Consider the following 55,207-nt stretch of genomic DNA (forward strand, 5'->3'; position numbering starts at 1 on the left):
GCGTCGAGCGCGGCGTGGTCAAGGTCGGCGAGGAGCTGGAGATCATCGGCATCCGTCCGACGACCAAGACGACCTGCACGGGCGTCGAGATGTTCCGCAAGCTGCTCGATCAGGGCCAGGCTGGCGACAACATCGGCGCGCTGCTGCGCGGCGTTGATCGCGAAGGTGTCGAGCGCGGCCAGGTTCTGGCCAAGCCCGGTACGGTGAAGCCGCACAAGAAGTTCGTGGCCGAAGCCTACATCCTGACCAAGGACGAAGGTGGCCGTCACACGCCGTTCTTCACCAACTACCGTCCGCAGTTCTACTTCCGCACGACCGACGTGACCGGCATCGTGTCGCTGCCGGAAGGCACCGAAATGGTGATGCCTGGCGACAACATCACGGTCGATGTCGAGCTGATCGTGCCGATCGCAATGGAAGAGAAGCTGCGCTTCGCCATCCGTGAAGGCGGCCGCACCGTCGGTGCCGGCATCGTCGTCACCATCAAAGAGTAATTTGGACTTAAACCGATCTGTCGCGGGCGCGGGAGTTGCCCGCGCCGCGCCAGAACAAGGAAGTGACGCATGAACGGACAGAATATCCGCATCCGCCTTAAGGCGTTTGACCACCGCGTGCTCGACGCCTCGACGAAAGAAATCGTGTCGACGGCCAAGCGTACCGGTGCAAACGTCCGCGGCCCCATTCCGCTGCCGACGCGGATCGAAAAGTTCACGGTCAACCGGTCGCCTCACGTCGACAAGAAGAGCCGCGAGCAGTTCGAGATGCGCACGCACAAGCGTCTGCTCGACATCGTCGATCCGACCCCGCAGACGGTCGATGCTTTGATGAAGCTCGATCTGGCCGCCGGCGTCGATGTCGAGATCAAGCTCTAAGGGAATGAGAGCGCGGTAAGGGGCGGTGCCCCTGGCCCGGAACTCTAAAGGAATTGAACCGATGCGTTCAGGTGTGATTGCAAAAAAGGTGGGAATGACCCGCATCTATAACGATGCCGGGGAACATGTTCCCGTCACCGTTCTCCTGATGGAGAACTGCCAGGTCGTGGCCCAGCGCACGCAAGAGAAGAATGGCTACACCGCCGTTCAGCTCGGCGTTGGCCTTGCCAAGGTGAAGAACACGTCGAAGGCGATGCGCGGCCATTTCGCGACCGCTTCCGTCGAGCCGAAGGCGAAGGTCGCCGAGTTCCGCGTCTCCGCCGACAACATGATCGATGTCGGCGCGGAGATCACCGTCGAGCACTTCGTCGCCGGCCAGAAGGTCGATGTGACGGGCACGACGATCGGCAAGGGTTTTCAGGGCGTCATTAAGCGCCACCACATGGGCGGTGGCCGTGCGACGCACGGTAACTCGGTTTCGCACCGTACGCACGGTTCGACCGGCCAGCGCCAGGACCCGGGCAAGGTGTTCAAGGGCAAGCATATGGCTGGCCACATGGGCGACACCCGCGTCACCACGCAGAATGTCGAGATCGTATCGACCGACGCCGACCGCGGCCTGATCCTGATCCGCGGTGCGGTTCCCGGATCGAAGGGCGCCTGGATCCTGGTCCGCGATGCGGCCAAGGTGGCACTGCCGGCCAATGCGCCGAAGCCTGCCGCGATCCGCGCCGTTGCTGCCGAAAGTGGCGCCAAGAACGAGGCTCCGGCCACAGAGGGAGCGGAATAATGGATCTCAAGATCACAACGCTGGGCGGCAAGGACGCCGGCAAGGTGGAACTCTCCGACGAGATTTTCGGCCTTGATCCGCGCGAAGACATCCTGCAGCGCGTCGTGCGCTGGCAGCTTGCCAAGAAGCAGCAGGGCACGCACAAGACCAAGGGTCGCGCCGAGATCGCGCGCACCGGCGCCAAGATGTACAAGCAGAAGGGTACGGGCCGCGCCCGTCACCATTCGGCACGCGCTCCGCAGTTCCGCGGCGGCGGCAAGGCCCACGGCCCGGTCGTTCGCAGCCACGAGCACGAACTGCCGAAGAAGGTTCGTGCTCTCGGCCTCAAGCATGCTCTCTCGGCCAAGGCCAAGAGCGCGTCGATCATCATCATCGACGAGCTGAAGCTGACCGAGGCCAAGACGAAGGCGCTGATCGCGAATTTCGCGACGCTGGGCCTGACCAACGCTTTGCTGATCGGCGGCGCCGAGCTTGACAAGAACTTCAAGCTGGCGGCGACGAACATCCCCAACATCGACGTGCTGCCCATCCAGGGCATCAACGTCTACGACATTCTGCGCCGCGGCACGCTGGTCCTTTCGAAGGCCGCCGTCGAGGCTCTCGAGGAGCGTTTTAAATGACCGACCTTCGTCATTACGACGTGATCGTCTCGCCGGCGATCACCGAAAAGTCGACCATGGCCTCCGAGCAGAACAAGGTCGTCTTCAACGTCGCCAAGAAGGCGTCGAAGCCGGAAATCAAGGCCGCCGTCGAAGCGCTGTTCGGCGTCAAGGTGATGGCCGTGAACACGCTTGTCCGCAAGGGCAAGATCAAGCGCTTCCGTGGCACGGTTGGCCGCCAGAGCGACGTCAAGAAGGCGGTTGTGACGCTGGCCGATGGTCAGTCGATCGACGTCGCGACGGGTCTCTGAGCAAGGCCGCGAGGACAGAACAATGGCACTGAAAAAATTCAACCCGGTAACGCCCAGCACACGTCAGCTGGTCATCGTCGACCGCTCGGGCCTCTACAAGGGCAAGCCCGTCAAGGGTCTGACCGAAGGCCTGACCAAGTCGGGCGGCCGCAACAATCATGGTCGCATCACCGCACGCTTCATCGGCGGTGGTCACAAGCGTTCGTACCGCATCATCGACTTCAAGCGCCGCAAGTTCGACGTCGTCGGCACGGTCGAGCGCATTGAGTACGATCCGAACCGCACCGCCTTCATCGCGCTGATCAAGTATGATGATGGCGAGCTGTCCTACATCATCGCTCCGCAGCGTCTGGCTCCCGGCGACAAGATCGTCTCCGGTGAATCGGTCGACGTGAAGCCGGGCAATGCGATGCCGCTGGCTTCGATGCCGGTCGGCACCATCGTCCACAACATCGAGCTGAAGCCGGGTAAGGGCGCTCAGGTCGCCCGTTCGGCAGGTGGTTACGGTCAGCTGGTCGGTCGTGACCAGGGCATGGCGATCCTGCGCCTCAACTCGGGCGAGCAGCGTGTCGTTCACGGCTCCTGCATGGCCACTGTCGGTGCGGTGTCCAATCCGGACCACGGCAACATCAATGACGGCAAGGCCGGTCGCACGGTTTGGCGTGGCAAGCGCCCGCACAATCGCGGCGTGACCATGAACCCGGTCGACCATCCGCACGGCGGCGGCGAAGGCCGCACCTCGGGTGGCCGCCATCCGGTTTCGCCCTGGGGCAAGCCGACCAAGGGCAAGAAGACGCGGTCCAACAAGGCGACCGACAAGTTCATCCTGCGCTCGCGCCATCAGCGCAAGAGCTAAGAAGAGGTAACGCCAAGTGACTCGTTCGATTTGGAAAGGCCCCTTCATTGACGGCTACCTTCTCAAGAAGGTGGACAAGGTTCGTGAAGGTGGTCGCAATGAGGTGATCAAGATGTGGAGCCGTCGCTCCACCATCCTGCCGCAGTTCGTCGGCTTCACCTTCGGTGTCTACAACGGCCAGAAGCATGTTCCCGTCTCGGTGAACGAGGACATGGTCGGTCACAAGTTCGGTGAATTCGCTCCGACCCGGACCTATTACGGTCACGGCGCGGATAAGAAGGCGAAGAGGAAATAATCATGGGCAAGGCCAAAGCTCCGCGCAGGCTTGCTGATAACGAAGCGCGCGCCGTATTGCGCACGATCCGTATCAGCCCGCAGAAGCTCAACCTCGTTGCCGCGCTGATCCGCGGCAAGAAGGTCGCGACAGCGCTTTCCGATCTCGAATTCTCGGCCAAGCGGATTTCCGGCACGGTCAAGAAGACGCTGGAATCGGCAATCGCCAACGCGGAAAACAACCACGACCTGGATGTCGATGCACTGATCGTGGCGGAAGCCTATGTCGGCAAGTCGATCGTCATGAAGCGGTTCCATGCCCGTGGTCGCGGTCGCGCCAGCCGTATCGAGAAGCCGTTCTCGCACCTCACGATCGTCGTTCGTGAAGTCGAAGAAAAAGGGGAGGCCGCATAATGGGCCAGAAAGTCAATCCGATCGGTCTTCGCCTCGGCATCAACCGCACCTGGGATTCGCGCTGGTTCGCGAACACCGGCGAGTACGGCAAGCTGCTGCATGAGGACATCAAGATCCGCAAGTATCTCGAGAAGGAGCTCAAGCAGGCTGCCATCTCGAAGGTCGTGATCGAGCGTCCGCACAAGAAGTGCCGCGTCACCATCCACGCCGCGCGCCCGGGTCTGATCATCGGCAAGAAGGGCGCCGACATCGAGAAGCTTCGCAAGAAGCTGATGGAGATGACGAAGTCCGAGACGCACCTCAACATCGTTGAAGTGCGCAAGCCGGAAATCGACGCGACCCTGGTCGCCCAGTCGATCGCCCAGCAGCTCGAGCGTCGTATCGCGTTCCGCCGCGCCATGAAGCGCGCCGTTCAGTCGGCGATGCGCCTCGGTGCCGAAGGCATCCGCATCAACTGCGCCGGCCGCCTCGGCGGCGCCGAGATCGCGCGCATGGAATGGTATCGCGAAGGCCGCGTGCCGCTGCATACGCTGCGTGCGGACGTCGACTACGGTACGGCCGAAGCGCACACGGCTTATGGCATCTGCGGCGTCAAGGTCTGGGTGTTCAAGGGCGAAATCCTTGAGCATGACCCGATGGCTTCGGAGCGTCGGGCCAGCGAAAGCGATGCAGCGCATGGCGGTGGTGGTGATCGCGAACGCGGTCGTCGTCGCGAAAACGCCTGAGACATTTAGGAATTTGGAGTTAGAACGATGCTGCAGCCAAAGCGCACAAAGTTCCGCAAGCAGTTCAAGGGCCGTATCCATGGTACCGCAAAGGGCGGCACCAACCTGGATTTCGGTGGTTTCGGGCTGAAGGCGCTTGAGCCGAACCGCGTCACCGCACGTGAGATCGAGGCGGCCCGCCGCGCGATCACGCGTGAAATGAAGCGCGCTGGTCGCGTCTGGATCCGTATTTTCCCGGACGTGCCGGTCACTTCGAAGCCGACCGAAGTCCGCATGGGTAAGGGCAAGGGTGCGGTCGACTACTGGGCGGCGCGCGTCAAGCCGGGCCGTATCATGTTCGAGATCGACGGCGTCAATGAAGAAACCGCCCGTGAGGCACTGCGTCTCGGCGCGGCCAAGCTCTCGGTCAAGACGCGCTTCGTGCAGCGCATCGCAGAATAAGGACGGGCTGATCATGAAAGCCGAAGACATCCGGACCAAGACCCAGGACCAGCTGACCGACGACCTGGCCAGCCTGAAGAAGGAGCAGTTCAACCTGCGCTTCCAGAAGGCCACCGGCCAGCTCGAGAAGACCGCGCGCGTGAGACAGGTCCGTAAGGATATTGCGCGTATCAAGACCATCGCTGCGGAAAAGTCCGCGGCTAAGAAGGCTTAAGGACGAAAACCATGCCAAAGCGCATTCTGCAGGGCACCGTCGTCAGCGACAAGAACGAGAAGACGGTTGTCGTCAAGGTCGAACGGCGCTTCACGCATCCCGTGATGAAGAAGACCGTGCGCATGACCAAGAAGTACAAGGCGCACGACGAGAACAACGCCCACAAGGTAGGCGATCAGGTGTTCATCCAGGAATCGAAGCCGATTTCCAAGGACAAGCGCTGGATCGTCGTGTCTTCGGACCAAGCCTGACCTCGGGCGTAAACAACGAATTTTGGACAGACCGGGGAGGGGCTTTGAGCCCATCCCGTTAGAAGAGAAGAAGGCGGCCAGTCATGATTCAGATGCAAACAAACCTCGACGTCGCGGATAATTCCGGCGCCCGTCGTGTCATGTGCATCAAGGTGCTGGGCGGCTCGAAGCGGAAATACGCTTCCGTGGGCGACATCATCGTGGTGTCGATCAAGGAAGCCATTCCGCGCGGCCGCGTGAAGAAGGGCGATGTGATGAAGGCGGTCGTGGTTCGCACGGCCAAGGACATCCGCCGCCCGGACGGCAGCGTGATCCGTTTCGACAAGAACGCGGCCGTTCTCGTCGACAACAAGAAAGAGCCGATCGGCACGCGTATCTTCGGACCGGTTCCGCGCGAACTCCGCGCCAAGAACCACATGAAGATCATCTCGCTCGCGCCTGAAGTGCTGTAAGGAGCCGGACCAATGCAAAAGATTAGAAAAGGCGACAAGGTCGTCGTGCTGGCCGGCAAGGACAAGGGCCGTTCGGGCGAAGTCCTCTCGGTGCAGCCGAAGGAAGACACCGCGCTGGTGCGCGGCGTCAACATGATCCGTCGTCACCAGAAGCAGTCCCAGTCCCAAGAGGGCGGGATCATCACCAAGGAAGCGCCGATCCAGCTGTCGAACATCGCGCTGGCCGACCCCAAGGATGGCAAGCCGACCCGCGTCGGCTTCATCTTCCAGAAGGACGGCAAGAAGGTGCGCGTCGCCAAGCGCTCGGGAGAAGTCATCAATGGCTAAGGCTCAAACCACGAAGCCCAAGGCTGAAAGCAAACAGTCCAAGGCTCAGAACACGCCGCGCCTCAAGCAGGTCTACAACGAGACCATCCGCAAGGCGCTGCAGGAACAGTTCGGCTACGACAACGAGATGCAGGTTCCGCGCATCGACAAGATCGTGCTGAACATGGGCGTTGGCGAAGCGACCGCCGATTCGAAGAAGCCTTCGATCGCGGCCGAAGACCTGGCGATGATCGCCGGCCAGAAGGCCGTCGTCACCCGCGCCCGCAATTCGATCGCCGGCTTCAAGGTCCGCGAGAAGATGCCGATCGGTGCCAAGGTCACGTTGCGCAAGGAACGCATGTACGAGTTCCTCGACCGCCTCGTGAACATCGCACTGCCGCGCGTCCGCGACTTTCGCGGACTGAATCCGAAGAGCTTCGATGGCCGTGGCAACTACGCCATGGGCATCAAGGAACACATCGTGTTCCCGGAGATCAACTACGACAAGGTTGATCAGATCTGGGGCATGGACGTCATCGTTTGTACGACTGCGAAGACGGACGACGAAGCCAGGGCATTGCTCAAGGCCTTCAACTTCCCCTTCCGCCAGTAACGGCAGCGAGAAAAGGAAAAATCTGAAATGGCAAAGACCAGCTCAGTCGAGAAGAACAACAGGCGCCGCAAGCTTGCCGACCAGTACGGTCCCAAGCGGGCTGCGCTCAAGGCGATCATCATGGATCAGTCCAAGCCGATGGAAGAGCGTTTCCGCGCTCAGCTGAAGCTTGCCGCCATGCCGCGCAACTCGGCCAAGATCCGCATCCGCAACCGCTGCGAAGTCACCGGCCGTCCGCGCGCCTACTATCGCAAGCTCAAAGTATCGCGCATCGCGCTTCGTGATCTCGGCAATAACGGCCAGATCCCGGGCCTGGTCAAGTCGAGCTGGTAAGGAGGACATAACATGTCATTGAGCGATCCTCTCGGCGATATGCTGACCCGCATCCGCAACGCGTATGGCCGCAAGAAGTCGAGCGTTTCGACGCCGGCTTCGCGTCTGCGCACCCGCGTCCTCGACGTGCTGAAGGCTGAAGGCTATATCCGCGATTACAGCCAGACCGACTTCGACAACGGCAAGTCCGAAATCGAGATCGAGCTGAAGTATTTCGACGGCGCGCCGGTCGTGCGCGAAATCGCCCGCGTCTCGAAGCCAGGCCGCCGCGTCTATGTTTCGGCCAAGTCGATTCCGCAGGTCGCCAACGGCCTCGGCATCGCCATCCTTTCGACACCGAAGGGCGTGATGGCCGACCATGAAGCACGTGAACAGAACGTCGGCGGTGAGATCCTCTGCCAGATCTTCTGATCTGGCAGTTGACCGCAAAGTGGAATCCGGTCTTCGGATCGTTCCCGAAGACAGAGACCTGAAACAAGAGAAGTGACGAGGACAACAAAATGTCTCGTATTGGAAAGAAACCCGTTTCGCTGCCGCAGGGCGTGACCGCGACCGTCAACGGCCAGACCGTGACGGCGAAGGGCCCCAAGGGTGAGCTGAAGTTCGTGGTGAACGACGAAGTGCTGGTCAAGATGGAAGGCAGCGAGATCGCTGTCCAGCCGCGCGACCAGACCAAGACCGCCCGCTCCAAGTGGGGCATGTCGCGCACGCAGATCGTCAACATCCTGCAGGGCGTCAAGGACGGTTTCGAGAAGAAGCTCGAGATCACCGGCGTCGGCTATCGCGCGGCACTTCAGGGCAAGAACCTGCAGCTGGCGCTTGGCTTCAGCCATGACGTTGTCTATGAGACGCCGCAGGGCATCACCATCACGGTGCCGAAGCCGACTGAAATCACCGTGGCCGGCATCGACAAGCAGCAGGTCGGCCAGGTTGCGGCCGAGATCCGCGAGTATCGTGGTCCGGAGCCCTACAAGGGCAAGGGCGTCCGCTATGCTGGCGAGAAGATCGTCCGCAAGGAAGGCAAGAAGAAGTAGTGGGCCTGGCCTCGAAAAGTCCAAGACTTTTCGGAAAGGCCAGGTCAGGAAGTGTAACGCCGCGGGGAGCGGTCGCGGGAGGCGCTTTCGCCTACCGCATATGGCGGCCCCCGTTTTTTGAAGGCAAGGAAGACCATCATGGGTACCAAGGAATCCACGCAGCGCCGCGCGCAGCGCGTCCGCCGTCAGATCAAGAAGGTCGCCGGCGAGCGCCCGCGTCTGTCGGTCCACCGCACGTCGAAGAACATCTACGTGCAGGTCATCGACGACGCCAAGGGCCACACCATCGCTGCCGCTTCGACGCTCGAGAAGGACCTCAAGGGTTCGCTCAAGACCGGCGCCGACACCGCCGCCGCCGCCGCGATCGGCAAGCTGATCGCTGAGCGCGCCACCAAGGCCGGCGTCAAGGAAGTCGTCTTCGACCGCGGCGCCTACATTTATCACGGCCGCGTCAAGGCGCTCGCCGAGGCTGCCCGCGAAGGTGGCTTGAGCTTCTAAGCATAGTCCCGAAAAGTTGCAGACTTTTCGGATAGGGATTATGCGAAGAAATTGATTTCGCCCCCGGTGACCCACAGAGGCACCGGATCTTATCAGCAACCGTGCTTCCGGAAAAAAACAAGGAACAGGATATGGCACAGGAACGTAGGGATGGCGGCCGCGGCCGCGATCGTGAAGAACGCGATGACGGCATGGTGGACAAGCTCGTCCACATCAACCGCGTCGCCAAGGTCGTCAAGGGCGGCCGTCGCTTCGGTTTTGCAGCACTCGTCGTCGTCGGCGACCAGAAGGGCCGCGTCGGCTTTGGTCACGGCAAGGCGCGCGAAGTGCCGGAAGCCATCCGCAAGGCAACTGAATCGGCCAAGCGCGACATGATCTTCGTGCCGCTGCGCTCGGGGCGTACGCTGCATCACGACGTCGAAGGACGCTGGGGTGCTGGACGCGTGCTGCTGCGCGCCGCCAAGCAAGGTACCGGCATCATCGCCGGCGGCCCGATGCGCGCTGTCTTCGAGACGCTCGGCATGCATGACGTGGTCGCCAAGTCGATGGGTTCGTCGAACCCCTACAACATGGTTCGCGCCACATTCGACGCGCTGAAGAGCCAGATGCATCCCAAGGATGTGGCTGCTGCTCGCGGCATCAAGTATTCGACCCTTCAGGCCCGCCGCGGCACCGCCGTTGCGGCTGAAGAATAGTCGATCTGACCAGGGATTTTGACCATGGCCAAGAAAGCAACCAAGACCATCACCGTTGAGCAGATCGGTTCGCCGATCCGCCGCCCGAAGGAACAGCGCGCAACGCTGGTCGGCCTCGGCCTCAACAAGATGCACAAGCAGCGCACGCTGGAAGATACGCCCTCCGTGCGCGGCATGATCGCTGCCGTCCAGCATCTCGTCCGCGTCGTGGACGAGGGCTGAGCCAGAGCGCAGGAGAACTCAGATGAAACTCAACGATCTGCGTGACAAGGACGGCGCGACGCACTCCAAGAAGCGTCTCGGCCGTGGTATCGGCTCCGGCTCGGGCAAGACCGGCGGTCGCGGCGTCAAGGGCCAGAAGGCGCGCTCCGGCGTCGCCATCAACGGCTTCGAGGGTGGCCAGATGCCGCTCTATCGGCGCCTGCCGAAGCGTGGCTTCAACAACATCTTCGCCAAGAGCTTCACCGTCGTGTCGCTGGCCCGCATCCAGGTGGCCATCGATGCCAAGAAGCTCGACGCCAAGGCGACCGTGACGGCTGAATCGCTGGTTGCCGCCGGCGTCATCCGCCGCGTCAAGGACGGCGTGCGCATCCTCTCGGACGGCGAGATCAAGGCGAAGCTCGCCTTTGACGTCGCCGGCGCCTCCAAGGCCGCGATCGAAAAGATCGAAAAGGCCGGCGGTTCGGTCAAGCTGCCGCAGGAAAAGGCAGCTGCCGAGTAACGGCAATTTGAAGCGCGGTCGGCAGGAGTGGGATCCGTTTTTGCTCACGATTGCGCTTTGATCTGCTCAGCGAGGCGGCCGCGTCAACGCGGCCGCTTGCATGTTTAGAGCCCGGAGCTTATCTCGTGAGCTTCGGTGAAACGCGCCGCCTGACCTCAGGGCCATCAAGCGTTACCAAGCGGAGAATCAGGCATGGCTTCGGCTGCTGAACAATTAGCCTCGAATCTGAATTTCTCGGCCTTCGCCAAGGCGGAGGATTTGAAGAAGCGCATCTGGTTCACGATCGGCGCGCTGCTTGTCTATCGCCTCGGCACCTACATCCCGCTTCCCGGTATCAATCCCGACGCCTTCGCCCAGGCCTTCTCTTCGCAGAGCAAGGGCGTGCTCGGCATGTTCAACATGTTCGCCGGCGGCGCCGTGCAGCGCATGGCGATCTTTGCGCTCGGCATCATGCCTTACATCTCCGCGTCCATCATCATGCAGCTGATGACCTCGGTCATCCCGTCACTGGAAGCGCTGAAGAAGGAAGGCGAACAGGGCCGCAAGGTCATCAACCAATACACGCGCTACGGCACCGTGCTGCTTGCGCTGGTTCAGGCCTATGGCATTTCTGTCGGTCTGGAAGGCGGCAACGGCATCGTCAGCGATCCCGGCATGTTCTTCCGCATCTCGACCGTCGTCACGCTGGTCGGCGGCACCATGTTCCTGATGTGGCTGGGCGAGCAGATAACCGCGCGCGGCATCGGCAACGGCATTTCGCTGATCATCTTCTCCGGTATCGTCGCCGGCCTGCCGCACGCCATCTCCGGCACGCTGGAGCTTGGCCGCACCGGCGCGCTGTCGACCGGCCTGATCCTGGCGATCATCGTGCTGGCCGTCGTCGTCATCGCGCTCATCGTGTTCTTTGAGCGCGCCCAGCGCCGCTTGCTGATCCAGTATCCGAAGCGCCAGGTCGGCAACCGCATGTTCCAGGGCGATACCTCGCATCTGCCTCTGAAGCTCAACACGTCGGGTGTCATTCCGCCGATCTTCGCCTCGTCGCTGCTGTTGCTGCCGGCCACCGTCGCGGGCTTCTCGCAGACGACCAACATGCCGGCCTGGGCAAGCACCATTCTGGCCGCACTCGGACATGGCCAGCCGCTCTACATGGCATTCTATGCGGCGATGATCGCGTTCTTCGCTTTCTTCTACACTGCGATTGTCTTCAACCCGAAGGACACCGCCGACCAGCTCAAGAAGCATTCAGGCTTCATCCCGGGTTATCGTCCGGGCGAGCGCACCGCCGATTACATCGATTACGTTCTCACCCGCATCACCGTCGTTGGCGCCATCTATCTGGTGCTGGTGTGCCTGCTGCCGGAGTTCCTGATCTCGGCGACTGGCGTACCATTCTACCTTGGTGGCACATCGCTTCTGATCGTGGTCAGTGTCACGCTCGATACGGTTGCGCAGATTCAGGGCCACCTGATCGCGCACCAGTATGAAGGCCTGATCAAGAAGTCGAAGCTGCGCGGGGGGAAGAAAGCCAGATGAGGTTGATATTGCTTGGGCCGCCAGGAGCGGGCAAGGGGACGCAAGCACAAAGACTGGTAGAAAAACACGGCATACCCCAGCTCTCGACGGGCGACATGCTGCGTGCTGCCGTCCAGGCAGGCACCGAAGTCGGCAAGCGCGCCAAGGCGGTGATGGATGCCGGTGAACTGGTGTCCGACGCGATCGTCAACGCGATCGTCGCCGAGCGTATCGATCAGCCCGACTGCGCCAAGGGATTCATCCTCGACGGCTATCCGCGGACCCTGGTGCAGGCGGATGCGGTCGAGCAGATGCTGTTGGATCGCTCCCAGGCCCTCGACGCCGTCATTGAGCTCGTGGTCGACGACAAGGCCCTGGTTGGCCGGATCGTCAAGCGCGCCGACGAGGCGCAGGCGGCCGGCCTTCCCGTTCGCAAGGACGACAATCCGACCGTGTTCGAAGAGCGCCTGAGGGAATATTACAAGAAGACGTCGCCGCTGATTGGGTACTATTATGCCAAGGGCAAGCTCCGCAGTGTCGACGGCATGGCCGATATCGACGCCGTGACGGAACAGATCGAAGCGGTGCTCAAGGACGCAGTGCGGGGAAATTAACGATTGCACTTGACGGAGGCGGTTCGCTGCGGTATGGCGGCCCGTCTTCCTATCAGGCATGAGCTTTGCTTGTCCGCAAGGGCAAGGCAGCCGTATTGAACTGGAAACTCCCGCATGGGCCGGCCTCCACCGGACGCGGGGCAACTTAAGACAGCGCCGAGCCTGCCTTGTTTTTGAGGATTGGCTGGCCCACATGGAGAAGGAAAGAACATGGCTCGTATAGCCGGCGTCAACATTCCGACCAACAAGCGCGTTGTCATTGCGCTTCAGTACATTCACGGCATTGGCAAGCGGTTCGCCCAGGAGATCGTCGACAAGGTCGGCATTCCGGCCGAGCGTCGCGTCAACCAGCTGACCGACGCGGAAGTGCTGCAGATCCGCGAAACCATCGACCGCGATTACCAGGTCGAGGGCGACCTGCGCCGCGAAGTCTCTATGAACATCAAGCGGCTCATGGACCTCGGCTGCTACCGCGGCCTGCGTCACCGCCGCTCGCTGCCGGTCCGCGGCCAGCGCACGCATACCAATGCGCGCACCCGCAAGGGCCCGGCCAAGTCGATCGCCGGCAAGAAGAAGTAATTTGTTAGGGGAATAAGGGAGTAGGGGAGTAAGGCAGTAGGGAATGCCCATCAATCGGGCCGCACTTTTCCCTACTCCCTTACTGCCCTATTCCCCTACTCCCTTACGAAGGTGGAGCCGCTGGCATTACGGCGGTGTAGAGATCAACTGAAAGGACTATCATGGCCAAGGAAGCCGCTCGTGTTCGCCGTCGCGAACGCAAGAACATCTCGTCGGGCGTTGCCCACGTCAATTCGACCTTCAACAACACGATGATCACCATCACCGACGCGCAGGGCAATTCGATTGCCTGGTCGTCGGCCGGTGCCCAGGGCTTCAAGGGTTCGCGCAAGTCGACCCCGTTCGCTGCCCAGATGGCTGCCGAGGATGTTGCCAAGAAGGCCCAGGAACACGGCATGCGCATGCTCGAAGTCGAGGTCTGCGGGCCCGGCTCCGGTCGTGAATCGGCACTGCGCGCCCTGCAGGCCGCCGGCTTCACCATCACGTCGATCCGTGATGTGACGCCGATCCCGCACAATGGCTGCCGCCCGCGCAAGAAGCGTCGCGTCTAAGCATTTACCGAACGCCGCGCGAGCGCCCTTGGGCGCTCCTCCGCGGCATTCCAGGTCGCCCGCCACGATTGGATGGTGGCGGGTCAACGGAAGGAAAGCATCATGATCCAGAAAAATTGGCAGGAACTGATCAAGCCGAACAAGATCGAGTTCTCGTCGAAGAAGAAGACGCTGACCACGCTGGTCGCCGAGCCTCTCGAGCGTGGCTTTGGCCTGACGCTGGGCAACGCGCTGCGCCGCGTGCTTCTGTCTTCGCTGCGCGGTGCGGCTGTTACCGCCGTGCAGATCGACGGCGTTCTGCATGAATTCTCGTCCATCGCCGGTGTGCGCGAGGACGTGACCGACATCGTCCTCAACATCAAGGAAATCGCCATCCGCATGGAAGGCGATGGTCCCAAGCGCATGGTCGTTCGCAAGCAGGGACCGGGTGCGGTTCTCGCCGGCGACATCCAGACGGTTGGCGACGTCGAGATCCTCAACCCCGACCACGTCATCTGCACGCTGGACGAAGGCGCTGAAATCCGCATGGAATTCACCGTCGACACCGGCAAGGGTTACGTGCCGGCCGACCGCAACCGCGCCGAAGACGCGCCGATCGGTCTCATCCCGGTCGACAGCCTTTATTCGCCGGTCAAGAAGGTCTCCTACAAGGTCGAGAACACCCGCGAGGGTCAGGTTCTCGACTATGACAAGCTGACCATGACGATCGACACCGACGGTTCGATCACCGGCGAGGACGCGGTGGCTTTCGCCGCCCGCATCCTGCAGGACCAGCTCGGCTTGTTCGTCAACTTCGACGAGCCGCAGAAGGAAGTCGCCGCCGAGGCCGTCACCGAGCTCGCCTTCAACCCGGCGCTGCTCAAGAAGGTCGACGAGCTCGAGCTTTCGGTGCGTTCGGCCAACTGCCTGAAGAACGACAACATCGTCTATATCGGCGACCTGATCCAGAAGACCGAAGCCGAGATGCTCCGCACCCCGAACTTCGGCCGCAAGTCGCTGAACGAGATCAAGGAAGTCCTGGCGGCGATGGGCCTGCACCTCGGCATGGAAGTGCCGGACTGGCCGCCGGAAAATATCGAAGACCTCGCCAAGCGTTACGAAGACCAATATTGAGCATGAATTCCAAGGATGGGCGGCGTGGGCCGCTCGATCCGACGGTCATGCGGAAAACCATCAGAGGCCACGGCCTCTTGAACAACTGAAGAAGGAAAAGAGCCATGCGCCACGGTTTCAAAGGCCGTCGCTTCGCCCGAAGCATTAGCCATCGCAAGTCGATGTTCGCCAACCTCGCCGTGTCGCTGCTCGAGCACGAGCAGATCGTCACGACCTTGCCGAAGGCGAAGGACCTGCGTCCGATCGTCGAGAAGCTGGTGACGCTCGGCAAGCGCGGCGACCTGCACGCCCGCCGCCAGGTCATTGCCCAGATCGGCAATGAAGGCGTCGTCAAGCGTCTGTTCGACACCATCGCGCCGCGTTACGCCAACCGCAATGGCGGCTATCTGCGTATCATGAAGGCGGGCTTCCGTCACGGTGACAACGCCGCCATGGCTGTCATCGAGTTCGTCGATCGTGACGTCTCGGCCAAGGGCGCCGGCGACCGCGCTCGCATCGAAGCCGAAGGTGCCGACGCGGATGCCGCAGCCGCATAAGGCTCGGTTTTCCCAATGAGTTCAAAGGGGCCTGCGGGCCCCTTTTTTGTTTTCTGAAAGCAGCAAACCGCGGCGGAATCCGATTTCCTGGCTTGGCCCTGGGGTTTTGGCCCAAAATAGTCGGATTTCAGCGGCTTAGCCTTTCATTTTGCACAATCGTCGGGACAATGCCCCCGAACCTGCCTTGGAGGATTCGCGAATGCGCGCCAGAAGACTGCCCTTTGTTCTGCTTTTCGCCGTCATGGCGTTTGCGGCCGCACCGGTGGTCAGGCAAGCATTGGCCGAGGATACCAAGACGGATCCCGGCCTGTCCGATGTGCTGACCGACCTGCTGCATGGCGTGGAAGGCGAAAACGCCACGGCTGGGCCCGACAAGCGCGTACCCTTCGGCCGCGAGGAGGTGCAATTGTCCTTTGCGCCGCTGGTCAAGCAGACAGCCCCGGCGGTGGTCAACGTCTATGCCTCGCAGACCGCCAAGGTGACGTCGCCTTTCGACGGCGATCCGTTCTTCGAGGAATTCTTCGGCCGCTCGCAGCCGCGTGCGCAGTCTTCGCTCGGCTCCGGCGTGCTGGTCGATCCGACCGGCGTCGTGGTCACCAATTACCACGTCATCAAGGATGCCGACCGGGTCAAGGTGGCGACGGCGGACGGACGCGAGTTCGACAGCAAGGTGCTGCTCAAGGACGAGACACTCGACCTCGCCGTGCTCAAGATCACCTCGGACAAGCCGTTTCCGGTTATCGCCATCGGCGATTCCGACGCGCTTGAGGTCGGCGACCTGCTGCTGGCCATCGGCAACCCCTTCGGCGTCGGCCAAACCACCACCAGCGGCATCGTCTCGGCATTGGCCCGCAGCCATATCGGCGTCTCCGATTCCAGCTTCTTCATCCAGACCGACGCCGCCATCAATCCGGGCAATTCCGGCGGTGCGCTGATCAACATGGGCGGCCAGCTGGTGGGCATCAACACCGCCATCTTCAGCCGCAGCGGTGGTTCGATCGGCATTGGCTTTGCCATTCCCTCGAATATGGTTCGCGCTTTTGCCGACGCGGCCAAGGCCGGGCTCGACTTCTTCGAGCGGCCCTATGTCGGCGCCGAGTTCGAAGCGGTGACGCCGCAGATCGCCGAATCGCTCGGCATGGAGAAGCCGACCGGTGCGCTGGTCTCGTCGGTCGAAGCGACCGGTCCGGCCGCCAAGGCAGGGCTCAAGCCCGGCGACGTGGTGCTGCAGCTCAACGGCAAGCCGGTCGAGAGCATCGAAGCGCTGGACTACCGGATGGCGACGCTGTCGATCGGTACCACCGCCAATTTCGCGGTTTTGACCAAGGGCCAGCAAGCGGCGATGGATATAGCGCTGGAGCGTGCTCCGGAAGGCATGAAGGCTGCCGAGGTGACGCTGCATGGCCGCAGCCCGTTTTCGGGCGCCAAGGTCGCGGAGCTGTCGCCCCGGCTCGCGCAGCGGCTTGGCCTGCGCACGGACATCAAGGGCGTCACCGTGGTCGACATCAACCGCGATTCTCCGGCCGCCGATTTCGGCTTCCAGCCGGGCGACATCGTGCGTGAGGTGAACGGCACCACCATCGATACCGCGGCGACCCTGGAGCTGGCGGCCAAGACGGATACGCGCTGGTGGCGCTTTACCGTCGAGCGCGGCGGGCAGATAATGCGTCAGGTGTTGCGTTATTAGGGCTGGGCTCCGTGCATTCGGGCTCATGCTCCAACGAAAAAGAAGTGCATGGCCGATCTGTTCAGCGTCGATGAACCGGAAAAGACCCCGCCCGGGCGGCCGCTGGCCGACAGGCTGCGGCCGAGAAACCTTGGCGAGGTCGTCGGCCAGGAGCATCTGACCGGCCCTGACGGCGCGCTGACCCGATTGATCGGTTCCGGCTCGCTCGGCTCGATGATCTTCTGGGGGCCGCCCGGCACCGGCAAGACCACCGTAGCGCGCCTGCTTGCCGGCGAAACCAGCCTGGCCTTCGAGCAGATATCGGCTGTCTTTTCCGGCGTCGCCGACCTGAAAAAGGTGTTCGAAGCGGCCAAATTGCGCCGCACCAATGGCCGCCAGACCTTGCTGTTCGTCGACGAGATCCATCGCTTCAACCGTGCCCAGCAAGACAGCTTTCTCCCGGTCATGGAGGACGGGACAGTCGTGCTGGTTGGCGCCACGACCGAAAACCCGTCCTTCGAACTGAATGCCGCTTTGTTGTCACGCGCGCGCGTTCTGGTCTTCCATTCGCTTGGCGAGGAGAGCATCTCCAAGCTGATGGTGCGGGCGGAGGAGACCGAGGGCAGGGCGCTGCCGCTCGACGACGAGGCGCGGGCCATGCTCATCCGCATGAGCGATGGCGACGGCCGGGCGTCGCTGACGCTCGCGGAAGAAGTCTGGCGGGCAGCCAAACCCGGCGAGGTCTTCGATCCCGAGGGTCTGCAGCGCATCGTCCAGCGCCGCGCTCCGATCTACGACAAGGGCCAGGACGGCCATTACAATCTGATCTCGGCGCTGCACAAATCGGTACGCGGTTCAGACCCTGACGCGGCTCTCTACTATCTCGCACGCATGTTCGATGCGGGCGAGGATCCACTCTATCTAGGCCGCCGGCTGGTGCGCATGGCCATGGAAGACATCGGCCTTGCCGACCCGCAGGCGCTTGTCGTCGCCAATGCCGCCAAGGATGCCTACGACTATCTCGGCTCGCCCGAGGGCGAGCTGGCTTTTGCCGAGGCCACCGTCTATCTCGCCACCGCGCCCAAATCCAACGCCGTCTACAATGCTTTCAAGGCCGCCACGCGGGCCGCCAAGGAACACGGCTCGCTGCTGCCGCCCAAGCACATCCTCAACGCGCCGACAAAGCTGATGAAAGCGGAGGATTACGGCGCCGGCTATCGTTACGACCATGACGAGCCGGACGCCTTTTCGGGGCAGGATTATTTTCCGGAGAAGATGGGCCGCCAGACCTTCTATGATCCGCCCGAGCGCGGCTTCGAGCGCGATATCAGGAAGCGGCTCGACTATTGGGCGAAGCTGCGCAAGGAGCGGGAATAGCGGGTTTGCGTGAGGCCGTTGACCAGATCCGCCAGGCAGCCAGCCGGCCACGATAGCAGGGCCGTTGTGTGGTAACCCAAAAAACCTTATCAAGGCGCACGGCCGGGCGGTGGCCGTTGCCTTGATTTGGGCACCTCATTCGCAACAGGATCGCGCTTCGCGCGTGGAAAAATGACAAAAACCCTTCGCAAATCCCTTCGCAAGTTCGCCATTGCCATCCCGCTTCTCGCCCTTGGCTTCTATTTCATTCCCATCCTGACGACGATCTTCATCATCTGCGGCCTGATCGACGTGCTGCGCAACGACCGCAAGGATCTGTCGCTGTTCTCAGGCTATTTTCTCGGCAACGGCCTGTTCACCTGGCTGCTTTCGCCGTTCAATCTGCTGGTCGACCTCATGTGCTACAGAAATCCGGGCGTCTGGAAGCTGGAGCAGTTTCCCGCCGACTATCAGCGCGAGGTCAACGAGGTCCTGGACATCTTCAAAGCGCGCAAGGATGAGATCATTGCCGACATCGACGCCAATTTCGGCGCCGGCCGGCGCGGCATGTATGTCTACCAGTGGTACGGCAAGCACAGGATCGATAATGTCGCCGAGTTCAACAAGGATTTCAAATATATCAAGACCATAGCCGTTTCCGTCTTCAGCAAGCGCGAATCGACGTCCTGGCATTTCGGCCCGCTGCGGCTCAGCCTGCGCATCCTCTACAATCTGATCCCGGTGAAGTCGGAGATTTTCGTCGAGTGCGGCAACGTCAAGAATTACTGGTACGACAATCCGCTGTTCATCTTCGACGACACGCTGCTGCATCGCTCGGTCAACGAGTATGACGGCCGCCGCTACTGCGTGTTCATGGACATTATCAGGCCGTCTCCGGTTCCCCGTCTCATCGCGGGCATGCTCGCCATCGTCTCGGTCAGCGTCGAGCGCATCAATTCCATGTTCTACAAGAACTGGAAGATGATCGGCTCGACCAAGCCGAAAAATGCCGGGACGACCTGAGCTTTAGAGAACCGGCGCTGCCGGCGGCATTTGGGTGCTCCGCATGTGAGATTTGGCCCATCCTTGTGGCCGCTCATGCGCCGGAACGGCTCCTGGCTGCATGAACGGCGGCCCCGGGCTGACTTTGACAGTTCTGCCTCTCCCCTCCTGGCGGCTTCAAGTGACGAAGAACAGATCTCTCGGATTTTGGGCAACGACCTATGTGTGCACCGCTCTGCTGGGAGTTGCTCTTGCTCTCACCTATGTAGGGCTTGAACAGCCTGTCTATTACTGGGACTTCGCTGCCTATTTCGACACGTTCAGCCAGCAAGGCACGCTCTTGGTTCAGAGCCCTCTCGAATGGCTCAGCCACCTGAGAACCTCGATAGCCACGGATGACTACAGTGCGGCGATCCTGGTGCCGCTGATGCCGTTTCACATCATTTTTGGCGATTCGAGGTTTTCCTACATCGCCGGAACAGTCGCTGTTTATCTGGTCCCGACCGCTCTTCTCATCGGCAGAATAAGCTATCTGGAGGCGGCGACCGGAACATCTTCATGCCGAAGCTGGCTCACCGTATGGATTGCGGCCTTTCTCTACACGCCCTTCTGGGCGGCGACGCTCCGTGGGTTGCCTGACATTGCCGGCTGTTTCGCGCTTTGCGCGGCAACCTATTTTCTCTGGAAATCGAGGTTCCTGACCCATGAACCGGTGATCAGCGGAATACGTGTCGGCGTATGCCTGTGGTTGGCATTCGTGCTGCGCCGCTGGTACGCCTATCCCGTCATCGGGGTCGGAATTTCCGCAGCCTTCTTCTGTTTTCTGCAGGCGAAAGACCGGGACTTTCCGGCACTCCGCAATGCCGCCGTCGGGAGCCTGTGTGCGATCCTCGTGGTATCGGAGCCGCGCTGACCTTCCAGCAACCCCTGATCCTCAAGATACTGGGAACCAGCTATGGCGACCTTTACAGCGGATACAAGACAAACTTCGGTTCACAGCTTGGCCAGGTAGGATCGCGGCTCAGCTATGTGAACTGGCTGTTGATCGTATTTGGCCTTTACATCTCCATCATACGCCGAAAAACAGATTTTCCCTGTTCTGTGCCGTTGCTTCGGCACTCACCTTCGTCCTCTTCACCCGCATGCAGGACCCGGATCGCCATCATTCGGTGCCAGTATTTCTTTGGCTCTTTCCTGCCTACGCCCAGGCAATCGTTGCGATCGTTTCGATGCCGGCACTGAGATCGCTATGGTCGAACGCCGCGATAGCCGTTGCCGCCGGGCTGGCGTTTTTCGGTACTTTTTTCCCGACTGGCCGCCAGGTGCTGTCACCGATCAGCTACGTCTTTGCCAGCGAAGCCACGCTCCCGCTGCACCTCGACACTCTTCCAGAATACAGGCGCCTTATCGATGACCTTCTTGGAAAGATGGGACCTGAGGACCGGTTGTCGGTGTTTGCATCCAGCGGGATGATGAGCGATTCATTGCTGTATGAAATGGACAAGGACCTTTACCCTCGCATCGAGTGGGCTTGTCAGGTCGATAGTCGCGATCGATTCAGACCGGCGACGTTGAAGTCCAAATACGTTGTCGTGACCGACCCGCCCGTTATCCATCTGCAGCCGGGCGCGCAGCTCTGTGTCTCGATACCGGACCAATACATTGTCGAGGGCAAAGGCATCGCCGCAGCATACAGGCGCATCGCGGCGTACCAGCTGTCCGGCGACGTCAAGGGCTACCTCTACGAACAGGTGCGCCCAATCGGCAAAGCGGAGATCGATGACCTCTATAACGAGTTCAGGAAAAAATATCCGAGATGGGCAACGCCTGAGTGGTGACGAACTCGGCCGATCCGTGCGGTTGCGCGCGCAACAAGGGATTGACCGGGCAGCCGTGCGGGGGCAGTAAACGGTCATGTTCAATCTGCTTCTCGTCGTCGTCGGTGGCGGCATCGGTGCCGGAATTCGTCACCTCACCAACATCGGCGCATTGCGCCTTGTCGGCCCAAACTATCCCTGGGGCACGATGGCCATCAACGTCATCGGCTCCTTCGCCATGGGGCTGTTCATCGCCTCCATGATGCGCCGTGGCGGATCGAACGAGGTCAGGCTGTTCGTTGCTACCGGCATTCTTGGCGGCTTCACCACCTTCTCCGCCTTTTCGCTCGATTTCGCGACGCTGTGGGAGCGGGGAGCCACGCTGCCTGCACTGGCTTATGCCCTTGCCAGCGTCGTTGGCGCCATTATCGCCCTGTTTCTGGGACTTTGGCTCGCAAGAAGCCTGCCTTAGTGCTATTGCCGCGCCAAGAACAGGCCGAGCTTCGCTCGGGAAACGGATAAGCGACAAAAAACATGGCAGGCGTTGAACAGATCACGGTGGAGGCCGGCGAGGCGGGCATGCGGCTCGACCGCTGGTTCAAGACCCATTTCCCGGGCCTTGGTTTCGGCCATTTGCAGAAGCTTCTGCGCTCCGGCCAGATCCGTGTCGACGGCGGCCGGGTCAAGGCCGACACCCGTGTCGAGCCCGGCCAGATGGTTCGCGTCCCACCGCTCGAGGTCGACAAGAAGGGCGAGAGTGCGCTGACCGGCCACTCGATCCGCAACCAGGGCGATGCCGATGTTCTCGCCAAGATGCTGATCCATGAGGACCCTAAGGTTTTCGTCTTCAACAAGCCGGCGGGCCTTGCGGTGCAGGGCGGCTCGGGCGTCACCCGCAATGTCGACGACATGCTGGAAGCCTGGCGCAACCAGAAGGGCGAGAAGCCCAGATTGGTTCACAGGCTCGACCGCGACACTTCGGGTGTTCTGGTCGTCGCCCGTAGCCGGCTGGCCGCCATGAAGCTCTCGGAAGCGTTTCGCGCCCGCGAGACCAAGAAGACCTATTGGGCGCTGGTTAAGGGCGTGCCGCCCAAGCGCGAGGACAAGATCTCGACCTGGCTGATCAAGGAGCCGACGCCGGACGGTGACCGCGTGCGGGTCGCCGCGCATGGTGAAAAGGGCGCCGACCACGCTGTGTCCTACTACCGCATCATCGAGCAGGCGGCGCAGACGATGACCTGGCTGGAGATGGAGCCTTATACCGGCCGCACCCACCAGCTTCGCGTTCATGCCGCCCACATCGGCTGTCCGATCCTGGGCGATCCGAAATATTTCGAGGCCGACACCAACTGGGACTTTCCCGGCGGCATTCAAAACCGCCTGCATCTGCATGCGCGCCGCATCATCATTCCGCATCCCGACAAGGGCGTCATCGATGTCACCGCGCCAATGCCGCCGCACATGCGACAGAGCTGGAACCTGATCGGCTTCGACGACGCCAGCGCGGAGGACTGATCGTGAGCGGCGCCACCGACGGGCTCGCCACCGATACGCTTGATCGTCGCGACACGGTCGACATGGCCGCCGCCGCCATCATGGTCGGGCTGACCTTTTCCTGGGGGCTGAATTACGTCGCCGCCAAGATCTCCTACGCTGGCTATGATCCGGTTTTCCTATCGATCGCGCGCTCGATCATCGGCGGCCTGTGTGTCTTTGCCTGGTGCCGGTGGCGCGGCATCGCGCTTTTCACGCGCGACGGGACCTTGCTCGCCGGCATCGCGGTTGGCGCGCTTTTCGGCATCGAGTTCCTTTGCCTTTATGTCGGCCTGGAGCATACGACCGTTGCCCGCAACACGCTGCTGGTCAACACGATGCCGTTCTGGATGCTGCTCGGCGGCCATTTCCTGCTTGGCGAGCAGATCACGTTGAGAAAATTCCTTGGCCTGCTGCTGGCCTTTGCCGGGCTTGCCGCGGTGTTTTCCGACAAGCTCGGCGGCGGCGGAGACATGCTGTTCGGCGATCTCCTGAGCCTCGGCTCCGGATTCTTCTGGGCTTTGACCAACATCCTCATCAAGCGGTCGAAGCTGGTCGAGGCGAGCGCCGAAAAGCTTCTGCTTTACCAGCTCGCCGGGGCAGCGATCGTAGGCGTCTTGGTGCTGCCTCTCGCCGGCCCGCCCGTTCGCGATCCGACCGTGCTGCCGACTTTGGCGCTGCTTTTCCAGGCTGTCTACATCGTCGCCTTCACCTATGTGCTGTGGTTCTGGCTGCTGCGGCGCTATCCGGCATCAGGCCTGTCCAGTTTCACCTTCCTGTCGCCGGTTTTCGGCGTGCTGTGCGGCGCCATGTTCTTGAATGAGCCGCTGACCATGCGCATTTTCCTGGCACTTGGCCTAATTGCCGCCGGCCTGATCATCGTCAACCGGCCGGCGCGCAAGCTGACGCCGGTGTAAGAGAGACCTTCATGCGTGATATCCTCAACGACCTCGAAGCGGGCAAATATCTTTCCCATCCCGATCCGGTGCGTCGCGCCCAGATCCAGATGAAGACGCATCTGCCGAAGCGCTTCTACAAGGCCGCCTCTGTCGCACCTGTCGACAATGGGTTTGCCGTGCATCTCGACGGCAAGCCGGTGCGCACCCCGAGCAAGGCGCTGCTGGCGCTGCCTACCGAGGCAGCAGCAGTGCTTGTCGCCGACGAATTCGCCGCCCAAAGCGAGACCATCGATCCGGTGACCATGCCGGTGATGCGTCTCGTCAACACCGCCATCGACGGTGTCGCCAGCGACCCCCAGGCGGTGCTGGAGGATATCCTGCGCTTTGCCTCATCCGATCTGCTCTGCTATCGCGCCGACGCACCGCAAGGGCTGGTGGAGCGGCAGAGCCAGCATTGGGACCCGGTGATAGACTGGGTGAGGGGAACACTCGGGGTCCGCTTCAATCTCGCCGAGGGCATCATCCATGTCGAGCAGCCGCGCGAGACCATCGCCGTGCTGGGCAGCCATCTTGCCCAGCGAACAGAGCCGCTGCGGCTCGCCGCCATCCATGTGATGACGTCGCTGACCGGTTCGGCTCTGCTGGCGCTGGCTGTCGATTTCGGCGAACTCGATGCCGATCCTGCCTGGGCCGCTGCCCATGTCGACGAGGACTGGCAGATCGAGCATTGGGGGCAGGATGCGGAGGCCGTTGCCCGCCGCGCGGCTCGCAAGCGCGACATGATGGCTGCTGTCGGCCTGCTGGAAGCGCTCAAGCGCTAAGGAGTTTTCCCAGCTCGCCCGGATTCATCCCGCAGTGCACCTAATACCAAAGTCATAATCCCAAAGACGCGCTGCCTTTGGCAGGCGCTTTCTGTCATTTTTCCGAATGGCCGTCGTTGAGTCCGTGCTCGGAGGAGAACGCGGACGGTGTCGCGCAGCATCGAGAACGGGTCTCACGGGAGGATAACGCAATGGCAATCGCATCGACCGCCGGCGGAGCAAGCCGCGGCATGACGCGGGAGGAGAAGAAAGTCATCTTCGCTTCCTCGCTCGGCACCGTTTTCGAATGGTATGATTTCTATCTCTACGGCGCATTGGCCGGAGCGATCGGCGCGGCATTCTTCGCCTCCTATCCAGAGGCGACTCGCAACATCTTCACGCTGCTGGTTTTCGCCGCCGGCTTCCTGGTGCGCCCGTTCGGCGCGCTGGTGTTCGGTCGCATTGGCGATCTCGTCGGCCGCAAATACACATTTCTTGTCACCATCCTGATCATGGGCCTGTCGACCTTCCTGGTCGGCCTGCTTCCCGGCTCGGCGAACTGGGGCATTGCGGCGCCCATCATCCTGGTCGGGCTGCGCATGCTGCAGGGCCTGGCGCTCGGCGGTGAGTATGGTGGTGCGGCGACCTATGTCGCCGAGCATGCTCCCGACGATCGCCGCGGCTTCTATACGTCGTGGATTCAGACGACGGCGACGCTCGGCCTGTTCCTGTCGCTGATCGTCATCCTGGTCGTGCAGAATTCGCTGAGCAAGGAGGATTTCGCGGCTTGGGGCTGGCGTATTCCGTTCCTGCTCTCGGCCATACTGCTCGGCATATCGGTCTGGATCCGCCTGTCGCTTGCCGAATCGCCGACTTTCCAGCGCATGAAGGACGAGGGCAAGGGCTCCAAGGCGCCGCTGACGGAAGCCTTCGGCCAGTGGAAGAATGCCAAGATCGCGTTGCTCGCGTTGTTCGGCCTCACCGCCGGCCAGGCTGTGGTCTGGTACAACGGCCAGTTCTACGCGCTGTTCTTCCTGGCGAATGTGCTCAAGGTCGACCCACAGTCGGTCAACATCATGATCGCGATTGCGCTGGCGCTCGGCGCGGTCTTCTTCGTCGTGTTCGGCTGGCTATCCGACAAGATCGGCCGCAAGCCGATCATCATGGCCGGTCTCGCGCTGGCGATCGTCACCACCTTCCCGCTGTTCAAGGCGCTGACATGGGCCGCCAACCCGGCGCTCGCCACCGCCCAGCAGAACACGCGTGCGACGGTGACCGCTGCTCCGGGGGACTGCAAGTTCCAGTTCAATCCAACCGGAACACGCAAGCCTCTCACCTCGTGCGATATTGCGACGGACTTCCTGGCCAAAAGCTCGGTGCCCTATGATATCGTCACGACAGCGGCAGCGGGAACAGCGGCCAGCGTCAAGATCGGCGCCGAGACCGTGACGTCTTACGACGCCGTGGCGGCCGCTGATAAGGCTGCTCCAAGCGATGCGGCTTTCAAGAAGGCGATCAACCTGGCGCTTCAGGACGGCGGTTACCCGCTGAAGCGTGCTGCCGCCAAGGTTGCTGACCAAAAGCTCGACGCCTTTGTCGCGGCCAATCCCGAACTGAAGCTCGACGCGGCAGCCATTCGCGCCGGTGAAAAGGCCACTGTCCCGCTCGCCCAGGCGGTCAAGGACAAGCTGCTGACGGCCGATGAGGCTGCCGGCGCCACGGACGTGACCGTCTACAGTGTTCCGGCGGCCGGTGCGTTCGCGATGTTTGCCGACCCGGCGGCGGTCAACTGGGCAAAGGTCATCGGCATCCTGTTCATCCTGGTCCTCTACGTGACCATGGTCTACGGGCCGATCGCGGCGATCCTGGTCGAGATGTTCCCGACCCGCATCCGCTATACCGGCATGTCGCTGCCCTATCACATCGGGAATGGCTGGTTCGGCGGCCTGCTGCCGGCGATCGTGTTCGCGCTCAGCGCCTCCAAGGGCGATATCTACTACGGCCTCTGGTATCCGGTGGTGATCGCGGCGATGTCGCTGATCATCGGCATGATCTTCGTCAGGGATACGCTGGGAACCAACCTGCACGACAAGCAGTAGCTGACAGCTCCAGCATACAAAGATAAAGCCCGGCGCGAGCAATCGCGCCGGGCTTCCTCTTTTCAGGCCAATTATCCGTTGACGAGGGCTGCTGCCCCTCTGTGTCAGCTCTTGCGGCCCCGGGCCTCATCCTCGATGGCTGCCTCATGGTACCAGCCGTCGCCGAAGTCTGCGCGGGCACCACGCAGCGAGGCAAGCTCTGCCGCAAACTTAGCCCTTCCGCTCAAATTTGAGGCAGAGAGGCGCGCTGCCGCCGGGAACATCAGAATTTTGGCCGACGGTCGTGTGGAAATGATTTCCATGCCGGATTCCTTTCTTCCGCCGAACCTTTTCGATTCAACTTGGTCCAAAGATAAGGTCTGCAATCAAGTTAGGCAATATGCCTATGAAAAGATCAGTATTTGCACACTATTTGTGCAAATAACGATTGTGATGGATCCGGGCGCATTGCTTAGGCGCTCACCGACTTTCGAGCGGATGCCGCGTCAATTTTGCCGCACCCTCCGGACCAAGAATGGCACACGAATTGCATTTTAAGTGTGCGGCAGGCCGTCTGCTGACGGCAGACGCATGTCGACGCCGTTCAGTGTTCGGTGATCAAGCAACGAGAGGCTAGAATGACGAAATACAAGCTCGAGTATATCTGGCTCGATGGATATACCCCGGTCCCCAACCTTCGCGGCAAGACGCAGATCAAGGAATTCGCCGAATTCCCTGATCTTGAGCAGCTGCCGCTGTGGGGCTTCGATGGTTCCTCGACCCAGCAGGCCGAAGGGCACAGCTCCGATTGCGTGCTGAAGCCGGTTGCGGTCTATCCGGATCCCGCCCGCACCAACGGCGTGCTGGTCATGTGCGAAGTCATGATGCCCGATGGCGTGACGCCGCACGCATCCAACAAGCGCGCCACCATCCTCGATGACGAGGGCGCCTGGTTCGGCTTCGAGCAGGAATATTTCTTCTACAAGGACGGCCGGCCGCTCGGCTTCCCCGAGAGCGGCTATCCCGCACCCCAGGGCCCGTACTACACCGGCGTCGGCTATTCCAATGTCGGCTCCATTGCGCGCCAGATCGTCGAGGAGCATCTCGACCTCTGCCTCGCCGCCGGCATCAACCACGAAGGCATCAACGCCGAAGTTGCCAAGGGCCAGTGGGAATTCCAGATTTTCGGCAAGGGCTCCAAGAAAGCCGCCGACCAGATGTGGATGGCCCGCTACCTCATGCAGCGCCTGACCGAGAAGTACGGCATCGACATCGAATACCACTGCAAGCCGCTCGGCGACACCGATTGGAACGGCTCGGGCATGCACGCCAACTTCTCGACCTCCTATATGCGCGAAGTCGGCGGCAAGGCCTATTTCGAAGCGCTGATGGCGGCTTTCGACAAGAACCTGATGGACCACATCGCCGTCTACGGTCCCGACAACGACAAGCGTCTGACCGGCAAGCACGAGACCGCGCCGTGGAACCGGTTCAGCTATGGCATTGCCGACCGTGGCGCCTCGATCCGCGTGCCGCATTCCTTCATCAAAAGCGACTACAAGGGTTATCTGGAAGACCGCCGTCCGAACTCGCAGGGCGACCCCTACCAGATCGCCTCGCAGATCCTGAAGACGATCGCCTCGGTTCCGGCAAGCGCCCAGGTTTCGGCCGCCGCGTAAGCGTTTCGGACTGCCTGACAAGAAGACCCCGGCGTTTCGCGCCGGGGTTCTTTTTTGGCCGTTACCCGGCTGACGGCATTCCTGGGAAAACATACCCAGAAAAAGTCAGGGAATTCACGCGGTCGCAAATCGCCCGGGAGTTCTTGCCGCAGCCATGTGAGCCTCCGGCGATCACTCGCTATAAAGCCCGGAAAAGCGCCTTTTCCAGCCCTTATCCGGGGCAAAGGGCCTTCCATAAGCATCTGTTCATACAGCAGAATCGGCCATTCGCGGCCCGGCTTGCGACGTTGACAGATCACGCTACGGCATGCGTATTCGCAGGCCTTGGGGTTACGTCACGCAATGCTGTTCGGACGGGTGGGGTTTTCTGAACGGCGGCATTGGCGTGGGCGCCGGACGAGCGGTCACTGTAGCCTGAGACAGTGCTCCGCTCGCTCCTGGCTCCAACGTTGGCGACCGAGCGGCCGCCTTGATCTTCACTGGACATCGCCGAGTAGTGATTGAAGTCACCGGACCGACGCTCAAGCCGGCCGCTCCGATGGACCGTAGGTCCAAGAATCCGGGCATCGTGCGATCGCCGAAGACGAAAGGCGGATACGGGCGCGCATGCGGCTGCCGCGCAGGCGAGACATGCCGGTCGGCTGGCAATTCCTATTGGAGCGCAGCAAAAAGCCCTTGAAAGAGGGAAGTCTTTCAAGGGCTTGGTTATGGCGAATCTTAGGCTGAGATTGAAGCCTCAGACGGAGTAGTACATGTCGTATTCGACCGGATGCGGGGTCATTTCGAAGCGCATCACTTCGGCCATCTTCAGCTCGATGTAGCTGTCGATCTGGTCGTCGTCGAAGACGCCGCCAGCCTTCAGGAAGCCACGGTCCTTGTCGAGGCTCTGCAGGGCTTCTCGCAGCGAACCGCAGACGGTCGGGATCTTTTTCAACTCCTTCGGCGGCAGGTCGTAGAGATCCTTGTCCATCGGCTGGCCGGGATGGATCTTGTTCTTGATGCCGTCGAGGCCGGCCATCAGCAGGGCGGAGAAGGCGAGGTAGGGATTCGCGCCCGGATCGGGAAAGCGGACCTCGACGCGCTTGGCCTTCGGCGACGAGCCGAACGGGATGCGGCAGGACGCCGAGCGGTTGCGCGCCGAATAGGCGAGCAGAACCGGCGCTTCGTAACCCGGCACCAGGCGCTTGTAGGAATTGGTCAGCGGGTTGGTAAAGGCGTTGATCGCCTTGGCATGCTTGATGACGCCGCCAATGAAGAAGAGGCAGTTTTCCGACAGACCTGCATATTCATTGCCGGCGAAGGTCGGCTTGCCGTTCTTCCAGATCGACATGTGGACGTGCATGCCCGAGCCGTTGTCGCCGAAGATCGGCTTCGGCATGAAGGTGGCCGTCTTGCCATAGGCGTTGGCGACCTGGTGGACGACATATTTGTAGATCAGCATCTTGTCGGCGTTGCGCACCAGTGCGTCGAACTTGATGCCGAGTTCGTGCTGGGCCGCCGCCACCTCATGGTGATGCTTTTCGACGCGCACGCCCATCTCGGCGAGCACGGTCAGCATTTCCGAGCGCATGTCCTGCGCGCTGTCGATCGGCGGCACCGGGAAGTAGCCGCCCTTGACGCGCGGACGGTGGCCGAGATTGCCGGTCTCGTAGTCGGTGTCGTCGTTCGACGGCAGTTCCGTGGAGTCGAGCTTGAATCCGGTGTTGTAGGGATCGGCCTTGTACTTCACGTCGTCGAACACGAAGAACTCGGCTTCCGGGCCGACATAGATGGTGTCGCCGATGCCTTCGGCCTTCATGTAGGCCTCGGCCTTCTTGGCCGTACCGCGCGGATCGCGGTTGTAGGATTCACCCGAAACCGGATCGAGGATGTCGCACAGGATGACCATGGTCGACTGCGCGAAGAACGGGTCCATGTGGACAGTGTCCGGATCGGGCATCAGCACCATGTCGGACTCGTTGATGGCCTTCCAGCCGGCAATCGACGAGCCGTCGAACATCACGCCATCGGCGAACATGTCTTCCTCGACCTCGATGACATCCATCGTCACGTGTTGCAGCTTGCCCTTCGGGTCTGTGAAGCGCAGGTCGACGAATTTCACGTCGTTGTCCTTGATCTGCTTCATGATGTCTTTGGCTGTCGTCATGTCATGTATCCCTGTTTGATGACGTTTTTTGTTGATGACGTTTTCAGGAGGAGGGCCGGTCAGGTCAGACCGCGTCCATGCCCGTTTCGCCGGTGCGGATTCGCACAACTTCCTCGATATTGGAAACGAAGATCTTGCCGTCACCGATGCGGCCCGTCTGGGCCGCCTTGCGGATGGCCTCAATGGCGCCTTCGACCGCGTCGTCGCCAAGCACGACCTCGATCTTCACCTTGGGCAGGAAATCGACGACATATTCGGCGCCGCGATAGAGTTCGGTGTGGCCCTTCTGACGACCGAAGCCTTTTGCCTCGGTGACAGTGATGCCTTGCAGTCCGGCTTCCTGAAGCGCTTCCTTCACTTCGTCCAGCTTGAATGGCTTGATGATCGCTTCGATCTTTTTCATGTAAAAAGTGGCCTCCACTGCCAAAAAAACGGGTTGTGACCCCCCGCTTGCGCCTCCATCAAGCACGAACTGTGCCAATTCAGCGGATTCTAAGCGGTCTCATAAGATTTCAAAGCCGCGCCGCACCGGGATGCAAATTCGCGTCATTCACTGCACCGGAAGCGGCATGGGCTGCCAGAGCCTACACAGCGCCAACACCCGCGTCCGCACAAAAATCAGGCACATCGCCTATCCCGCAGGCAATTTTCTGCCCGCGATGCCTTCGTCCCGACGTTATGGCCGCAGATCTCGGCAACTCCCCCTTGTTTGCTTAGGATCGAAATTGGACAATGCTTGATAGCATGCGGATCGGCAATCCATGAGCAACGAACTTCTTGTCCCCGCCGAAATGACCGCGGCTGATCGGCTGACGATCGCGGCCGGTCCGGCCGATGGAATCAGCCTGATGCGGCGCGCGGGCGAAGCGGTCGCGGCCGAGGTTCTCAAGCGCTATCCCTCGGCAAAGCACATCCATGTGCTGTGCGGGCCCGGCAACAACGGCGGCGATGGCTATGTCGTCGCCCGCCTCCTGGCCGGCAGCGGCGTCGGCACAACGATCTGGTCATCCGGAGCGCCGAGGCCGGAAAGCGATGCGGCGCTCGCCGCCGCGGAATCACTGATCAAGTCCCGGCCGCTGTCCGATTTCGACGCCGAGTTCGGCTCGATCGTGATCGACGCGCTCTATGGGGCAGGGCTGTCCAAGCCGCTTTCCGGCGATGCCGCGAAGGCCGTCGATACCGTGACAGCCCTGCGCCTGCCTGTGGTCGCGATCGACCTGCCGTCGGGCGTCTCAGGTGCCAGCGGCGAAATATTGGGCAGGGCGTTTCGTGCCGAGGTTACCGTCACCTTCGCGCGGAAAAAGCCCGGCCACTTGCTGCTGCCGGGGCGCGGGCAATGCGGTGAAATCGTGCTCGCCGATATCGGCATCGATGACGGCATCATCGCCCAGCTCGCTGTCTCGACCTTCGAGAATGTGCCGGACCTGTGGTTGCGGGAATTTCCCCTGCCGGCGGTCGATGCGCACAAATACAAGCGCGGCCATGTCGGCGTCTTTTCCGGCGGTCCCAGTGCTACCGGCGCGGCGCGGCTGTCGGCGATGGCCGCCGCTAGATGCGGGGCAGGGGCGGTCACCGTGCTGTCGCCTGGCAATGCCATGCAGGTGAACGCGACACACCTGACCTCGATCATGCTGCGAGAGGCGGGGTCACTTGAGGAGGTGCAGGAATTTCTGACGGCGCGCCATCCCGAGGCGCTGGTGTTTGGACCGGGGCTCGGGCCAAAGCCCAAGGTCGGCGATTTCGCCCTGCAACTGATCAAGACCTTGGCGGAGGGTGCACGCGCATCGCAAACCGCAAACCACGGAGGAGCGATCGTGCTTGATGCTGACGCCATTACATCTATGGCCCATCAGCCGCAGTCGCTGTTCGAAGCCGCCCGTCACCTGAACGCGCCAGCGTTGGTGATCACGCCGCATGAGGGTGAATTCGGCCGCTTGTTCCCAGATATCGCCGGGGACAAAACCATGTCGAAATTGGACAAGGCGCGGGCGGCCGCAGCGCGGGCCAATGCCGTCATCGTCTACAAGGGCGCCGACACGGTCATAGCAGCGCCCGATGGCAAAGCGGCGATCAACTCCAACGGTGCACCGTGGCTGGCCACAGCCGGGTCAGGCGACGTGCTGTCGGGCATCATTGCCGGTTTGCTCGCACAAGGCATGCCGCCCTTGGAGGGCACCTGCGCGGCGGTGTGGCTGCATGCCGAAGCCGGCAGCCGGTTCGGACCCGGCTTGATCGCCGAGGATCTGCCGCTGGCGCTGCTGCCGGTGTTGCGTGAACTCTTCGACGCGCGCATGGCTGTTCCATGAACCGCGCCCTGGCTCTGCTGCTTGCCACAGTCTTTGCCGTCTTCGTGGCGTCGACGGCGCGCGCCGAGGGCCCTTTGATCATCGTCGACGATCCGGCGGTGCTCGCCGCACTCGATGCCAAGGGTTTCGGCTTCGTCGACGTTTTCGGCGTCGACGGCGAGGACGGTCTAAAGACGCTTTACGACGAGGCACCCGCCTATCACGCCATCGTCGACATCGTTGCCTCTGATGTTGCGGCATTGCGCGCCGAGATGAAAGCCGGTGGGCGGCCGCTCTACGAGATAACCGACGGCAATGTCGGCCGCATCATGGACATGCGCTGGCTGAAGACCGATGCCGCGCGCCTCCGGTTGGTCGGCATCGTCAACCGGCTCGACCGTCGCGATTTCACGCGGCTGCAAGGCGACAGGAACTGCGGCGAGGTGCGCTTCGTCTACCGCCTGGCCTACAGTTTTCGCAAGAACGGCAAGCTGCTGGCATCGCGCCTGCCGTTCAATTTCAATGCCGTCTACAGCGCCGCGCCCGATGCCGACGGCGGCTGCGTCGGTACTGCCGGACGCTGGACGCCACAGCTTGACGAGAGCGTCGATGCCGGCTGGCTGACCGGCGGGCCGCTGGAGAAGGCCGGGCTGACCTTCAAGCAGCTGGAGCTCAACGCGCAGGTGGTGCGCTTCCCCTCCGGACAGGAAACCGAGTTCGGTGGCCAAGCCGCCTATCTCATGCGGGTATTCGGCATCGATGGCGCTGCTATCAGCGAGAAGCCGCTGGAGAACACGCCCGACACCGCACGGCTCTCGCAGGACGCGGCGCTGAAAGCACGGCTTGCCGCCTATGTCGGCGCCAATCTGCCGGCGGTCGATGAAGGCGTTTATGAAATTCCCGACGAGTTCCTGGCCAGAAAGATTATTTCATGGTCGACCTTCGGCAGTGCGCGGCAGGCCAATCACCCGTTTACGCAATTATTCCGACCTGAGGAATTCGCATCGCTCGATTATTCCGCGCTGAAACTCGTGCGCACGCCGGAAGCGCTGGTCGAACGATTGGACAATGGCGCCTGCCAGGGGTGCCATCAGGCCGGTTCGACCGCCGGTTTCCATTTCATCGGGCTAGACGACAAGACGACATCGCCGTTGAACCGCATCGAGGTCGGGGTTTCGCCGCATCTTCATGCCGAGATCCCGCGGCGCCAGGCGTGGCTGGCCGCCACGGCCGAAGGCAAGCAGCCGAACCGCTTCCGTCCGCTCTCCTTTGCGCCGCCGGCGGTCTGGACGAACGCCGGCGCGGTCGATTACGCGCCGGCGGAGATGGCCATGCCGTGCCTGATGCAGGAAGATGCGACCCGCTTCGGCGCGACTTGGCAGTGCAGCAGTGATACCATCTGCACGCCGCTGGCCACCGCTTCGGGCGTGCACACGAAACTGGCGCAATGCCTGCTGCCCAAGGACAGCGAAAAAATGTTTTCCGGCCATCCCTGCCTGACCGGCTCGATCGCCAGCAACGCGGCGCAGCCTTTCAACGACCGCTACAGCATATCAGGCCAGTTCGCGGCCTTCGCGCCTGACGTCTCGCGCACCGCTTACACCTGCCGGCCGCCGAAGATCGGCGTGCCCGCCGGGATTGCCTATCGCGGCTGCAACGACAAGGACCGTACATTTGCCGCCTTCAAAGTCGGCAAGCCTCTGCCGCACGAGATCTGCGGGCTGGTCGGCGGCAAGAAATTCGATATCTGCGTAGCCACCAATAATTTCGACCAATGTCTTGGCGGCGCCGTCAATCGCGGCAACCGGCCGGCCTGTTCGGCCGATCATTTCTGCCGCGAGGACTATATGTGCCAGTCGCTGCCGCCGGACACGCCGGGCATCGGCAAAGTGAAAGGCATCGGCTTCTGCTCGCCGACTTATTTCATCTTCCAGATGCGCATCGACAACCACGCAACGCCATGGGGCAGCCCTGTCCGTGCCACGATGGGAGCGGGGTTTGGTGCGGCGGAAGAGGAGTGAGCTGCCCGACGGTTACCTCCTCGGATAGATGCCCAGCCACGCCTCACAGCGGGATGTTGTCGTGCTTCTTCCAGGGGTTCTGCATGTCCTTGTTGCGCAGCATGCGCAGCGCGCGCGCGATGCGGCGGCGGGTCGAGTGCGGCATGATCACCTCGTCGACATAGCCGCGTTCGGCAGCGACGAAAGGCGACAGGAAGCGATCCTCGTAAGCCTTTGTGTGGGCCGCGATTTTTTCCGCGTCGCCGATGTCCTTGCGGTAGATGATCTCGACCGCTCCCCTGGCGCCCATCACCGCGATCTGCGCGGTCGGCCAGGCGTAGTTCATGTCGCCGCGCAGATGCTTTGACGCCATCACGTCATAGGCGCCGCCATAGGCTTTGCGGGTGATGACGGTGATCTTCGGCACGGTGGCCTCGGCATAGGCGAACAGGAGTTTCGCGCCATGCTTGATCAGCCCGCCATATTCCTGCGCCGTACCCGGCAGGAAGCCGGGGACATCGACGAAGGTGACGATCGGGATCGAAAAACAATCGCAGAAGCGCACGAAACGGGCCGCCTTGCGGCTGGCGTCGGAATCGAGCACGCCGGCCAATACCATTGGCTGGTTGGCGACGAAGCCGACGGTGCGGCCCTCGACGCGCCCGAACCCGGTGACGATGTTCTTGGCGAAGTTCTGCTGGATCTCGAAGAAGTCGCCTTCGTCGACAACTTTCATGATCAGTTCCTTGATGTCGTAGGGCTTGTTGGCGTTGTCGGGAATCAGCCGGTCGAGCGACAAATCATGGTCGGTGACCGACTGGTAGCATTCGATCTCGGGAAGCTCCGATGTGTTGGAAGCCGGCAACAGGTCGACCAGCCGGCGCATCTGCAGCAGCGCCTCGACGTCATTGTCATAGGCGCCGTCGGCGATCGACGATTTCGTCGTGTGGACGGAGGCGCCGCCGAGGCTCTCGGCGGTCACCGTTTCGTTGGTCACCGTCTTCACCACATCCGGCCCGGTGACGAACATGTAGGAAGTGTCGCGCACCATGAAGATGAAGTCGGTCATCGCAGGCGAATAGACGTCGCCGCCGGCGCACGGTCCCATGATGACGGAAATCTGCGGAATGACGCCGGAGGCCAGCACGTTGCGCTGAAAGATCTCGGCATAGCCGCCGAGTGCTGCGACGCCTTCCTGGATGCGCGCCCCGCCGGCATCGTAGAGGCCGATGATCGGCGCCCGGTTGCGCAGCGCCATCTCCTGCACCTTGATGACCTTCTCGGCATGCGCTTCCGACAGCGAGCCGCCGAATACGGTAAAGTCCTTGGCGAAGAGGTAGACCGGGCGGCCGTTGACGGTGCCCCAGCCGGTGACGACGCCGTCGCCGGCGATCTTGGTGTTCTCCATGCCGAAGTCGGTCGAGCGGTGCTCGACATACATGTCGAATTCCTCGAACGAGCCCTCGTCGAGAAACACCTCGATGCGTTCGCGCGCGGTGAGCTTGCCCTTCTTGTGCTGGGCATCGATGCGGACCGGGCCACCGCCCATGCGGGCGATCTCGCGGCGGCGCTCGAGTTCCTTGAGAACGTCTTTCATCGATTACCTCCCAAGCCAGCGGCATTTCGTCGTAATCGTGCCGGCAAGCGAGCGCAAGCGGCGCTTGCGCCACGGGCTTTGCTGCGCTGCAACATGAAGCCCCTTGCAATTGAGGGCGAACTCAGCCATATGCAGCCCATAGGCGCTTGGGCCGGGAACGAATCCGGCCTTCTCGACGAATGAGACTGGTTGCGTCTGTTTTCCCTCTTTCCGGTATATCGGCCCTTTTTCCGGTAAATCACAAAGCGGCGAAAAAGCCCCGTGGCATGATGCCTGCGGGCACGACAGCGCAGCCGAGTGGACGAACCCGTCCGCCCGCCTTGTCGTTCATCACAGATTTTTCGACGGCAGGTTGCGCCCTGCCGCCACCGGTGTTTGCGGCCAGAAGCCGCGTGAAAGAAGATTATTTTGACCAACGAAAACACTTTGCCCGGTAGCGCTGCGGAACTCACGGGTTTCGCGGCACTGGGTATTACGGGCGCGCTGCTCAAGGCCACCCACAACGCCGGCTTCGCCGAGCCGAAGCCGATCCAGGCACAGGCGATCCCGCCGCAGATGGAAGGCCGTGACATTTTCGGCATCGCCCAGACCGGCTCCGGCAAGACTGCGGCCTTCGCGCTGCCGATTCTGTCGAAGATCATTGCGCTTGGCACCAAGCGCCGGCCGAAGACGGCACGTGCGCTGATTCTGGCGCCGACGCGCGAACTCGCCGTGCAGATCGAAGACACGATCAAGATCCTCGCCAAGGGCGCGCATGTCTCGACCGCGCTCGTGCTCGGCGGCGTGTCCCGCTTCAGCCAGGTGAAGAAGGTTGCTCCCGGCGTCGACATCCTAATCGCCACGCCCGGCCGGTTGACCGACCTGGTGCGTGAGGGCGACCTCGTGCTTGCCGACACCAAATGGCTGGTGCTGGACGAAGGCGACCGCATGCTCGACATGGGCTTCATCAACGACGTCAAGCGCATCGCCAAGGCGACCGCGCCCGACCGTCAGACGGTGCTGTTCTCGGCGACCATGCCCAATGAAATCGCCGAACTGGCCAAGGGCCTGCTGAAGAACCCGATTCGTGTCGAAGTCGCGCCGCAAAGCACGGCGGCGGCCGAGATCGTGCAGGGCGTCGTCTTTGCCCGCACCAAGCAGAAGCGCCAGGTGTTGTCGACGATGCTCGCCGACGAGGCGATGAAGTCTGTCATCATCTTTTCGCGCACCAAGCATGGTGCCGACAGGGTGACCAAGGACCTTGAGCGCGACGGCTTCAAGGCCGCCGTCATCCACGGCAACAAGTCGCAGAACGCCCGCCAGAAAGCGCTGAACGATTTCCGCGACGGTTCGGTGCGCATTCTGGTGGCGACCGACATCGCGGCGCGCGGCATCGACGTGCCCGGCATCAGCCATGTCGTGAATTTCGACCTGCCTGATGAAGCCGAGAGCTACGTCCACCGCATCGGCCGTACCGGCCGCAACGGCATGGACGGCATCGCGATCACGCTTTGCGATCCTTCGGAAAACAGCAAGCTGCGCCAAGTCGAGCGCATCATCCGTACCAAGCTGCCGATCGTTGCCGACCATCTCGGCAGCCCCGATCCGCTGCGCAATCCGGCTGAAAAGAACGAGCGCTTCGAGCCGGCCAATGACCGCAACGACCGCAATGGGCGTCGCGACGGCAGGCGGCCCGGTGGCGAGAACAAGGGCAACGGCTTTGGCAAGAAGCGCTTCGGCGACAAGCCGGCCTTCGCCGGCGAGCGCAAGCCGGATGGCGCCAAGCCGGCCTTCAAGGGCAACAACAAGCGCCGCTTCGGCGGCAAGCGCCCGGCGGCGCGGGCTGCGTAAGTAGCCAGCGTTGTAGTCAGTCAAGCTCAGGCTGGCTGATTGCCGGGACAGACCAAGGAAAGGGCGGCTGAAGCGATGCTTCGGTCGCCTTTTTCGTCCGCCTACTTCACCACCGCTTCGATCCAGACGGCGATCCTTTGCGCCAGAAACGCCGTGGTCGATGGCGACAGCGCGTCGCCGGCAATGACGTGATTGTCCGGGTCGCCGGTGTCGTCGACCGAAACCAGTTCATGCGGCGCACCCCAGCGCCCGGCAATCTCGCGGGTGCGGTCGGCCCACACCACTTTGTCCGAATCAGAAAAGATGAACAAAGCAGGGATGGTCGCCTTCTCCACCGGCGCGCCATAGGCAAGCTCGGTCAGCGCCTGCATCGGCAAGGTTGCTTCGATCGGATAGCGGGTGGTCCAGAATTTTTCATGCAGCGCGTTGCGCGGCACGAAGCTGTGTTCCTTGCCGGCGACCAGCCTGGCGATCTGTTTGCCCCACGGCATGGTCAGGATCTCGGCGCCCGAAGCCTTGACGCCGAAATTCGGCGAGATGAACGCGATCGCCGCCACCCCGTCCGATGCACCGGACTGCGTTGCCGCCCAGACCGCCAGCGAGCCGCCGGTCGAAGTCGAGATGACGATCACCTTGTCGCCGATCGCCCGGCCAATGGCGAGTGCTTCCTCATAGTCGTTGATCCAGGCGTTGATGCTGCCTTGCGTCATCGCCGCGCCATCCTGCCCGTGACCGGTAAGGCGTGTGTAGAAGAGATTGGCGTCAAGCTGTTCCGCCACTTCGTCGGGCAGCGGGCGGATTTCGCCCTTCGATGCGGAAAAGCCGTGGATGTAGACGATCGACAGCGGGGTCGTGGCATGCACCAACGGATCGGCCCAGACGATCTCTTTTTCCAGCCCGTCACGGATTCCGGGGATGGCGGCTTCCGCCTTTGCCACATAGGCCTGCGGATCGTCAGCGATGAGCGAGGGATCGAAACGGATAGTGGTGTCGACGCGAACGCGCGGGCCGAGCACGAAGGCCAGTGCGAGAATGGCGATAAGGCCCAGCACAGCAAGCACGATCCGTCGCCCCATCGCAGACTCCACGCAGCACTTGCCTCAACCATGGCGACGGCGGCCCGAAACGGTGAGCCTGCCAATTTCGCCGGCGTCCTATTCGATCGGGGGCTTGCGGTCGTAATGCAGCGGCCGCGCCTTCCAACTGGTCATCAGGCTGATAAACCCTCTGCACAGCGGCCTCGGCAGCAGGCCGAGCAGTTTCAGGGGCCAGCTGGTCCGGCGCGGGAAATGGACTTCGAAGCCGCCCGACTTGATGCCCCGCGCCATGCGGCGCGATGCGCGGCTGACCGGCATCAGTCCCGGCATGGGCAGCATGTTCTTCTCGGTCAGCGGGGTGTCGATGAAGCCGGGATTGAACACCTGGATACGCACGTTCATCTTGTCGAAATCATACTTCAGCGACTCGGCCAGAATGTTGATGGCCGCCTTGGTGCCGCCATAGGCGGCCGTTGTCGGCCAGCCGAAATAGGATGTCACCGAGCCGACCAGCACGACATGGCCGCGCGCCCGCACACGCATGCGTTCGACCGCGGGCACGAGGCCGTTGATGATGCCGAAATAATTGACCTCGAAGGACCGCCGAAAGTCGTTGACGACAAGATTCTCCCCCGGCGTCGAAATGTAGTTCCCTGCATTGAAGATGGCGAGCACGATGGGACCGAGTTCCTTCTCGATCGCGGCGACGGTTCTTGCCATGCGCGGCTCGTCGGTGACATCGCAAGGAAAGGCCGTGACACTGCCCGGCATCTGCGCGGTCTCGACGACAAGCGTGTCGATCGGATCGTCGTCAAGCGCCGTCACCGCGACGGCATAGCCCTGGGAAGCAAGATCCCTGGCCAGCGCACGGCCGATGCCGCTTGAGCCGCCCGTGATCCAGGCGACGCCGTGCTTCGGGTTAGCCCGGTAGAGTGTCATGCTGCGCCCTGTCGACTTGTTGGTGCTTTGCTCTAGCGGTGAAGAAATCGAATGAAAAGCCGCTTTTCAACGTCAGCCGGAAATGAACAGTGGCGCAAGAGGCCAGCCTCGGGAAGCGCCGACGCAACAACAGCACTGCAAATGCGACTGGACCAGACAAATTCTTGCCTTGAAACCGCAGCTTCGGGTTTCTAGGGTTTCGGCGCACCTACACAAGGAATCCTGAATGCCCCGTTCTGTGATCGACGCGATCGGCAACACGCCTCTGATCCGCCTCAACAAAGCTTCGGAACAAACCGGTTGCGAGATCCTGGGCAAGGCCGAATTCATGAATCCGGGCCAGTCGGTCAAGGATCGCGCGGGCCTGTTCATCATCCGCGACGCCGAGAAGCGCGGGCTGCTGAAGCCCGGCGGTGTGATCGTCGAGGGAACGGCGGGCAATACCGGCATCGGGCTGACGTTGGTCGCCAAGGCGCTCGGCTATCGCACCGTCATCGTCATCCCGGACACACAGAGCCAGGAGAAGAAGGACACGATCAAACTGCTCGGCGCCGAACTGATCGAAGTGCCGGCCGTGCCCTACAGGAATCCCAACAATTACGTGAAACTGTCGGGGCGGTTGGCCGAGCAACTGGCAAAGACAGAACCGAACGGCGCCATCTGGGCCAACCAGTTCGACAATGTCGCCAACCGTGACGGCCATATCCGCACCACGGCGGAGGAAATCTGGAACCAGACCGGCGGCAAGGTCGACGGCTTTGTCTCGGCGGTCGGTTCGGGCGGCACGCTGGCCGGCGTCGCCTCCGGACTGAAAGCCAAAAGCCGGGATGTGAAGATCGCGCTCGCCGATCCGCTGGGGGCCGCGCTCTATTCTTTCTACACCAGCGGCGAGCTGAAGTCCGAAGGCAGCTCGATCACCGAAGGCATCGGGCAGGGGCGAATCACCGCCAATCTCGAAGGGTTCACGCCGGATTTTTCATTCCAGATCCCCGATGAGGATGCGCTGCCGATCGTCTTCGACCTGATCCAGGAAGAAGGCCTTTGCGTCGGCGGCTCGACCGGCATCAACATTGCCGGCGCGATCCGTCTGGCCAGGGAATTAGGCCCCGGCCACACCATCGTGACCATCCTTTGCGATTACGGCACGCGCTATCAATCAAAACTGTTCAACCCGGAATTCCTGCGCGAGAAGCAGCTGCCGGTGCCAGGCTGGATGGAGCTGAAGAGCACAATTCCGGTGCCGTTCGAAAAGGTCGCGTGATGGCAAACAGGACGGACGCCCTGTTTCGCGACGATGCCTATCTGCGGACGGCGGACGCGACAGTCGTTGCTGTGAACGATCGCGGCGGTATCATCCTCGACCGGACGATCTTCTACGCCACTTCGGGTGGCCAGCCGGGTGACACCGGATATCTCGAACGCGGCGATGGTAGCCGCATCGCCATTGCCGCCACCCTCACCGGTGAGACCAAGGACGAGATCATCCATGTGCCGGCGCCGGAGCAGGCGGTTCCGCAGCCCGGCGAGGCGGTGAGGCTGGCCATCGACTGGGAGCGGCGGCATCTCTTGATGCGCATGCACGCGGCTTGCCACCTGCTCACCGTCGTCTGCCCGTTCCCGATCACCGGTGCCTCGGTTTCCGAGGACGACAGCCGTGTCGATTTCGACGCTCCGGATGCCGGCTTCACCAAGGAGGACGTCACTGCCGGGCTGATGGACCTGGTGCGGGCCGATCATCCGATCTTTGTCAGGCTGATCAGTGACGAGGATCTGGCTGCCAATCCCGGCCTAGTGAAATCCAAGAACGTTCGGCCGCCGGTCGGCACCGGCAAGATCCGCCTGGTCTGTATCGGCGACAACGCCTCGGTGGACAGCCAGCCCTGCGGCGGCACCCATGTAAAGAGCACCGGCGAAGTCGGCGAAATCCACATCGGCAAGATCGAGAAGAAGGGCCGCGAGAACCGGCGCTTCCGCATCCGCTTTGGGCCGATGTCGGCAAACTGAACAGGACAGTGATCGCCAAAAAAGCGAGCAGGAGAACAAAATGGCCGAGGACAGCCCCTTCACCGTCGACGCAGACTGGCTGCAGCAACGTCTCGGCGAGCCGGGCCTGACGATCATCGACGCATCCTGGTATCTCCCGGCGCAGAAGCGCGATGCGCGCGGCGAGTATGAGTCGGCCCACATCCCGGGCGCACGATTTCTCGATCAGGATGCCGTTTCGGACCCGGATTCGCCCCTGCCGCATACCTTGCCGTCGCCGCAGCATTTTGCCCAGTATGTCGGCGCCATGGGTGTTTCGGCCGATGACACCATCGTCGTCTATGATGGTCCGGGTTTCTTCTCGGCGCCCCGGGCGTGGTGGATGTTCCGGGTGATGGGCGTCTTCCAGACCTATATTCTGGATGGCGGCTTCGATGGCTGGAAAGCCGCCGGCAGGCCGGTGACGGCTGAGCCGACCAAGATCGCGCCAAGCGTGTTTCATGCCGATTTCGACCCCGGGCGCGTCGCCAGCCTCGCCGACATGCGCCGGATCGTCGACACCAGGGCAAGCCAGATCGCCGACGCCCGGGGGCCGGGCCGGTTCACCGGCACTGAACCTGAGCCGCGCGCGGGTATCCGCTCCGGCCATATGCCTGGCGCGCGCAATCTGCCCTATTCGGCGCTGTCGGAAAATGGCGAGCTGTTGTCGAAGGACCGCCTGCGCAAGGTGATCGAGGAGGCCGGCATCGATCTGTCGAAACCTGTCGTCACTTCATGCGGCTCCGGTATTACCGCGGCGGTGGTGACGCTGGCGCTGGAAACGCTTGGCCATACGAACAACAGGCTTTACGACGGCTCCTGGACGGAGTGGGGCGGGCTTTCCGACACGCCTGTGGTGACCGGCAAGGAATGAAGACGATGGAAAACGGCACGCTGGAAGACATTGACGTCACGGTGACGTTCCTCGAGATGCATGTGCCGCCGGCCTATTCGCCGCCTGTGCCGTATAACCGTCAGGTCGCGCTGCTGAAGACCAAGGACATTCCGCTGCATTTCTACCGCTATCTGATGGACCGGGTGGGGCGCAAATGGCACTGGGTCAATGTGCTGAGACTGGATGACGACGAGCTTTCGGCCGGCATCCATCGCGAGGACCGCGACATCAGGGTGCTCTACCTCGATGGCGCCCCCGCCGGCTTCTTTGACCTCAAGCCGCATCTGCCGGAAGAAGTCGAGCTCGCCTATTTCGGCATGATGGAACATGCGACCGGGCAAGGCATCGGCCGCTGGTTCCTGGGCTCCGCGATCGCCGCCGCATGGTCGCATGGGCCGAAGCGGGTGACGGTGCAGACCTGCACGCTCGATCATCCGGCGGCTCTGCCGCTCTACCAGAAGCTCGGCTTCGCACCGGTGGCGCAAAAGAGGGAAATCGTCCATCCGCTGCCTTTCACCGAGCGCGCGGCCAGCGTCATGCGGCCCTAGCCGGAAGCTAATACCAGCTCGAATCTGAACCCGTCGTTCATCGGCCCTTCAGGCTGTTTTTGGCATGTTGCCGGCACCATCAATGCGGCCAAGGCCGAAGGAGACGAAGACATGCTGACCCGCCGTACACTTGCCGCCGCGCTGATCGCGGCAATTGCCATGCCAAGCCTGGCCGCAGCCCAGGCGACAACGCCTTCGGCCGCGACGATCGAGCGGAAGCTCGAGGCGGCGCCGCGTGTGAAATTGCGGCCGAACGAGCGCGTCACCATCCGCGAATTCAAGCGGCGCCCGGATTTGCGCCGCATGGCCCGCTCGATCGATATCCAGTCGATCAACTTCGCCTTCGGTTCGGCGGCCATTTCCAGTTCGCAATACGACAAGATCGAGACCATTGCCGACGCGCTGCGGCGCATCCTGCGCCGCGATCGCGGCGCCCGCGTGCTGATCGAGGGCCATACCGACGCCGTCGGCTCCTTCCAGTCGAACCAGGCCCTGTCCGAACAGCGCGCCGCTTCGCTGAAGCGCACGCTGGTGCGCGAATTCGGCGTGCCGGGTCATGCTCTCGAGACAGTCGGCTATGGCGAGGAGTTTTTGCTGGTGCAGACGCAGACCGAAAACTGGCAGAATCGCCGGGTGACGCTGCGCCGCTTCGACGATTTCATCCGTTGAGCCGCAGCTCCGACGGGACTTGATGAGAGCCGATCGCCGAGGGGCGACCGGCTCTTCGACATTTGGCAGGAATCGGGTGGGCGGCGAGGGTTCAAGGACATAATTTCCAGTCACGACACCGGAGATTTTTCCATGACCATCCAGTTCAAAGCTTTGCCGACCGAAGATGTCAGGACATTGCAGCGCGGTGGCATCGATGCTTATGGCCAAATGCCCGAGCGAAAGATCTCCGACGGTGACGGCATGCCTTGCCGTCATTGCTTGAAGAACATAGGAGCCGGCGACGCCTACCTTGTTCTGGCATACAGGCCATTCCCGGGGCTTCAGCCCTATGCCGAAACCGGGCCGATCTTCCTGCATGCCGAGGAATGCGATGGTGCCGCTGAGAGCGGGGCGCTGCCCGAGGTTCTCGATAGCCCTGACTACATCGTGCGCGGCTATGGCAGGGATGATCGTATCGTCTATGGCAGCGGCGGCGTCATCCCGACCACGGCAATTGCTGCACGGGCCGAGACGCTGTTCGAACGCGACGAGATCGCCTACGTCCATGTCCGTTCGGCGCGCAACAATTGCTACCAGTGCCGCATCGAGCGCGCTTGAGGCTGAGATTAGCCCCTGGAAACAGTTGTCGTACTCCCGTCGCATATTCGCGATAGAAAGCCATTGTCGATCGATTTGCCGACCACGGATGAACCGGCGGTAAATCTCGACATCGAGGAAGCGGGGCTTTGGCTCCGCTTTTTTGTTGCGCGGGGGTATTCCGCGCAACAAAAAAGCCCGCCGGCATGGCCGACGGGCTGCAACTGTTTGGCTGGAGGGCCTTTTAGTTGAACTTGTACTTCGCGCCGAGACCCACGGTGTGGAAAGAGGAAGTCGCGGTAAGGGTGTCGTCAGGTGCGCCGAATTCCGAAGAAAAGTCCTTCTTGGCGAACTGCGAATAGCGATATTCGAGACCGACGGTAACGTTGCTGGACAGAGCCGTTTCAAGGCCGCCACCAACCGAGAAACCGCTGGAACCCCAGTCGAGAATGTCGCCGATCGGATCGGAAGCGTTCAGATCGAAATGCTGCCAGCTATAGCCGGCAAGCGCATAGGCAAGGGTCGATTCGTTCATCTTCATGCCGACGCGGCCCAACACATCGAACCCATAGTCGGTATCGACGTTGATCGATCCGCCGCCGAGCTCCAGTTCGGAAGTCATGCCGGAGTAGCGTGCATCGACCATGACGCCTGCGACCCAGCTGCCGAAGTCATGATCGTAGCCGACGTTCAGTTCACCAAAGGCACCTTCGCCACCGAGACCATTGAATTCCAGGTCGCCGAGCGGCGGAACGTTGATCTGATGCACGGATGCACCGGCGCCACCAGCGCCGCCGATGTAGAAGCCGGTCCAGTTGTAGGCTGGCGTCTCGAAGGCAGCACCGCCGCCGTTCTGCGCACCGAAACGGTAATTGGCTGCGATCTGGAAGGTATGGCGCGAGGTGTCAAGATTGAGGAGACCGTCCGGAACTCCGACAAGGCCAGCGTCGGAAAGAAGATCGTCCTTGGTCCCGAAGCGCGTATAGCGATACTCAGTCTTGATCGTCCAATTGCTGTTGATGGCCGTTTCGATGCCACCTCCGACAAAATACCCGCTTTGATCCCAATCAAAGTCGAAGCCGGCGTTCGTATCGAGCTTGTACTTCTGCCAGGAATAGCCACCCAGCACGTAACCCAGAGTGTTCGGCGTCAAGAGGTAGCCGAGACGCAGGCCAGCGTCGAAACCGTAGGTTTCTTTGATCGAAGCGTCGAACCCCGTAATGTCCAGCGTGGTCCCGATGTTGCCGACGTGAGCGTCCAGCAGACCTCCGATGAGGAACCGGGGCGAGACCATATAGTCATAGCCAACCGTCAGCTCACCATAGACGCCTTCGCCACCAATGCCGTTCAGCGAGATTGGAATAAAATCGCTGCCGAGCTTGTGTACGTTGGCACCGGCACCGACGCCGAAACCAACGTAGAGGCCGCTCCAGTTAAAGCCGGCAGCTTCTTCTACCGGTTGCACGACGTCAGCTGCATGAGCAGCAGACATCAAAGCTACAGCAGAAACAGCACCAAGAAGAAAAGATTTCGCGGATGTGCGAATGAACATATGCCCGTACCCCAATGAATAAACCCAGAATGTCTCTAGCAGGGAGTCGGCCGGTACGGGAATGACAAATATGCAACAATGATGAGCAAAGTGCCGTTGCGTCACGTGTTTCGACACCAAGCTTTGCCTGAAAAACAGGCTCGCAAGAAAAAAACCGCCGGCTTGGAACCGGCGGGCTGGATTGAAAGGAGCTGTTTTCGCGAAAAATCAGGCGGCAAGAACGGCTTTCGGCTCGACCAGTTCGTAGCCGAGCGCCTCGGCGACTGCCCGGTTGGTGATCTTGCCTTTATGGACATTGAGGCCGTTGCGCAGGTGATGATCGTCGACCAGCGCCTTCAGGCCCTTGTCGGCAAGCTGCAGGCCATAGTGCAGCGTCGCGTTGTTGAGCGCGTGGGCCGAAGTGACCGGCACGGCACCCGGCATGTTGGCGACGCAATAGTGGATGACGCCGTCGACCTCATAGGTCGGCTCGGCATGAGTGGTGGCGTGCGAAGTCTCGAAGCAGCCGCCCTGGTCGATGGCGACGTCGACCAGCACCGAGCCTTTCTTCATGCCCGACAGCATTTCGCGCGAAACCAGTTTTGGTGCCGCGGCACCCGGGATCAGCACCGCGCCGACGACGATGTCGGCTGAAAAACACTCTTCTTCCAGCGCCTCGACAGTCGAGTAACGGGTGTGGACGCGGCCGGCGAAGAGGTCGTCGAGCTGGCGCAGGCGCGGGATCGAGCGGTCGATGATGGTGACGTCGGCGCCAAGGCCGGCCGCCATCCTGGCCGCGTGCAGGCCGACGACGCCACCGCCGAGCACGGTGACCTTGCCGGGCAGCACGCCGGGCACGCCACCCAGCAGCACACCGCGGCCGCCATTGGCCTTCTGCAGCGCCGTGGCGCCGGCCTGGATCGACAGGCGTCCGGCAACTTCCGACATCGGCGCCAGCAGCGGCAGGCCGCCACGGTCGTCGGTCACAGTCTCGTAGGCGATTGCCGTCACGCCGGACGCAAGCAGGCCCTTGGTCTGCTCCGGATCCGGCGCCAGGTGGAGGTAGGTGTACAGGATCTGGCCTTCGCGAAGCTGCGCCCATTCGCTGGGCTGCGGTTCCTTGACCTTGACGATCATGTCCGACCTGGCGAACACCTCGGCGGCCGTCTTGGCAATCGTGGCGCCGGCGGCGCGATAGGCGTTGTCATCGGCGCCGATGCCGGCCCCGGCGCCGGTCTCGACCAGCACTTCGTGGCCATGGGCGACATATTCGCGGACCGAGCCGGGAGTGAGGCCGACGCGGTATTCGTGGTTCTTGATTTCCTTGGGGCAGCCGACGCGCATTTTCTTCTCCTGATCCGGCCCTTTGGGCTCGTTCCCTGTATGGATGGAGTGAACCACGAATCGTTGCGCAGGTGTTTGCGAATGCGCTTGCGCCAACCGGCCGGTTTCGATAATCGTTGCGCGAAATAACAAGATATTCGCAGGATTCACGAATAATGACGCTCGACAGGATTGATATCGCCATTCTTGAGGCATTGCAGAAGGATGGCAGGATACCCAACGCGGCACTTGCCGAAAAGGTCGGCCTATCGCAGTCGGCCTGTTCGCGCCGGCTCGACAATCTGGAGAAATCCGGAACCATCCGTGGCTATCATGCCCGGCTTTCCAATACAGCACTTGGCCACCAGATGACGGCGATCGTGCACATATCGCTGTCGGGACAGTTCGAGAAGACTCTGTCGGATTTCGAGGCGGCGATCAAACGCTGCCCGAACGTGCTGTCCTGCCATCTGATGTCGGGCGAATACGACTACATCCTGAGGATCGCGGCCAAGGATCTCGTCGACTATGAGCGAATCCACAAGGAATGGCTGTCGGCGATGCCGCACGTGACCAAGATCAATTCGTCGTTCGCCTTGCGTGAGATCGTCGACCGTACGGCCATGGGCATGAAGCCGGAGATGGCCTAGTTCCTCGACACAGAAGTTCTGACGGGTCGCTGCATAGACAAACCACCTGCCTTCGATTTGCGGAAACGGGCGTCACTTCGTCATCCACGGGCGGAGCAAGGAGTGTAGCGACGCAGCGCAGACCCGAGGATCCATGCCGCGACTTCAAAGCGTCACTACGGTGCAGAGTTCTGCTCGGCTGCATTCCTTGGTCAAGGTCACGGCATGGATCCTCGGGTCTCCGCGACGGAGCTTCGCTCCTGCTTCGCCCGTGGATGACGAAGGTGGGTGCCTTGGGTCAATCCCGAATGCCTCTGCGATCCATAGAGACGAACCATGACAACCTGGCTGCTGACAGGCCGCTAACCACCCTGTGGGCCTGGGCTAGCTGACCGCCGTTACCGCCCGATCCATCGGGATATCGTGCGGCTGCGGGTAGATGGTCGCGATGCGCTGCAATTCGTAGCCGACGCCGATGACCAGCGGCTTGAACGGCATCGCTGCCAGCGTACGGTCGAAGAAACCGCCGCCATACCCCAGGCGGTAGTTCTGGGGATCGATACCGACGATCGGCGAGATGACGATGTCCGGCAGCACCGGATCGCCCTCGGCCGGGATCGGGATATTCCAGACACCTTTCTCCAGCCGGTCGCCCGCTTTGTAGGCGCGAAAGATCAGCGGCTGCCCCTTCTCGATGACGATGGGCAGGGCGGTGCGGCCGCCGCGTTCGTTTATGGACGCCATCCAAGGCCGCAAATCCGGCTCGCCACGAAACGGCCAATAGAGACTGACCATGCGCCCGGCGATCTCGCCGATGATCGCGTCGAGGCTTTCCGCAATGCTTTGCGACATTACCGTTCGGGCGTCGGCCGAAACAGCAAGACGCGCGGCGATCAGGCGTTCGCGCTCGGCTTTGCGCCAGCGTCTCACATCGGTCCAGTCGCTCGAAGGCGCACGGAATTGCGGATCGAGTTCGTGCATGAAACAGGGCGGCGAAGAATATTGCGCCGGAGCATCGTCGTCACGATCATTGGCCATGCCTCACCTCATCGCGTGTTCGATGACGCTATACCTCGCGATACGATACAACATGTGCATTCACGACATGAAACGACGAGTCTCGGGTACTGTCCATCTGTTGTTGCATTGCACAAAAATACCTACATCCAGGACAGGCAATCTTGCTATCGGGGTGAACGAAATGAACGAAGCCAGGCATCATGTCGTCGTTGTCGGCGCGGGTTTCGGCGGCCTCGAATTCACCCGTGCACTTGCTGGCGCGCCGGTCCGTATCACCATGATCGACAAGCGCAACCATCACCTCTTCCAGCCGCTGCTCTACCAGGTGGCGACGACGGCGCTGGCCACCTCCGAAATTGCCTGGCCGATCCGCCACCTCCTGCGCAAGCGCAAGGATGTGACGACGCTGCTCGCCAATGTCACCGGTGTCGACCGCGCCGGCAAGCGCGTGCTGCTCGATGACGGCAGCGCGGTCGCCTACGACACGCTGGTGCTCGCCACCGGTGCCCGCCACGCCTATTTCGGCCATGACGAATGGGAACCGTTCGCACCTGGCCTGAAGACGTTGGAGGACGCCACCACCATTCGGCGCCGCATTCTCCTGGCCTTCGAACAGGCCGAGCGGGAGACCGATCCCGCCAAACGCCAGGCGTTGCTGACCATTGCGATCGTCGGCGGCGGACCGACCGGCGTCGAGCTTGCCGGCACCATCGTCGAGCTGGCGCATGACACGCTGCGCGGCGAATTCCGCAACATCGACACGCGGCAGACGCGCGTGGTGCTGATCGAGGCCGGCGACCGCATTCTGGCCAATTTCGCACTGAAACTTTCCGACTATGCCAGCAAAGCGCTCGAGCGGCTCGGCGTGACGGTCGAGCTCGGCCGGGCCGTCACGCGCTGCGACGCCGAAGGTGTTGTGTTTGGCGATAAGCAACTGGCAGCCCGAACGATCCTGTGGGCAGCCGGCGTTGCCGCTTCGCCAGCCGCTGAATGGCTGGGAGCGAAGGCGGACCGCGCGAGCAGGGTGCTGGTCGAGCCTGACCTCAGCGTGCCCGGCAGCCCGGAGATCTTTGTCATCGGCGACGCCGCTCATGTGCTGCGGCCGGACGGGCGGCCGGTTCCCGGCGTGGCGCCTTCCGCCAAACAGGAGGGCCGACATGTTGCGGCTACCATCAAGGCCAGGCTCGGCGGCGACACGACCGCGCGTCCTTTCCACTACAGGCATGCCGGCGATCTGGCGACGATCGGCAAACGCGCCGCCGCCATCGATTTCGGCTGGATCAAGCTCACCGGCTGGCTCGCCTGGTGGCTGTGGGGAGTGGCGCACATCTATTTCCTGATCGGTTTTCGCAACCGGCTTGCGGTTTCGCTGAGCTGGCTATGGATCTACGCGACAGGCCAGCGCAGCGCGCGGCTGATCACCCAGGGCGACGACGACAAGGGCTGATTTCTTCGCCCGACCGTTCATCCGCACGTCATCTGTTGCTGATGGACTGGCGGCTTCATGCGCGCGACTTGTTGAATGGACTTAAGCAGGTTTCAGAGCGAAGTTCGCTTCGGGGCAGGGCTTGTCAGGTTGTCGAGGAGAAAACATGTCGCAACTGCTCCATCCCGTATCCCGCCGCGATCTCCTTGCGGGTGCCGCCGCCGCAGGGGCACTGATCATGCTGCATCCGTTCTCCGCCCGCGCTCAAGGCAACCAGGCGCATCTCCGGATCATGGAGACCACGGACATCCATGTGAACGTGCTGCCTTACGATTACTACGCCGACAAAGCGAACGACACGCTGGGTCTGTCGCGCACGGCGTCTCTCATCGATGCCGTGCGCAAGGAAGCCGTGAATTCGATGCTGATCGACAATGGCGACCTGCTGCAGGGCAATCCGATGGGCGACTACATCGCCTATGAGAAGGGCCTGAAGGACGGCGACCTGCATCCGATCATGAAAGGCATGAACCTGCTCGGCTACGAGTGCTCGACGCTCGGCAACCACGAGTTCAACTACGGCCTGTCGTTCCTGGACAAGGTGCTGGCCGGTGCCAATTTTCCCTTCGTCTGCGCCAATTTGATCCGCGGCACCGAGCTCAAGGACGGTTCGGGCGCCGAGCAGCCGATCAGGATCGGCATCATCGGCTTCGTGCCGCCACAGATCATGGTCTGGGATCTGAAAAATCTGGAGGGCAGCGTCAAGACGCGCGACATCGTCGAGGCGGCCAAGGCCTGGGTGCCGCAGATGAAGGAGCAGGGCGCTGACATCGTCATTGCGCTCTCACATTCCGGCATCGACGTGAAGCAGGGCGACATGATGGAGAACGCCTCGTTCTTCGTCGCCGGCGTCGACGGCATCGATGCGGTGTTCACCGGTCACCAGCATCTGGTGTTCCCCGGCAAGAAGGATTTCCAGTCGCTCGACGGCGTCGATACGCAAAAAGGCACGCTGCAGGGCAAACCCGCCGTCATGGGGGGCTTCTGGGGCTCGCATATGGGGCTGATCGACCTGATGCTGGAGCGCGACGGGTCGAAATGGAAAGTCGTTTCAGCCACCTCCGAGGCGCGGCCGATCTTCGAGCGCGTCGACAACAAGAACAAGCCGACTGTCCCGGACGACAAGCGGATCATTGCGGCCCTCGAGCAGGACCATCAGGCGACCTTGGCCTATGTGCGGCGTCCGGTCGGCAAGACCTCCGCGCCGCTCTATTCCTATTTCGCGCTGGTCGCCGACGATCCATCGGTGCAGGTCGTCAGCCAGGCGCAGACCTGGTACCTGAAGGATATTCTGAAGAACACGCAATGGAAGGATGTGCCGCTGCTGTCGGCCGCCGCACCCTTCAAGGCGGGTGGACGCAATGGCGCCGACTACTATACCGACGTGCCGGCCGGCGATATCGCCATCAAGAACGTTGCCGACCTCTACCTCTATCCGAACACCGTGCGGGCGGTTGAAATCACCGGTGCTGAAGTCAAGGAATGGCTGGAAATGTCGGCCGGCATCTTCAACCGGATCGAGCCCGGCAAAGCCGACCAGGCCCTCATCAACACCGACTTTCCGTCCTACAATTTCGACGTCATCGACGGCGTCACCTACAAGATCGACCTGTCGCAGCCGCCGAAATACGATGCCAAGGGCGGGCTGGCGAATGCTGGCGGCAATCGTATTGCCGACTTGATGTTCGATGGGAAGCCAATTGATCCCAAACAGAAATTCGTCGTTGCGACCAACAATTATCGGGCCGGCGGCGGCGGCAATTTCCCCGACATCAATGCCTCGAAGATCATCTACGAAGCGCCGGACACCAATCGCGACGTCATCGTCCGCTACATCGTCAGCGAGGGCACGATCAACCCATCGGCGGACGGCAACTGGTCATTCGCGCCATTGCCTGGAACCAGCGCCGTGTTGGAAACCGGCGCCAGGGCGAAAGATTTCATTGCGCAGGTGAAATCGCTGAAGATCGAACCGGCGGGCGAGGGCGAGGCAGGGTTTGCGAAGTACCGCATCCTTCTGTGATCACCGCTGTTCGAAGGGCTCTTTCCACGCCGTCACCGCAGCGTGGAACTACGCCTTGTAGATTACCTGGCGCACGTCGATGTAGCTGGCCCGGAACCCGGCCTCGCAATAGTGCAGGTAGAACTCCCAGAGCTTCTTGAAGCGGTCGTCGAAGCCGAGCGGGACGATCTTCTCCCATGACGCCCAGAACCGGTGACGCCATTCAGCGAGCGTGCGAGCATAGTCGTCCGGAAATACGCGCTCGCGCAGATGGGCAAGGCCATGATCCCTGCCGAGCGCCTTGAGGATAGACGGCGTCGGCAGCATGCCACCGGGGAAAACGTAGCGCTGGATGAAATCCGGCCTTGCACGATAGGTGTCGTAAGAAGCTTCGTTGATGGTGATGATCTGAAGCCCGGCGGTACCGCCGGGCTTCAGGCAGGCCTTCATCTTGCTGAAGAACACCGGCCAGTATTTCTCGCCGACCGCCTCGAACATCTCGATCGAGGCGATGCGGTCGTAGGTGCCGGTTTCGTCGCGATAATCCTGCAGCTTGATTTCGACCTTGTCGGCAAGGCCGGCCTTGGCGATGCGCGCCGTGGCGAAGTCGTGCTGCTCGCGGCTGATCGTCAGCCCGGTCACCCGGCAGCCGATCTCGCGCGCCGCGAATTCGGCGAAGCCACCCCAGCCGCAGCCGATTTCCAGCACATGGTCCTTCGGACCGATCCCTGTATCCTTCGCCAGAGCGCGATATTTGGCGGCCTGGGCGCCTTCCAGGTCGTTGGCACCGGTCGTGTAGAGCGCCGAAGAATAGGTCATGCTCGGATCGAGCCATTCCTTGTAGAAGGCGTTGCCGAGGTCGTAATGCGCCGAGATATTGCGTTTCGAACCGGTGCGCGTGTTCTGGTTGAACCAGTGGCGGACGCGCTGGACGGTGTTGATCAGCCAACTGGTGCCGCCCGCGATACGCTCGCCGATGACCGAATTGACCACGAACAGCTCCAGGAAGCTGGTCACATCAGGGCTTTCCCAATCGCCGTCCACATAGGATTCGGCAACGCCGATCGTGCCGCCGGAAAAGGCGCGGCCGGGCAAGCGCCAATTCTTCAGCACCAGTTCGGCATCTGGGCCAGGTCCCTTGCCGCCGACGAGGACGGCACGGCCGTCCGGCAGCCTGACCTTGAGCGAACCGCGCGGCAGGTTCATCGCCGCCGACAGCACCATGCGCGCTTTCGCCGGCAGACCTTTGACGATCTCGGCGAAATTGAACTCATCGAGCCTGACCGCGTCGCTCAATGCTGCACCAAAAAGTTCCTTTTGTGCCATCTCATGCCCCCTGGATTTCCGCGGTGTCGGGGCAGATTGCCGAGCCACGGTTCTCTTGGACCATTCGCCAGTTTCGAACGCCGCCGCGACCGGTTCGTCGGCGAGCGGGCTCGAATGAAGTGCGCGCCCCCTACCAGAGCTTCAGCGCTTCCCGGTGAATCCGTGCGACAATCTTCCACGTCATGCGGGGAAACTTCAAGGGGCAGGCTGCAAGCGGGGCTGTGCCAAGCAGATTGCTCGCGCCGGCGGGCATCTGTGCCTTTGGACGGCCAAGGCGCAGCGCGTTAAAAAACGCCTATGGCCGCAGAATTCCTTGTGCGATAGATTTAGCCATGCGTTATGTAATCGTCATTGCCGCCATCGCGTTTTTCCTGATCTGGGATGGCATGTACAATCAGGGCCGGTATCTCGACACCACGGTGAGAGAACTTAGCCGCATTGTGCGATATGCTACCGGCAAGGTTTAGCTCCGGCGGCTGCAGCCGCGACATCCTTGTCGATTGACGCCAACGTCCTGCCGTCACAAAAGACCCCAGCACTTTGATCGAGGAGGCGGGGTTGATCCGGCATATCGTTTTCTTCAGCGCGCGGCGAAAAGAGGATGCCGAGGCTGTGCGCACCGGCTTGCTGGCGCTCGGCGACATTCCTCATTCCAGCCTTTTCGAGGTCACCTTGAACACCAAGGTCGATCCACTGTCCGATGAGGTCGACGTGGTCGTCTATGCGGAGTTCGCCGACGACGCCGCGCTGGCCGCCTACAAGGCGCACCCGCTCTATGCGCAGACCACCAGCAAGGTCAAACCGATGCGGGAACTGCGCTATTCCGCCGATGTCGTTGCCGGAAGCTGATGCCTTGTCCAGGTGGTGCCTTTTTCGAAGTCCGGTGAACTGACTTGGGCGAACTGGCCGGGATTGCGATCAAGTCTTGAACCGACTTGCGGAATGATGCACATCGCGCCTGCATGACCCAAACCGCAGCCGCAGGCACTCATCCGCTCGATCACCTGGTGCTGCCGACGCAGAGCCTTGAGGTTGCGCGAGCCCGGCTCACCGCGCTTGGCTTCGTCGTGGCCCCGACCGGCATCCATCCCTTCGGAACGGAAAACTGCTGTGTTTTCCTGGCCGACGGCACGTATCTCGAACCGCTCGCGGTCGGCGACGAACAGGTGGCGACAAAGGCTATCGCAGACGGCAATGTCTTCGTCACGCG

General features: G+C 61.8%; 64 protein-coding genes (1 of these 64 cut by a window edge). 54 read left to right on the forward strand and 10 right to left on the reverse strand.

The features are described 5' to 3' along the window. The 38 genes from NKH95_RS30510 to NKH95_RS30695 all read left to right on the forward strand — a co-directional run. The coding region (locus NKH95_RS30510) for an EF-Tu C-terminal domain-related protein (protein WP_352894210.1) at positions 1-494 on the forward strand (494 nt) is incomplete at its 5' end. Positions 495-563: 69 nt separating this feature from the next. Then, the gene (gene rpsJ / locus NKH95_RS30515; RefSeq protein ID WP_010909272.1) at positions 564-872 is read left to right on the forward strand and encodes a 30S ribosomal protein S10; all 309 of its coding nucleotides are present in this window, start codon (positions 564-566) and stop codon (positions 870-872) included. Positions 873-933: 61 nt separating this feature from the next. Continuing rightward, complete coding sequence (gene rplC, locus NKH95_RS30520) at positions 934-1,662, forward strand: 50S ribosomal protein L3 (protein WP_013531422.1); 729 nt, start codon at positions 934-936, stop codon at positions 1,660-1,662. Beyond that, entirely contained in the window at positions 1,662-2,282 is a 621-nt protein-coding gene (gene rplD / locus NKH95_RS30525; protein WP_013531423.1) for a 50S ribosomal protein L4, read from the forward strand. Before rplC ends, rplD begins: the two co-directional genes overlap by 1 nt. Next, positions 2,279-2,572, forward strand: a complete 294-nt coding sequence (locus NKH95_RS30530) for a 50S ribosomal protein L23 (RefSeq protein WP_013531424.1) — start codon at positions 2,279-2,281, stop codon at positions 2,570-2,572. Before rplD ends, NKH95_RS30530 begins: the two co-directional genes overlap by 4 nt. A 22-nt stretch (positions 2,573-2,594) precedes the next feature. Continuing rightward, positions 2,595-3,428, forward strand: a complete 834-nt coding sequence (gene rplB, locus NKH95_RS30535) for a 50S ribosomal protein L2 (RefSeq protein WP_024505067.1) — start codon at positions 2,595-2,597, stop codon at positions 3,426-3,428. Between the two features lie 16 nt (positions 3,429-3,444). Next, a complete protein-coding gene (gene rpsS / locus NKH95_RS30540; RefSeq protein WP_006205463.1) occupies positions 3,445-3,723 on the forward strand; it encodes a 30S ribosomal protein S19 in 279 nt (92 codons plus the stop codon). 2 nt (positions 3,724-3,725) lie between these two features. Further along, positions 3,726-4,115 (forward strand): 50S ribosomal protein L22, encoded by a 390-nt coding sequence (gene rplV / locus NKH95_RS30545; RefSeq protein ID WP_006205462.1) that lies wholly within the window; start codon positions 3,726-3,728, stop codon positions 4,113-4,115. Further along, entirely contained in the window at positions 4,115-4,840 is a 726-nt protein-coding gene (rpsC, locus tag NKH95_RS30550) for a 30S ribosomal protein S3 (protein WP_013531426.1), read from the forward strand. Before rplV ends, rpsC begins: the two co-directional genes overlap by 1 nt. Before the next feature lie 27 nt (positions 4,841-4,867). Further along, the gene (rplP, locus tag NKH95_RS30555; protein WP_013531427.1) at positions 4,868-5,281 is read left to right on the forward strand and encodes a 50S ribosomal protein L16; all 414 of its coding nucleotides are present in this window, start codon (positions 4,868-4,870) and stop codon (positions 5,279-5,281) included. 13 nt (positions 5,282-5,294) lie between these two features. After that, positions 5,295-5,495: a 50S ribosomal protein L29 gene (gene rpmC, locus NKH95_RS30560; protein WP_006205459.1), complete on the forward strand. Its 201-nt coding sequence runs from the start codon at positions 5,295-5,297 to the stop codon at positions 5,493-5,495. An 11-nt stretch (positions 5,496-5,506) separates the two neighbouring features. Continuing rightward, positions 5,507-5,746 carry a 30S ribosomal protein S17 gene (rpsQ, locus tag NKH95_RS30565; protein ID WP_010909280.1) on the forward strand — a complete coding sequence of 80 codons (240 nt, stop codon included), beginning with the start codon at positions 5,507-5,509 and terminating at the stop codon, positions 5,744-5,746. A gap of 83 nt (positions 5,747-5,829) precedes the next feature. After that, a complete protein-coding gene (gene rplN / locus NKH95_RS30570; protein WP_006205457.1) occupies positions 5,830-6,198 on the forward strand; it encodes a 50S ribosomal protein L14 in 369 nt (122 codons plus the stop codon). Positions 6,199-6,210: 12 nt separating this feature from the next. Then, positions 6,211-6,525, forward strand: a complete 315-nt coding sequence (rplX, locus tag NKH95_RS30575) for a 50S ribosomal protein L24 (RefSeq protein WP_013531428.1) — start codon at positions 6,211-6,213, stop codon at positions 6,523-6,525. Beyond that, positions 6,518-7,117 (forward strand): 50S ribosomal protein L5, encoded by a 600-nt coding sequence (gene rplE / locus NKH95_RS30580; protein ID WP_013531429.1) that lies wholly within the window; start codon positions 6,518-6,520, stop codon positions 7,115-7,117. The genes rplX and rplE overlap by 8 nt, the downstream gene beginning before the upstream one ends. A gap of 27 nt (positions 7,118-7,144) precedes the next feature. After that, the gene (gene rpsN, locus NKH95_RS30585) at positions 7,145-7,450 is read left to right on the forward strand and encodes a 30S ribosomal protein S14 (protein WP_013895695.1); all 306 of its coding nucleotides are present in this window, start codon (positions 7,145-7,147) and stop codon (positions 7,448-7,450) included. Positions 7,451-7,462: 12 nt separating this feature from the next. Continuing rightward, the gene (gene rpsH / locus NKH95_RS30590; protein WP_013531431.1) at positions 7,463-7,861 is read left to right on the forward strand and encodes a 30S ribosomal protein S8; all 399 of its coding nucleotides are present in this window, start codon (positions 7,463-7,465) and stop codon (positions 7,859-7,861) included. Positions 7,862-7,950: 89 nt separating this feature from the next. Beyond that, positions 7,951-8,484, forward strand: coding sequence for a 50S ribosomal protein L6 (gene rplF, locus NKH95_RS30595; protein ID WP_013531432.1), 534 nt, complete (start codon positions 7,951-7,953; stop codon positions 8,482-8,484). A gap of 138 nt (positions 8,485-8,622) precedes the next feature. Next, a complete protein-coding gene (gene rplR / locus NKH95_RS30600) occupies positions 8,623-8,982 on the forward strand; it encodes a 50S ribosomal protein L18 (protein WP_027038735.1) in 360 nt (119 codons plus the stop codon). 131 nt (positions 8,983-9,113) lie between these two features. Beyond that, positions 9,114-9,677 carry a 30S ribosomal protein S5 gene (gene rpsE / locus NKH95_RS30605; RefSeq protein WP_006333394.1) on the forward strand — a complete coding sequence of 188 codons (564 nt, stop codon included), beginning with the start codon at positions 9,114-9,116 and terminating at the stop codon, positions 9,675-9,677. Positions 9,678-9,701: 24 nt separating this feature from the next. After that, a complete protein-coding gene (gene rpmD, locus NKH95_RS30610) occupies positions 9,702-9,899 on the forward strand; it encodes a 50S ribosomal protein L30 (protein ID WP_006205449.1) in 198 nt (65 codons plus the stop codon). 22 nt (positions 9,900-9,921) lie between these two features. Continuing rightward, on the forward strand, positions 9,922-10,398 hold the full coding sequence (gene rplO, locus NKH95_RS30615; protein WP_013531434.1) for a 50S ribosomal protein L15: 477 nt from the start codon (positions 9,922-9,924) through the stop codon (positions 10,396-10,398). Between the two features lie 192 nt (positions 10,399-10,590). Further along, on the forward strand, positions 10,591-11,931 hold the full coding sequence (gene secY, locus NKH95_RS30620; RefSeq protein ID WP_023812083.1) for a preprotein translocase subunit SecY: 1,341 nt from the start codon (positions 10,591-10,593) through the stop codon (positions 11,929-11,931). Further along, positions 11,928-12,524: an adenylate kinase gene (locus tag NKH95_RS30625; RefSeq protein ID WP_023812082.1), complete on the forward strand. Its 597-nt coding sequence runs from the start codon at positions 11,928-11,930 to the stop codon at positions 12,522-12,524. The genes secY and NKH95_RS30625 overlap by 4 nt, the downstream gene beginning before the upstream one ends. Positions 12,525-12,734: 210 nt before the next feature. After that, positions 12,735-13,103 carry a 30S ribosomal protein S13 gene (gene rpsM / locus NKH95_RS30630; RefSeq protein WP_013531437.1) on the forward strand — a complete coding sequence of 123 codons (369 nt, stop codon included), beginning with the start codon at positions 12,735-12,737 and terminating at the stop codon, positions 13,101-13,103. A gap of 161 nt (positions 13,104-13,264) precedes the next feature. Continuing rightward, positions 13,265-13,654, forward strand: a complete 390-nt coding sequence (gene rpsK / locus NKH95_RS30635; RefSeq protein WP_006205444.1) for a 30S ribosomal protein S11 — start codon at positions 13,265-13,267, stop codon at positions 13,652-13,654. A gap of 102 nt (positions 13,655-13,756) precedes the next feature. Then, positions 13,757-14,767 carry a DNA-directed RNA polymerase subunit alpha gene (locus NKH95_RS30640; RefSeq protein ID WP_023812081.1) on the forward strand — a complete coding sequence of 337 codons (1,011 nt, stop codon included), beginning with the start codon at positions 13,757-13,759 and terminating at the stop codon, positions 14,765-14,767. Between the two features lie 104 nt (positions 14,768-14,871). Further along, on the forward strand, positions 14,872-15,303 hold the full coding sequence (gene rplQ / locus NKH95_RS30645) for a 50S ribosomal protein L17 (protein ID WP_027038732.1): 432 nt from the start codon (positions 14,872-14,874) through the stop codon (positions 15,301-15,303). Positions 15,304-15,502: 199 nt separating this feature from the next. Further along, positions 15,503-16,990: a DegQ family serine endoprotease gene (locus NKH95_RS30650; protein WP_352894215.1), complete on the forward strand. Its 1,488-nt coding sequence runs from the start codon at positions 15,503-15,505 to the stop codon at positions 16,988-16,990. Positions 16,991-17,038: 48 nt separating this feature from the next. Continuing rightward, positions 17,039-18,346: a replication-associated recombination protein A gene (locus NKH95_RS30655; protein ID WP_023812079.1), complete on the forward strand. Its 1,308-nt coding sequence runs from the start codon at positions 17,039-17,041 to the stop codon at positions 18,344-18,346. 171 nt (positions 18,347-18,517) lie between these two features. Next, complete coding sequence (locus tag NKH95_RS30660) at positions 18,518-19,348, forward strand: aspartyl/asparaginyl beta-hydroxylase domain-containing protein (protein ID WP_023812078.1); 831 nt, start codon at positions 18,518-18,520, stop codon at positions 19,346-19,348. 160 nt (positions 19,349-19,508) lie between these two features. After that, positions 19,509-20,240 carry a hypothetical protein gene (locus NKH95_RS30665; protein WP_352723005.1) on the forward strand — a complete coding sequence of 244 codons (732 nt, stop codon included), beginning with the start codon at positions 19,509-19,511 and terminating at the stop codon, positions 20,238-20,240. Between the two features lie 256 nt (positions 20,241-20,496). Next, complete coding sequence (locus NKH95_RS30670; RefSeq protein ID WP_352894218.1) at positions 20,497-21,165, forward strand: hypothetical protein; 669 nt, start codon at positions 20,497-20,499, stop codon at positions 21,163-21,165. Between the two features lie 76 nt (positions 21,166-21,241). Further along, the gene (crcB, locus tag NKH95_RS30675; protein WP_023812077.1) at positions 21,242-21,616 is read left to right on the forward strand and encodes a fluoride efflux transporter CrcB; all 375 of its coding nucleotides are present in this window, start codon (positions 21,242-21,244) and stop codon (positions 21,614-21,616) included. A gap of 62 nt (positions 21,617-21,678) precedes the next feature. Then, on the forward strand, positions 21,679-22,659 hold the full coding sequence (locus tag NKH95_RS30680; RefSeq protein ID WP_023812076.1) for an RluA family pseudouridine synthase: 981 nt from the start codon (positions 21,679-21,681) through the stop codon (positions 22,657-22,659). Positions 22,660-22,721: 62 nt separating this feature from the next. After that, a complete protein-coding gene (locus NKH95_RS30685; RefSeq protein ID WP_050592714.1) occupies positions 22,722-23,594 on the forward strand; it encodes a DMT family transporter in 873 nt (290 codons plus the stop codon). A gap of 11 nt (positions 23,595-23,605) precedes the next feature. Further along, positions 23,606-24,397, forward strand: a complete 792-nt coding sequence (locus tag NKH95_RS30690; RefSeq protein ID WP_023812074.1) for an ATP12 family chaperone protein — start codon at positions 23,606-23,608, stop codon at positions 24,395-24,397. A 191-nt stretch (positions 24,398-24,588) separates the two neighbouring features. Next, complete coding sequence (locus tag NKH95_RS30695; RefSeq protein WP_023812073.1) at positions 24,589-26,475, forward strand: MFS transporter; 1,887 nt, start codon at positions 24,589-24,591, stop codon at positions 26,473-26,475. 104 nt (positions 26,476-26,579) lie between these two features. Here NKH95_RS30695 and NKH95_RS30700 read toward each other — a convergent pair whose 3' ends face one another. Next, positions 26,580-26,777, reverse strand: coding sequence for a DUF2735 domain-containing protein (locus tag NKH95_RS30700; protein ID WP_023812072.1), 198 nt, complete (start codon positions 26,775-26,777; stop codon positions 26,580-26,582). A 315-nt stretch (positions 26,778-27,092) separates the two neighbouring features. Between NKH95_RS30700 and NKH95_RS30705 the strand changes: the two genes are divergently transcribed. Beyond that, entirely contained in the window at positions 27,093-28,133 is a 1,041-nt protein-coding gene (locus NKH95_RS30705; RefSeq protein ID WP_352441550.1) for a glutamine synthetase beta-grasp domain-containing protein, read from the forward strand. A 736-nt stretch (positions 28,134-28,869) separates the two neighbouring features. On the opposite strand, the gene glnA is transcribed toward NKH95_RS30705, so the two are convergent. Next, entirely contained in the window at positions 28,870-30,279 is a 1,410-nt protein-coding gene (gene glnA / locus NKH95_RS30710) for a type I glutamate--ammonia ligase (protein WP_128306005.1), read from the reverse strand. A gap of 64 nt (positions 30,280-30,343) precedes the next feature. Beyond that, positions 30,344-30,682: a P-II family nitrogen regulator gene (locus NKH95_RS30715; RefSeq protein ID WP_006205430.1), complete on the reverse strand. Its 339-nt coding sequence runs from the start codon at positions 30,680-30,682 to the stop codon at positions 30,344-30,346. A 358-nt stretch (positions 30,683-31,040) separates the two neighbouring features. Between NKH95_RS30715 and NKH95_RS30720 the strand changes: the two genes are divergently transcribed. Next, positions 31,041-32,585 carry an NAD(P)H-hydrate dehydratase gene (locus NKH95_RS30720; protein ID WP_352441549.1) on the forward strand — a complete coding sequence of 515 codons (1,545 nt, stop codon included), beginning with the start codon at positions 31,041-31,043 and terminating at the stop codon, positions 32,583-32,585. Beyond that, positions 32,582-34,585 (forward strand): hypothetical protein, encoded by a 2,004-nt coding sequence (locus tag NKH95_RS30725; protein ID WP_352441548.1) that lies wholly within the window; start codon positions 32,582-32,584, stop codon positions 34,583-34,585. Before NKH95_RS30720 ends, NKH95_RS30725 begins: the two co-directional genes overlap by 4 nt. Before the next feature lie 43 nt (positions 34,586-34,628). Here NKH95_RS30725 and NKH95_RS30730 read toward each other — a convergent pair whose 3' ends face one another. Further along, entirely contained in the window at positions 34,629-36,161 is a 1,533-nt protein-coding gene (locus NKH95_RS30730) for an acyl-CoA carboxylase subunit beta (RefSeq protein WP_352775222.1), read from the reverse strand. Positions 36,162-36,569: 408 nt separating this feature from the next. On the opposite strand from NKH95_RS30730, the gene NKH95_RS30735 reads away from it, so the two are divergent. Next, positions 36,570-37,991, forward strand: a complete 1,422-nt coding sequence (locus tag NKH95_RS30735) for a DEAD/DEAH box helicase (RefSeq protein WP_352441547.1) — start codon at positions 36,570-36,572, stop codon at positions 37,989-37,991. A 101-nt stretch (positions 37,992-38,092) separates the two neighbouring features. Here the strand turns inward: NKH95_RS30735 and NKH95_RS30740 are convergent, their stop codons facing one another. Both NKH95_RS30740 and NKH95_RS30745 read right to left on the reverse strand, forming a co-directional pair. Next, on the reverse strand, positions 38,093-39,067 hold the full coding sequence (locus tag NKH95_RS30740; RefSeq protein ID WP_352761548.1) for an alpha/beta hydrolase: 975 nt from the start codon (positions 39,065-39,067) through the stop codon (positions 38,093-38,095). 78 nt (positions 39,068-39,145) lie between these two features. Next, complete coding sequence (locus NKH95_RS30745; protein WP_023812065.1) at positions 39,146-39,967, reverse strand: SDR family oxidoreductase; 822 nt, start codon at positions 39,965-39,967, stop codon at positions 39,146-39,148. Between the two features lie 226 nt (positions 39,968-40,193). On the opposite strand from NKH95_RS30745, the gene NKH95_RS30750 reads away from it, so the two are divergent. The 6 genes from NKH95_RS30750 (at position 40,194) to NKH95_RS30775 (ending at position 44,701) form a co-directional block, all read left to right on the forward strand. Then, complete coding sequence (locus tag NKH95_RS30750; RefSeq protein WP_023812064.1) at positions 40,194-41,228, forward strand: cysteine synthase A; 1,035 nt, start codon at positions 40,194-40,196, stop codon at positions 41,226-41,228. Next, on the forward strand, positions 41,228-41,971 hold the full coding sequence (locus tag NKH95_RS30755; RefSeq protein WP_023812063.1) for an alanyl-tRNA editing protein: 744 nt from the start codon (positions 41,228-41,230) through the stop codon (positions 41,969-41,971). The genes NKH95_RS30750 and NKH95_RS30755 overlap by 1 nt, the downstream gene beginning before the upstream one ends. 40 nt (positions 41,972-42,011) lie before the next feature. Further along, positions 42,012-42,863 (forward strand): 3-mercaptopyruvate sulfurtransferase, encoded by an 852-nt coding sequence (gene sseA / locus NKH95_RS30760; RefSeq protein ID WP_023812062.1) that lies wholly within the window; start codon positions 42,012-42,014, stop codon positions 42,861-42,863. 5 nt (positions 42,864-42,868) lie between these two features. Next, positions 42,869-43,432, forward strand: coding sequence for a GNAT family N-acetyltransferase (locus tag NKH95_RS30765; protein ID WP_023812061.1), 564 nt, complete (start codon positions 42,869-42,871; stop codon positions 43,430-43,432). Positions 43,433-43,543: 111 nt separating this feature from the next. Next, positions 43,544-44,101: an OmpA family protein gene (locus NKH95_RS30770; protein WP_023812060.1), complete on the forward strand. Its 558-nt coding sequence runs from the start codon at positions 43,544-43,546 to the stop codon at positions 44,099-44,101. Between the two features lie 132 nt (positions 44,102-44,233). Beyond that, on the forward strand, positions 44,234-44,701 hold the full coding sequence (locus NKH95_RS30775; RefSeq protein ID WP_023812059.1) for a DUF1203 domain-containing protein: 468 nt from the start codon (positions 44,234-44,236) through the stop codon (positions 44,699-44,701). A gap of 223 nt (positions 44,702-44,924) precedes the next feature. Here the strand turns inward: NKH95_RS30775 and NKH95_RS30780 are convergent, their stop codons facing one another. Next, entirely contained in the window at positions 44,925-46,232 is a 1,308-nt protein-coding gene (locus tag NKH95_RS30780) for an outer membrane protein (protein ID WP_031213496.1), read from the reverse strand. A gap of 207 nt (positions 46,233-46,439) precedes the next feature. Next, positions 46,440-47,555, reverse strand: coding sequence for an alanine dehydrogenase (gene ald, locus NKH95_RS30785; protein ID WP_023812057.1), 1,116 nt, complete (start codon positions 47,553-47,555; stop codon positions 46,440-46,442). A 155-nt stretch (positions 47,556-47,710) separates the two neighbouring features. On the opposite strand from ald, the gene NKH95_RS30790 reads away from it, so the two are divergent. After that, entirely contained in the window at positions 47,711-48,184 is a 474-nt protein-coding gene (locus NKH95_RS30790; RefSeq protein ID WP_023812056.1) for an Lrp/AsnC family transcriptional regulator, read from the forward strand. Between the two features lie 363 nt (positions 48,185-48,547). On the opposite strand, the gene NKH95_RS30795 is transcribed toward NKH95_RS30790, so the two are convergent. Beyond that, positions 48,548-49,201, reverse strand: coding sequence for a 5-formyltetrahydrofolate cyclo-ligase (locus NKH95_RS30795; protein WP_352630607.1), 654 nt, complete (start codon positions 49,199-49,201; stop codon positions 48,548-48,550). A gap of 163 nt (positions 49,202-49,364) precedes the next feature. Here NKH95_RS30795 and NKH95_RS30800 point away from each other — a divergent pair, with 163 nt between their 5' ends. Continuing rightward, positions 49,365-50,630: an NAD(P)/FAD-dependent oxidoreductase gene (locus NKH95_RS30800; protein WP_352894223.1), complete on the forward strand. Its 1,266-nt coding sequence runs from the start codon at positions 49,365-49,367 to the stop codon at positions 50,628-50,630. Between the two features lie 145 nt (positions 50,631-50,775). Continuing rightward, the gene (locus NKH95_RS30805; RefSeq protein WP_352894225.1) at positions 50,776-52,692 is read left to right on the forward strand and encodes a bifunctional 2',3'-cyclic-nucleotide 2'-phosphodiesterase/3'-nucleotidase; all 1,917 of its coding nucleotides are present in this window, start codon (positions 50,776-50,778) and stop codon (positions 52,690-52,692) included. A 48-nt stretch (positions 52,693-52,740) separates the two neighbouring features. Here the strand turns inward: NKH95_RS30805 and NKH95_RS30810 are convergent, their stop codons facing one another. Further along, positions 52,741-53,997, reverse strand: coding sequence for a class I SAM-dependent methyltransferase (locus NKH95_RS30810; RefSeq protein ID WP_352894227.1), 1,257 nt, complete (start codon positions 53,995-53,997; stop codon positions 52,741-52,743). Positions 53,998-54,329: 332 nt separating this feature from the next. On the opposite strand from NKH95_RS30810, the gene NKH95_RS30815 reads away from it, so the two are divergent. From NKH95_RS30815 to NKH95_RS30825, 3 genes are all read left to right on the forward strand, one after another. Continuing rightward, positions 54,330-54,464: a hypothetical protein gene (locus NKH95_RS30815; protein WP_023812051.1), complete on the forward strand. Its 135-nt coding sequence runs from the start codon at positions 54,330-54,332 to the stop codon at positions 54,462-54,464. A 91-nt stretch (positions 54,465-54,555) separates the two neighbouring features. Then, entirely contained in the window at positions 54,556-54,846 is a 291-nt protein-coding gene (locus tag NKH95_RS30820; RefSeq protein WP_352795558.1) for a Dabb family protein, read from the forward strand. Between the two features lie 113 nt (positions 54,847-54,959). After that, a protein-coding gene (locus tag NKH95_RS30825; protein ID WP_352894229.1) for a VOC family protein crosses the window boundary here: on the forward strand, positions 54,960-55,207 show its start. It continues 643 nt past the right edge of the window; 248 of the gene's 891 nt are visible here — the first part of the coding sequence; its start codon is at positions 54,960-54,962; its stop codon lies beyond the right edge, outside the window.

Source organism: Mesorhizobium sp. M0848 (genome assembly GCF_040319805.1).
Taxonomy (GTDB): Bacteria; Pseudomonadota; Alphaproteobacteria; order Rhizobiales; family Rhizobiaceae; genus Mesorhizobium.

Coding starts and splice junctions, on each gene's coding strand:
- rplN (WP_006205457.1), top strand. CDS start 5,830: ATGATTCAGATGCAAACAAACCTCGACGTCGCGGATAATTCCGGCGCC.
- NKH95_RS30650 (WP_352894215.1), top strand. CDS start 15,503: ATGCGCGCCAGAAGACTGCCCTTTGTTCTGCTTTTCGCCGTCATGGCG.
- sseA (WP_023812062.1), top strand. CDS start 42,012: ATGGCCGAGGACAGCCCCTTCACCGTCGACGCAGACTGGCTGCAGCAA.
- NKH95_RS30805 (WP_352894225.1), top strand. CDS start 50,776: ATGTCGCAACTGCTCCATCCCGTATCCCGCCGCGATCTCCTTGCGGGT.
- NKH95_RS30715 (WP_006205430.1), bottom strand. CDS start 30,682: ATGAAAAAGATCGAAGCGATCATCAAGCCATTCAAGCTGGACGAAGTG.
- NKH95_RS30660 (WP_023812078.1), top strand. CDS start 18,518: ATGACAAAAACCCTTCGCAAATCCCTTCGCAAGTTCGCCATTGCCATC.
- rpsH (WP_013531431.1), top strand. CDS start 7,463: ATGTCATTGAGCGATCCTCTCGGCGATATGCTGACCCGCATCCGCAAC.
- NKH95_RS30770 (WP_023812060.1), top strand. CDS start 43,544: ATGCTGACCCGCCGTACACTTGCCGCCGCGCTGATCGCGGCAATTGCC.
- NKH95_RS30755 (WP_023812063.1), top strand. CDS start 41,228: ATGGCAAACAGGACGGACGCCCTGTTTCGCGACGATGCCTATCTGCGG.
- NKH95_RS30655 (WP_023812079.1), top strand. CDS start 17,039: ATGGCCGATCTGTTCAGCGTCGATGAACCGGAAAAGACCCCGCCCGGG.
- rplR (WP_027038735.1), top strand. CDS start 8,623: ATGGGTACCAAGGAATCCACGCAGCGCCGCGCGCAGCGCGTCCGCCGT.
- rplV (WP_006205462.1), top strand. CDS start 3,726: ATGGGCAAGGCCAAAGCTCCGCGCAGGCTTGCTGATAACGAAGCGCGC.
- rplO (WP_013531434.1), top strand. CDS start 9,922: ATGAAACTCAACGATCTGCGTGACAAGGACGGCGCGACGCACTCCAAG.
- NKH95_RS30810 (WP_352894227.1), bottom strand. CDS start 53,997: ATGGCACAAAAGGAACTTTTTGGTGCAGCATTGAGCGACGCGGTCAGG.
- NKH95_RS30775 (WP_023812059.1), top strand. CDS start 44,234: ATGACCATCCAGTTCAAAGCTTTGCCGACCGAAGATGTCAGGACATTG.
- rpmC (WP_006205459.1), top strand. CDS start 5,295: ATGAAAGCCGAAGACATCCGGACCAAGACCCAGGACCAGCTGACCGAC.
- NKH95_RS30695 (WP_023812073.1), top strand. CDS start 24,589: ATGGCAATCGCATCGACCGCCGGCGGAGCAAGCCGCGGCATGACGCGG.
- rplP (WP_013531427.1), top strand. CDS start 4,868: ATGCTGCAGCCAAAGCGCACAAAGTTCCGCAAGCAGTTCAAGGGCCGT.
- rpsJ (WP_010909272.1), top strand. CDS start 564: ATGAACGGACAGAATATCCGCATCCGCCTTAAGGCGTTTGACCACCGC.
- rplC (WP_013531422.1), top strand. CDS start 934: ATGCGTTCAGGTGTGATTGCAAAAAAGGTGGGAATGACCCGCATCTAT.
- NKH95_RS30640 (WP_023812081.1), top strand. CDS start 13,757: ATGATCCAGAAAAATTGGCAGGAACTGATCAAGCCGAACAAGATCGAG.
- rpsN (WP_013895695.1), top strand. CDS start 7,145: ATGGCAAAGACCAGCTCAGTCGAGAAGAACAACAGGCGCCGCAAGCTT.
- NKH95_RS30740 (WP_352761548.1), bottom strand. CDS start 39,067: ATGGGGCGACGGATCGTGCTTGCTGTGCTGGGCCTTATCGCCATTCTC.
- NKH95_RS30720 (WP_352441549.1), top strand. CDS start 31,041: ATGAGCAACGAACTTCTTGTCCCCGCCGAAATGACCGCGGCTGATCGG.
- rplD (WP_013531423.1), top strand. CDS start 1,662: ATGGATCTCAAGATCACAACGCTGGGCGGCAAGGACGCCGGCAAGGTG.
- NKH95_RS30730 (WP_352775222.1), bottom strand. CDS start 36,161: ATGAAAGACGTTCTCAAGGAACTCGAGCGCCGCCGCGAGATCGCCCGC.
- rpsM (WP_013531437.1), top strand. CDS start 12,735: ATGGCTCGTATAGCCGGCGTCAACATTCCGACCAACAAGCGCGTTGTC.
- NKH95_RS30725 (WP_352441548.1), top strand. CDS start 32,582: ATGAACCGCGCCCTGGCTCTGCTGCTTGCCACAGTCTTTGCCGTCTTC.
- NKH95_RS30530 (WP_013531424.1), top strand. CDS start 2,279: ATGACCGACCTTCGTCATTACGACGTGATCGTCTCGCCGGCGATCACC.
- crcB (WP_023812077.1), top strand. CDS start 21,242: ATGTTCAATCTGCTTCTCGTCGTCGTCGGTGGCGGCATCGGTGCCGGA.
- NKH95_RS30700 (WP_023812072.1), bottom strand. CDS start 26,777: ATGGAAATCATTTCCACACGACCGTCGGCCAAAATTCTGATGTTCCCG.
- rpsQ (WP_010909280.1), top strand. CDS start 5,507: ATGCCAAAGCGCATTCTGCAGGGCACCGTCGTCAGCGACAAGAACGAG.
- glnA (WP_128306005.1), bottom strand. CDS start 30,279: ATGACGACAGCCAAAGACATCATGAAGCAGATCAAGGACAACGACGTG.
- rpmD (WP_006205449.1), top strand. CDS start 9,702: ATGGCCAAGAAAGCAACCAAGACCATCACCGTTGAGCAGATCGGTTCG.
- rplF (WP_013531432.1), top strand. CDS start 7,951: ATGTCTCGTATTGGAAAGAAACCCGTTTCGCTGCCGCAGGGCGTGACC.
- rpsK (WP_006205444.1), top strand. CDS start 13,265: ATGGCCAAGGAAGCCGCTCGTGTTCGCCGTCGCGAACGCAAGAACATC.
- rplB (WP_024505067.1), top strand. CDS start 2,595: ATGGCACTGAAAAAATTCAACCCGGTAACGCCCAGCACACGTCAGCTG.
- NKH95_RS30685 (WP_050592714.1), top strand. CDS start 22,722: ATGGCCGCCGCCGCCATCATGGTCGGGCTGACCTTTTCCTGGGGGCTG.
- NKH95_RS30750 (WP_023812064.1), top strand. CDS start 40,194: ATGCCCCGTTCTGTGATCGACGCGATCGGCAACACGCCTCTGATCCGC.
- NKH95_RS30745 (WP_023812065.1), bottom strand. CDS start 39,967: ATGACACTCTACCGGGCTAACCCGAAGCACGGCGTCGCCTGGATCACG.
- NKH95_RS30790 (WP_023812056.1), top strand. CDS start 47,711: ATGACGCTCGACAGGATTGATATCGCCATTCTTGAGGCATTGCAGAAG.
- ald (WP_023812057.1), bottom strand. CDS start 47,555: ATGCGCGTCGGCTGCCCCAAGGAAATCAAGAACCACGAATACCGCGTC.
- NKH95_RS30680 (WP_023812076.1), top strand. CDS start 21,679: ATGGCAGGCGTTGAACAGATCACGGTGGAGGCCGGCGAGGCGGGCATG.
- NKH95_RS30705 (WP_352441550.1), top strand. CDS start 27,093: ATGACGAAATACAAGCTCGAGTATATCTGGCTCGATGGATATACCCCG.
- rplX (WP_013531428.1), top strand. CDS start 6,211: ATGCAAAAGATTAGAAAAGGCGACAAGGTCGTCGTGCTGGCCGGCAAG.
- rpsE (WP_006333394.1), top strand. CDS start 9,114: ATGGCACAGGAACGTAGGGATGGCGGCCGCGGCCGCGATCGTGAAGAA.
- secY (WP_023812083.1), top strand. CDS start 10,591: ATGGCTTCGGCTGCTGAACAATTAGCCTCGAATCTGAATTTCTCGGCC.
- rplQ (WP_027038732.1), top strand. CDS start 14,872: ATGCGCCACGGTTTCAAAGGCCGTCGCTTCGCCCGAAGCATTAGCCAT.
- rpsC (WP_013531426.1), top strand. CDS start 4,115: ATGGGCCAGAAAGTCAATCCGATCGGTCTTCGCCTCGGCATCAACCGC.
- NKH95_RS30800 (WP_352894223.1), top strand. CDS start 49,365: ATGAACGAAGCCAGGCATCATGTCGTCGTTGTCGGCGCGGGTTTCGGC.
- NKH95_RS30625 (WP_023812082.1), top strand. CDS start 11,928: ATGAGGTTGATATTGCTTGGGCCGCCAGGAGCGGGCAAGGGGACGCAA.
- NKH95_RS30780 (WP_031213496.1), bottom strand. CDS start 46,232: ATGTTCATTCGCACATCCGCGAAATCTTTTCTTCTTGGTGCTGTTTCT.
- NKH95_RS30815 (WP_023812051.1), top strand. CDS start 54,330: ATGCGTTATGTAATCGTCATTGCCGCCATCGCGTTTTTCCTGATCTGG.
- NKH95_RS30765 (WP_023812061.1), top strand. CDS start 42,869: ATGGAAAACGGCACGCTGGAAGACATTGACGTCACGGTGACGTTCCTC.
- rplE (WP_013531429.1), top strand. CDS start 6,518: ATGGCTAAGGCTCAAACCACGAAGCCCAAGGCTGAAAGCAAACAGTCC.
- NKH95_RS30795 (WP_352630607.1), bottom strand. CDS start 49,201: ATGGCCAATGATCGTGACGACGATGCTCCGGCGCAATATTCTTCGCCG.
- NKH95_RS30690 (WP_023812074.1), top strand. CDS start 23,606: ATGCGTGATATCCTCAACGACCTCGAAGCGGGCAAATATCTTTCCCAT.